Genomic DNA, 55,604 nt, shown 5'->3' with positions numbered 1-55,604 from the left:
AAACTCACCCACTTCACACACCGCTTCGCCCAGGATGGAAAAAAGACGGCGCCTCCGGGCGCCGTCCTTCTTCAATTCAATCAGTGCGATACCATGGGCGCCGCCGGCGCTTTCCCCGATTTCACGCGCGCCTTGCTCCAGTCCAGCTTGACGTACCGCAAGCCGTATGCCAGCGCAGCCAGCACCATGTTGCTGCACAGCGCGATCCAGGCGCCGACCTGTCCGTAATCCAGCACGACCGTCAGCAGCAGCGTGCCCGGGATAAAGATGATCCAGTTGAGTACGAACGCCACGCGGGATAGAAATGTCGTGTCCCCGATGCCGCGCAGCCCGCCGCCGAAAATAATGCCCGACGTATTGAACAATTGGATGAACGCCGCCAGATGAATGAGCGGAATGACGGCCATATACACCGCTCGCTCCGGCGTGTACAGCTTCGCGATCGGAAGGGCGAAGGCGAACATCAGAAGAGAGATCAGCACCATCAGCAGGACGCCCAGCACGACCGTCATCAGCCCGAAGCGCTTCGCCTCCGCATGCCGTCCTTTTCCGATCTCCTGCCCGGTGCCGATGGTCGCCGCCGCCCCGAAGCCGTTCGACGGCATGAAGCCGAAGGACAGGATGTTCAGCGCGATCTCGTTCGCCGCGATGGCGACCGTCCCGAGGCGGGAGATGCACATGGTAAATACGAGCATCCCCAGGCTGTTGGACATTTCCATCATGCTGAGCTTCGCGCTTTCGAAGACCATGAGCTTGACCTGCTTCCGGTCGAACCGCTCGCGAGTGCGCGTCAGCAGCGTGGCGTCCAGATAGCCGTAATACACCCACAGACACATGGCGAGCTGCACGAGCTCTGCGATCAGCACGCTCCACGCGGCGCCCTGCAGCCCCAGGTCCGGGAACCCGTATTTGCCGTAAGCCATCACGTAAGTCAGCACGACCACCAGGCCGCTGTTGATGAGCGCCATCGTCATCGGCGTCTTGGTGTCGCCGATCGCGCGGAGGTAAGCGAAGAACGCGCCGCTGAAGATACCGAATATCAGCGCGATCATCCTGAGCATGACGTAATCGGTGCCGGCCAAGACGATCTCATCGTTCAGCCCCATGGCGCATTTCGCCGGAGCCGTAATTTTGAGCGACCAGGTAGTTGATCGCATTCTGAATACCCGCGCACACCGCCCACATATTGTAGATCAGGATGTTCGTTACTCCGACGACGGCGATGGCGGTAGCGCCCATCTTTCCCACGATCATTAAGACGAGCAGACCCGTGAAGGTCATTGAAGAAAACGTAGCGATAGAAGGTAAAGCCAGTTGTAAAATTCGTTTTGCCAGTTGCACGCTTTGAGGCCTCCTGCTCTTAGTTGTCGCGTTGAGTGCATAACCGGATCAACAGACATAAGCTCTATTATAAACGGGCGTTCACGCTCATTCCTAGCGGGATTTGCAACCTTTTTTTGTACGTTCGCAACTTATTTCAGCTATTGACAAGGCGACTACTACGTGTTACTTTATAGAGGTAGTAAGTAACACTGCATACCAGTCATACAGAATAGAGAAGGGTGATTGCGCTGGATAACCTAACGGAAATGCTCAAAGGCGTGCTTGAAGGCTGTGTCCTTGAAATTATTAGCCGCAATGAAACGTACGGATACGAGATCACCCGGCAGTTGAACGCCCTGGGCTTCACGGATGTCGTCGAGGGAACGGTGTACACCATTCTGATCCGGCTTGAAAAAAACAAGCTGGTGGAGATCGCCAAGAAGCCCTCCGATATCGGACCGCCGCGAAAGTTCTTCTCGATCAACGACGCGGGGCGCGAGGAGCTGCGGAGGTTCTGGGAAAAGTACGAGTTCGTGTCGTCAAAAATTAACGAGTTAAAGGAGAAATTGCAATGAACTTTTGGGAGAAGATCACCGGCAGCGACATGACGAAAGAAATGAGAGCATTCGAATCGCGCGCCAAAAAGCTGCCGGCCGATTATCAGGCGGCATGGGAAAAAATCAATGCCAATCTCTGGTCGCACTCCGATTTTACCGGGCGCAACCTCATGCCCATTCTGGACGGCGTACTTGGCCTGCTCGAAGAAACGGCGGCGGACGGTCAGCGTATCCAGGAGGTTCTGGGCGACGATATCAAAGGCTTCTGCGCGGCGCTTGCCGGAGAAGAAGGGGCAAAGTCCTATCGCGACAAGTGGCGCGAGCAGCTCAACCAAAATATCGCTAAAAAATTAGGCAAATAGGAGGAAAATAAAAATGAATATTCGAGATATGATCGAGGGCAAAAAAGAGTGGCGAGCGCACGTGGCACGCGTCAAAGCGCTCCCGCAGGATTATCAGATCGTTTATAAAGAGATTCAAAAATACCTCTTTAAGGTCGGTCCTGTCGAACTGGCCGAAGGGACGGGGCTGCTCTCGGGGATCGTCGATCTGTTTGAAGAAGGCGCGGCCTCCGGGAAGGGCGTGCTGGAAGTGACGGGCAGCGACGTAGCGGCTTTCTGCGATGAGCTGATCAAGGACTCCAAAACTTACGCCGACTTGTATCAGGAATCCGTCAACAAATCAGTCAACAAGGCCATGAAAAAGATAACGGATAAAAAAGGATAAGGGGGACATGGGGATGAAAAAAGCAATCGATGTGAGAGGCCTGCGAAAGTCATTTAAGAACACGGAAGTCCTCAAGGGCGTCGATCTTGAGGTGAAGCAAGGCGAGATCTTCGCCCTGCTGGGCTCGAATGGCGCCGGCAAGACGACGATGGTCAGAATTCTCACTACGCTGCTCAAGCAGGACGGAGGCACCGCCACCGTAGACGGTCATGACATCGCGTCGCAGCCCGAGAAAGTGCGGAATTCGATCAGTCTGACCGGGCAATTCGCTGCCGTCGACGAGATATTGACCGGACGGGAGAATCTGATCATGATCGCCAAGCTGCGGCATCTCGCACATCCGCGCCAAGTCGCGGACGATTTGCTGACGCGCTTCGGCTTAACCGAGGCGGCCGACCGTAAGCCATCGACGTATTCGGGCGGGATGCGCCGCCGGCTCGACATCGCCTTGAGCCTTGTAGGAAAACCGCGGATCATATTCCTCGATGAGCCCACCACCGGGCTCGACCCCGAGGCGCGCATCGAGGTTTGGAAAATTGTAAAGGAGCTCGCCAAGAGCGGTACGACGGTATTCCTGACCACGCAGTATTTAGAAGAAGCCGAGCAGCTTGCGGACCGAATCGCCATTTTGCACGAGGGCAGGATTATCGCCAGCGGCACGCTTGCGGAGCTGAAAAAGCTCTTCCCGTCCGTAAAGGTGGAGTATGTTGAAAAGCAGCCGACATTGGAGGAAATATTCCTCGCCATCATCGGTAAAAAGGAGGCCATATAAATGGAAACCGCAAAAAACCACTTTTTCAGCGATACCGGCGTTATGCTCGGACGCTCCATGCGCCACATTTTCCGCAGCATGGACACCATCTTCACGGTCTGCATCACGCCGATCGCCATGATGCTGCTGTTCGTCTATGTATTTGGCGGAGCCATTCAAACCGATACGGATAACTATGTAAACTACCTGTTGCCCGGCATTCTGCTTATGGCTATTGCCAGCGGGGTCGCCTACGTCGCTTACCGCCTGTTTTTGGATAAGCAAAGGGGTCTCATGGAACGGTTTCACACGATGCCGATCGCGCGTTCCGCCGTCCTGTGGGGGCATGTGCTGACCTCGGTGGTATCCAACGTCATTTCTGTTGTCGTCATCATTCTCGTAGCGCTCATCATGGGCTTTCGCTCCTCTTCAGGGATACTATCTTGGCTTGCCGTCGCCGGTATACTCGTGCTGTTTACGCTGGCGCTCACTTGGATCGCGGCCATTGCCGGCCTGACCGCCAAGACGGTGGAAGGCGCAAGCGCCTTTTCCTACCCGCTTATCTTCCTGCCGTTTATCAGCTCGGCATTCGTGCCGACCGAGTCGATGCCGACTGTCGTCCGCGCCTTCGCCGAGAATCAGCCGGTGACCTCTATCGTAGAGTCCATCCGCGCGCTATTGTCGAGTCAACCGGTAGGGAACGATATTTGGGTCGCGCTTGCGTGGTGCTTGGCGATATTGATCGTCGCCTATCTGTTCGCGGTGCGTGCCTACAAACGAAATACAGCTTAATATTTGTACGCTTGAAGGATGAGGGGCATTACGGATAGAATAAAGTATCAAGGAAATGGAAGGAGTGGGGGTATGATGGGGAGAAGATTGGGCTGCTGCCAGCCGTTTATGAACTTCATATTCCCATTTATCAAACACTAGAGCTTATTGCTTTAGTGTTTTTTTATGATCCGGAGGTGTGATATGGCACAATACAAACGGGTTCTTATTAAATTAAGCGGTGGAGCGGTAGCCGGGAAATCCGAGTTTGGTTTTGAGCCGGATAGGTTGGAATACATTGCAAATGAAATATTATCGGTTGTAAGCATGGGGATCGAGGTTTCATTAGTCATCGGAGGCGGGAACATCTTCAGGGGTAATATGGCTGAAGGCTGGGGGATTGAACGTGCCGAAGCCGACAATATCGGGACATTGGCAACCGTTATTAACAGCTTGATGCTGCGCGGCGTTCTCAAATCAAAAACCGAAAAAGAAGTCAGGGTCATGACGGCTTTACCGGTTACATCCGTAGCCGAGCCCTATATACGACTGAGAGCGATCCATCATCTCGAAAAAGGCTATATCGTTATTTTCGCCGGAGGAAATGGCCAGCCCTATGTGACCACGGACTATCCCTCCGTTCAAAGAGCGATTGAAGTAAACTGCGATGCCCTTCTCGTAGCTAAGCAAGGCGTCGATGGCGTGTTGAATGCGGATCCGAAGACGGTTTCTAACACCAAGCTTTATCGGTCGCTTCACTATAACGATGTATTGAATCTAAATTTAAAGGTGATGGATCAGTCGGCATTCATTTTAGCGCGTGACTACCATATGCCGATGCATGTGTTCAATTTCGATAAGCCTGGCTCTATGCTCGAGATCTGTGAGGGTAAGAACAACGGAACCCTCATCAGTCGTGACTCTACGCTTGAATTAGAATAACGGACATGAAGCTTGTAAGGGGGTAGATGGGCATGTTTATGCGGATGGAACTATTTGTTGAAAATTTAGCGGAGACGGCAAAGTTTTATATGGAAGGATTGGGTTTTATAAAGGAAAAGGAGTCCGATCATTACATATCGGTACGTAATGGCAATGCTGTTATCGGTCTTGGCGCGATGGCTCAGCTCGGGGACGATCATTACTTAAAACCAAAGACTGAGATGGAACGGAAGGGCGTTTGTGTGGAGATCGTGTTAGAAGTGGATGATATCGCTGAATACTATAAAAAGATTGAAGATAGTCAGTATCCGATTCATTCCACACTAACGAAGAGGCCTTGGGGCACAACGGATTTCAGAATCGTTGACCCCGAGGGTTATTACATAAGGATTACTTCAAAATAAATAGAACAAACTTGATAGGCGCCGGCAAGCTTGGCGTCGCTTCAGAAACAGAGTAATTCACCATCAAATGACAACGCAAAGTAAGGGGGAAGAACGATGCTATTCATGCTGATTGTCAAAGCCTCGCAGAATTCGGAGTCCGGAAACCTCCCGAGCGATGAGCTCATTGAAGCCATGACCAAGTACAATGAGGAATTAGTAAACGCGGGCGTGCGGATTGCGGCTAAAGGACTTCATCCGAGCTCCAATGGAATTCGCCTTTCCTTTCTGAAGCCCGGAGAAAAGCCGATGGTCACGGAAGGACCTTTTACAGAAACGAAGGAATTGATTGCCGGATTCATCCTGATTGATGTGGAATCGAGAGAAGAGGCCATCGAGTGGGCGATGAGGATGCCCGACCCGCAAGGGTATGGGGAAGGTCAGATTGAATTGCGTCAAGTATTCGAGATGCAGGAGTAGATCGGGAAAGTATATAGAAGGTTTATAGTGTGATAATATGAACCGCCCTAGAACAGGCTTGCGAATAACGCCATCCTTAGCAATTCATGAGAAACCTGGCCAGCTGCTAGAGGATAAAATATAGACAAAGAGGAGGTTGATTATGGGTCGTATAATTATGATGATGAATGTGACACTCGACGGTTGTTGCGACCACACGCAGGTGATTGCGGATGAGGAGCTCCACCAGTATTCGGCGGACCTGATGGACCAGGTTGATGGGGGGCTGTTTGGACGCGAGATCTATCAGCTGATGGAGCGTAGCTGGCCACCCATAGCGAGCAGCGGCGTCGGACCTCAATACCTGGTAGACTTCGCACGCAAGCTCGATCGGCAACCCAAGTACGTCTTCTCGCGTACGCTGGATCACGTGTCGTGGCAGAATTCTTTCTTGTTGAAGGGGCCTGTCGCCGAGGAGGTGACACGGCTTACGTCGGAAGGGAAGGAACTGCTCGTTAACGGCGGTCCCGGTCTCGGGTCCACCTTGGCACAATTAGGTTTGGTGGATGAGTACCACTTCCTGGTACAACCGATCGTTGCCGGACGTGGTCCCCAATTATTGGGGGGCGTTCGCGATCGGCTGAATCTGAAGCGGGCCGAGACCAAGCTTTTCAGCTCCGGCGTCGTGGCGCACCGTTACACACCCGTGCGTTAACTGCTAGGATGAACAAGTAGTCGATGAAGACGAAGAGGGGCACAACCGGCATGAAGACGATCAAGCGCATGATGGACCACATGTACTGGGCGGACGGACGTATCTTGGACGCGCTCGAGGCGAGCAAGACGAAGGACAAGGACCTGCTGAAGCTGGTACGGCACGTCGCGGTCGCGGAACGGGTCTGGCTGTCCCGATTGCAGGGAAAAGGCAGCGCGCAATTTTCGTTGTGGGAGGAAACGGATGATCTGACGGCGCTCCGGACGATGTTCGAAGATAACGCCGATCAGTATCGCGTCTATATCGAAGGACTCGAGGAATCCGAGTTGGACGAGATGGTCGACTATGCGAACCAGAGCGGAGTGCCGTTCCGGACGTCCGCCCGGGACATCCTGTCGCAGGTTCTCTTGCATGGGCAATATCACCGGGGACAGATCAACCGGGCACTTCGGAGCGGATCGGCAGAGCCCGTCCAAGTCGATTACATCACGTTCGCGAGGATGTAACGGTCGCGGAATGACGAAGAAAGAACCCGCAAGAGGCGAGCAGCGCGCCTCTTGCGGGTTCTTTTTGCAATGGTTCGGTTTATTTGTCGTCGCCTCTGAGAACGACCGGCGCTGAGCGGTTGCCTGCGTAATCCTCGAGAACGACATACACGTTCTTCGCGGTCGAGGAGAAGGCAAGGCTTGCCTTCGTGCTCCGTCCGCGGATGATCCGGTCCTTGTCCCCGACGCCATAGGTGGTCGGGAAGGATCGGAGTACCCCGTCCTCATACACGTACAAGTATCGCCAATCTCGCGTTCCCGGCATCGGCAGGTGGAGCGTGTCGCCCTCCCAGTACCAGTTCTCCGCATAGGGCTCCGCGACCGTATCGATAAACGTGCCGCTTACCGCCACCGCATCCGCGCGCTTGGGAGAGATCGTCACCACGTACTCGTCCCCGTTGACAGGCATCTTGTCGAAGGTGACGGAGGCGGTGCTTTCAGACACGACCTTATTGATCTTGACCGGTTTCTTGGACGTCGCCGCGTTGACCGAGTCGACGTTGATCTTCAGATTGCCCGCGGGCTTGGACGGGTTGGTCCAGCGGACGATCATCTTGCCGTCTGCCGTGGACTCGACCCGCACGTCCGACACCGTATTCGCCAGGTCGAACGGAAGAACGGCGGCATCTCCCTCCAGCCCGTCGGCTCCGACCGGGACCACTCTAATCGTGCCGGATCGTGCCGGGAGATGCTTGATGTAGAAGACCTCATCGTACTTGCCGCCGACGAACGTGTCGTTGACGTAGACGTTGTACTGCTTGACCGCATCATAGTCGGCGTTCATTTTCCATCGGATGTTCATCTCTCCGGTATCGGCGAACGCCTCCTCGACAGCGAGGCCGGCAGGTGCCGCAGGGCGGACGGCGGAGCCGTCATGAATCCGGATTTCTCCTACGTTCATCTGATACGATCCGATCTCACCCTCTCCCGGCGCGAAGACCAGGCCGAAGGCCGCGATCGAACTGCCCGCATAAGCGCCAAGGTCCAACTCGGCCGTGCGCCAGCCCTTCGTCGCTTCGCCGCTATCCGGCACGGGAACCTTCACGACTTCTTCCGTGCGATCCTCGAAGATAAGCCCGACCTGCATCGAGGAAGAATCCGTCGCTTGTTTGTTGTATGCGATCGACAGCTTCGAGTTCTTGTTGACGCTCAGGTCGGTCTTATAGAGACGCAAGAACGTCTCCGCATCCAGCTTGCCGCTGACGACCAGGGAGCTGCCTCCGTCGTACCCGCCGATCTGCTTGTACGTCTGGCGTCCCGAATCGCCCAAGTCGTACGCCGGACCGTAGTCGAAGTCGACGGCCAGACGGCTGCCGGACGTATCCTGCCACCACTGCCAGGTGACCGGCACGTCCTGCAGGCTCATGTTGGACCATTCGTCCTCGTTCGATACCGCGCCGTCGCGATAGTAGGAGAGGCCGTGACCCGTGTTGAAGTCGGTGTAGAAGTTCGTGCCCCCGGCGACCGAGCGCTCCGCGATGACCGAGGAGATGCCCGGCCAGTACCGGTTGTCGGCGTACGCGTCGGCGACCGTATTCGTCGCGGAGGTTGCCGTATTCGACGGATCGACGTTCGGGCCGGACCACCAGAGCTGCTCGCGCAGACCGGTCATCCACTGGTAGTCGTTCTCCGAGCGGTGCTGGACCGGCCAGCTTAGGTTCATATCCTCATCCAGTCCCGCATGCACGAAGTCAGCGCCTAGCGTCGCCAAGCTCAGACGAGGCAGGCCGCTCGCGTCCAGCTTGTTTCTCAGCGCGGTGCCGTTGACGCTCTTGAACCGGTCGCGCCCGGCTTCAAGGCCCGCGAAGCCGACCTTGTTCAGGTCGAAGTTCGTTCCGTATTGGGCGTTCAGGCCGCTCAGGTAGGAGGCCGCCGCATTGATCTGGTTGTTCCCCATTCCATAGTCGAAGAAGAAGGACTGCGACACTTGTTTGCCCGTCGCCTTGTCGAATAAGAACGAGACGTTGTTGTCGCTGAACGTCCGGGCGAACGTATTGGCGCCGGTCGCGGTATTGAGCGAGTCGTACCATTGAACGTACAGCCCTGCGTTTTGCAGCGCCTTCATAAACCCGACGTAATCGGGAATGTCCGCCACGGCCACGTTGGGATTCTGCTCCTCCTGGTTAATGAAGTAACCGTCATAACCGAAGTACTCTGCCATCTCGATCAGTTTCTCGGCGACGGGGTAGCGGCCTTTCTTATCCTTTACGATCATCTGCTTATACGTCTGCTGGCCGCGGTCGTTGTTGGAGGAGAAGATGCCGGCCAGCGCCATGACTCCGTTCTTGTGCGCCGCGTCCGTGTAGGTCGGGTTCGGGATGTTCAGCATGCCGAACTCGAACCACTTCTGCTGCCAGTCCTTCTGGGCCAGCTCGTCGTAATATTCGGTCGGGGTATAGGCCGTGGCCGTTCCGTGCCAGGGAGACCAGTAATCGACGTACTGCCAAAAGTTAAAGTGATACTGGGCGAACTTGTTAGTGTAAGGGGCGTTCTCGATAAACGCGTTCCCGTAGTCGCCGCTGACGTTCGTCATTTGGACGTTCGGGTTCAGCTTCGGGTTGGCTTGCGTAGAGGCGAGAGGGGCGATCCGCCGTTGCAGCGGAACGCGGGAACGGAGCATGTCCGCATAAGGGTCGCGCTCGGGGCTCCAGTCGGCAATATGGCCGCTCGTGTAGCCGTGCACGCTCGGTTGATTGGCGCCGTGCGCCTGCTCCCCTGCGAAGGGCCACGTGTCCCCGGCCGCCGCCGTATATGGGAAGCTTGCCGCGAATAAGGCTGTCGAAACGCTAAGTACGGTGAACTTGGACCAGGATTTCTTCTTTTTCAGAATCTTCAATAGATCCATCTCCTTCTCCGCAATTTACCTCATGAGAGCGTTATTCCGTCGTAACCCTAGCCTCCTATTCTAAGATGGTATAAAAATGAATCCCTACTACTCTATTATATGAAACCCCTTACAAATAGGGTTCGAACTAAAGATTTGAGGGAGAAATTAAAGATTCGTTGGGTTCGAAGGGGCCGAAGCCGGTCTCTTTATTTGCGAGGAAAATACCGTTAGCTAACGCAGAGAAGCTCTCTAATCGGAATTATATATTACATGCAGAGTTAACTATGGGGCGGTTTTTGGGAAAATAACAAGAGCTATAGCTAGATAATTGGAATAATCACAAAACATATTCAAAATTCCTGTGATATAATGTGACATATTCCAAAGAGAATCGTGTTTTGATAGGAGGACCTGACATGACGGTAGAAGCGACGCCATACGCTTGGCCCTACGACGGAAGGATTCAGCCGAACAAGACGGCGCTGTTGATTATCGATATGCAAACCGACTTCTGCGGGCAAGGCGGCTACGTCGAGCGGATGGGCTACGATCTGTCGTTAACCGCGCGGGCGATCGGGCCGATCTCGCGGCTGCTTCAGAGAATACGGGAGATACCGGGATTTACGGTGATCCACACGAGAGAGGGACACCGGCCGGATCTGTCCGACCTGCCGGAGAACAAGCGTTGGAGAAGCCTCCGGGCGGGAGCGGAGATCGGCTCTACCGGACCCAAGGGACGTATTCTGGTACGGGGGGAGCCCGGCTGGGAGATCATCCCCGAGCTCGCGCCGCTGCCGGGGGAACCGATTATCGACAAGCCGGGCAAAGGCAGCTTTTATGCCACGGACCTGGATCTGATCCTGAAGACCCGCGGCATCACGCACCTCGTCCTGACGGGCATAACCACCGATGTCTGCGTCCATACGACGATGCGGGAAGCGAACGACCGCGGCTATGAGTGCCTGATTCTCGAGGATTGCACGGGGGCGACCGATCCTTCCAACCATGAAGCGGCGCTCCGCATGGTGCAGATGCAAGGCGGCGTATTCGGCAGCGTATCCGATTCGGGCAAGCTGTTGACGGCTTTGAGCTCTTTATAAAAAGGAAAATTGGGGGAATCAAGCATGCGTAAAGTGAGTAAAGTGAACGGGAAATGGATGTCGGTACTTCTGCTGTCTGGTGTGGTCGCGATTGCCGGCTGCGGCAGCAATAACGGCAGCAATAGCAGCAGCAATAGCAATCAGGCGCCGGCGAGCGAATCGGCATCGTCCACGACGTCCGCGGCGGCTCCGTCCGCAAGCGCGGACTCGGGCACTCAAAAACTGAAGAAGGTCGTCGTTCGGCTGAAGTGGATCAATCAAGCGCAGTTCGCCGGCTTCTACATCGCCAAGGAGAAAGGCTATTACAAAGACGCCGGTCTAGACGTAGAGATTCGCGCGGGCGGCGCGGACTTCCCTTCGGTGCAAATGGTGTCCTCGGGCAGCGAGGACTTCGGGGTCACGGGAGCCGATCAAATCCTGATGTCCCGCGAAAAAGGGGCGCCGGTCGTGGCGTTGTCCGTCATCTACCGCTCGACGCCGTTCGTGCTCTTCACGCTTAAAAGCTCCGGCATAACGTCAGTAAAGGATCTGGAAGGCCAAAAAGTCGGCGTCAAGCTGGGCGGCAACGAGGAGCTCACTTACCGGGCCATGGTCAAAAAAGCAGGCATTAAGGCCAAGTCGATCAGCGAGATGCCGGTCAAGTACGATCTCAGCCCGCTGCTGACGGGACAAGTCAAAGCTTGGCCCGGCTACGTGATCAACGAAGTGATCGCCGCCCAGGAGCAAGGACAAGAAGTGAACGTCATCTATCCGAGCGACTACGGCATTAATTTCTACGCGGATACGCTGTTCACGACCGAGAAAATGATCCAGAAGGATCCCGAGACGGTCAAGGGCTTCACCCAAGCCACCATGAAGGGCTGGGATTATGCGATCCAACATCCGGACGAAGCGGCGCAAGTGACGGTCCAGTACGGCGACCAGCTCAATCTCGAGCATGAGACGAAAATGATGAACGCCAGCATCCCGCTCCTCGAGGCGGACAAAAGCCCGCTGGGCTCCATGGAAGATTCGGAATGGAACACGCTGCAGGACAGCCTGATCGACGTCGGGTTCCTGAGGAAGAAGCAGGACCTGTCCACGGCCTTTACGAACGAATTCATCCAACCTTAAAGGAGAGATTGCCGATGGCGGCCATCCGTAGCATAGCCGAGTCTGCCAGAGAACGCGCCGCTGGCTCTAACTCCAACCTCAATGCCAACGCCAGTGCCAGCGCCAACGCCAACGCCAACGCCAACGCCATCTCGATCCGGGACTGCTCCCTGACATTCGGCAGCGTGCGCGTATTGAATCAGGTATCGATTGATATCCGCGACGGGGAGTTCCTGTCTATACTCGGTCCGAGCGGATGCGGCAAGTCGACGCTGCTCCGGCTCATCCTCGGTCTGCTCTCGCCGGATCAGGGCGGAGGGATCGTGCACCACGTGCCGCGGGAGGAGATCGGCATCGTCTTCCAGAAGCCGGTGTTAATGCCCTGGCACACCGCGATCCAGAACATCGAGCTGCCGCTCAGCATCGGTCCCCAACGAGCCAAGCAATCGAAGGCCGAACGCCGGGAGAAGGCGGAGTGGTCGCTCGAGCTCGTCGGACTGACGGATTTCCGCCACCACTTCCCGCAGCAGCTGAGCGGCGGGATGCAGCAGCGGATCGCGATCGCCCGAGCGCTCGCGGCCAATCCTTCCGTACTGCTGATGGACGAGCCCTTCGGCGCGCTGGACGAATTCACGAGGGAGAAGCTCAACATCGAGCTTCTACGTTTATGGGACAATCCCGGCACGGGCTTGAATACGGTCGTCATGGTCACCCACTCGATCCAGGAATCCGTGCTGATGTCGGACCGGATCGTGATGATGTCGCCGCGTCCGGCCGGCGTCAACGATATCGTGAACGTGCCGCTGTCTCACCCGCGCGAGGCGGAGATGCAAGAATCTCCGGAATTTCTGGGCACGGTCAGAGAGATTCGAAAGTCGGTGAAGGCGCTATGAACACCAAATACAAGGATGTGCTCTACCCCGTCTCTTTCGCCGTCGGCCTGATTCTGATCTGGGAGGCCGTCGTCCGGATTTTCAGCATACCGCTCTATCTGCTGCCGGCTCCCTCGGACATTGCCCGAGTCGTCGACGGCGAGCTGCTGCGCAACATGGGCGTCACCTTGTACGAAGCGGTGCTCGGCTTCCTGCTCGCGAACGTACTGGGTTTCCTGACGGCCATTCTGTTCGTTCATTCCCGGCCGGCGGAGAAGGGGCTGTTTCCGCTGGCCATCGCCCTCAAGACGACGCCGGTCGTGGCGCTTGCCCCGCTGCTCGTCATCTGGCTGGGAACCGGCTATTGGTCCAAAGTGGCCGCGTCCATGATCATTTGTTTTTTTCCCATACTCGTGAACAGCGTCAAAGGGTTAAAGGCCGTCGAGCACGAGGCGTGGGAGCTGTTCTCGGCTTATAAAGGCACGAAGGCGGAGATCTTCTGGAAGCTGCGGCTGCCGACGAGCCTTCCCTATGTCCTGTCCGCGCTGAAAATCTCCAGCTCGCTCGCGATCGTAGGCGCCATCGTCGGAGAATTCGTCGGTTCGAACAAAGGTCTCGGATATTTGGTGCTCTTGTCTTCCTATCATTTAGACACGCCGGTCATGTTCTCGGCGATCATCGCGGCGGCGGTCGCGGGGCTTATCTTGTTCGGTATTATCGCATCGGTCGAGCGGAAGATCATTTTCTGGCAAAAGGTGGATGAAGCATGAGGATCTCGGTCGTACGCGTACCGGCGGCTTCGCCGAGCGATACGTTATCGCTGCGGGAGCGCATCGAAGAAGGAACGATCGATCCGTCGCGGGTGATCGCCGTCCTGGGAAAAACCGAAGGGAACGGCTGCGTCAACGATTTCACGAGAGGCTATGCGGTCCAGGCGCTTCGCGGATTTTTCGCCGGGCTAATCGGGGAGGAAGCGGCGGACCGCATTTCCTTCATCATGTCTGGCGGCACGGAGGGCGTCCTCTCCCCTCACTTCACGGTCATCAGCCGTTCCGAAGCGGAGGGTGGGCCGGCTGCCGACGGGTCGATGTCGCTCGCGGTGGGCGTCGCGCATACGAGGCGCTTCCTCCCGGAAGAGCTCGGGCGTACGGCCCAGATCGCGGAAGTGTCGGCGGCCGTGGCGCGGGCCATGGCGGAAGCGCGCATCGAAGCGGCTGCCGACGTGCACTTCGTGCAGATCAAGTGCCCGCTGCTGACGGACGCGGATATGGCGGATGCCCGGGCGCGAGGCGTCGACGTCGCAGTCGACGATACATACAAGTCGATGGGGTATTCCCGCGGGGCGTCCGCGCTCGGCGCGGCGATCGCGCTCGGCGAGCTAAGACCCGAGGAGGTCGGCGACGACGACGTCTGCCGGTCGTGGGACAAGTTCAGCGACGTCGCATCCACGTCGGCGGGAAGCGAGCTCGCTTACTGCGAGGTGATCGTATTCGGCAACTCGGCGCAGGCGAGCGGCGATCTGTACATGAGCCACGGCGTCATGGCCGACGCGATCGACGCGAAGCCGCTGCTCGCGATGTTGGCGGACCATCCGGGCGCGGAGGTCGTGCAGGTACTCGCAAAGGCAGAGGCCGACCCGGCGGGACGGGTCCGCGGCCGGAGGCATACCATGCTGAACGATTCGGACATTAACCATACGCGCCATGCGCGGGCTGCGGTCGGCGCCGTGCTGGCATCGATCGTCGGCGACCCGATGATCTACGTCTCCGGCGGGGCCGAGCACCAAGGCCCGGCCGGCGGCGGACCGGTAGCCGTCATTTTCCGGCGCGCCGAATCCAGCAAGTGACAAGGAGGAGAAGCCGACGATGACTGCTGCAGCGTTTCCCCTTCGGATGACCGCAGCCTGGCTGCGGGAACAATACGCGGCGATGAAGCTGACGCCGCGCGACGTCGTGGAAGAGATCTATCGGCGGGCTCTCGCCGACCGGGACATGAACGTATGGATCGCACCGCCAGAGCCGGAAGCGCTCGAGCCTTATCTCCAGCGGCTGGATGCGATGGACAGATCGGCACCCCTGTGGGGAATTCCGTTTGCCATCAAGGATAATATCGACCTGGCCGACGTCCCCACGACGGCGGGGTGTCCGGCATATGCCTATACGCCGGGCGCCCATGCCTCGGTCGTCTGCCGGCTGATCGAAGCGGGAGCGATCCCGCTTGGCAAGACCAACCTGGATCAATTCGCGACCGGGCTCGTAGGGACGAGAAGCCCTTACGGCGAGACGCACAACGCGCTGAAGCCCGAGCTGATCAGCGGCGGATCCAGCTCCGGATCGGCCGTCGCGGTGGCGCGCGGGCATGCGGCGTTCGCGCTCGGCACCGACACCGCCGGATCGGGGCGCGTGCCCGCCGCGTTGAACGGCCTCGTAGGCTTGAAACCGAGCCTCGGGTCTTGGCCGACGCGAGGCGTCGTGCCGGCATGCCGGAGCCTGGACTGCGTGACGGTGTTCGCGCACGAGCTCGAGGACGCGATGCTCGTGGATCGGATCGTACGCGGACCGGACGCGTCGGATCCGTGGTCCCGAACGGTCGACCGGCTGCCGTTGGCGCTGCCGAAGCGCCTTTTGCTTCCCGCCGGAGACTGGCCGTTTTTCGGTCCCTACGCATCAGAGTACGAGGAGGCTTGGCGGCAAGCGGTGAAGAAGGCGGCACAGCTCGGGATCGAGGTGGAGACGATCGATTACGCGTTGTTCGCGGAAGCCGCCGCCGTGCTGTACGACGGGCCGTGGGTCGCCGAACGATGGGCGGCATTGGGCGAGTTCGTGGAGGCCCATCCCGGCGTCGCGTTCCCCGTGACGGAGCAAGTGCTGCGTTCCGGTTCGGGAGCCCGGCACGACGCGGCTTCGGCTTTTGCGGCCATGCACCGGATTCAAGCCTTGAAGCATGAGGCGGCCAAGCTGCTCGAGGGTGCGGCGCTCCTGCTGCCGACCGCCGGCGGAACGTGGAGCCGCGACGAAGTCAGGCGCGACCCGATCCGGACGAACGGCGACATGGGCCGGTGGACGAATCACTGCAATCTGCTCGACCTGTGCGCCCTTGCGATTCCTGCGGGCGAAGCCGCGCCGGACGTGCCGTTCGGCGTTACGCTGTTCGCCCTGCCGGGAGGCGAAGCGACGCTGGCGATGCTCGCCGCGCGTTGGGCCGACCCTTCGGAAGCGCCGCAGCTCTCGTCCGTAATGCCCGCCGGACCCGGTACCACGACGCCGGTGGCCGTATGCGGGCTTCATATGAGAGGCTTGCCGCTGGAGCGGCAAATGATAGAGCACGGAGCCGTCTTCGTCCGTGAAGACAAGACGGCATCCCAATACAAGCTGTACAAGCTGCCGACGTCTCCTGCCAAGCCGGGGCTCATCAAGCAGGCGCAGGGCGGCGCCTCGGTCGAGCTGGAGATCTGGGAGATGCCGCTCGATACGTTCGGCCGGTTCGCCGCTCTCATACCCGCGCCGCTCGGTATCGGCAAGATCGAGCTGGCCGACGGCACCGAGGTGCCGGGGTTCGTGTGCGAAGGATACGCATCCGCAAGCGCGGAGGACGTGACGATCGCCGGGAGCTGGCGGCGGGCGTGACCGAGGAATAACAAGAAACCATAAGAGGAGCGCGACAACATGATCAAAGCGGAGGCAACCAAAGTCGTCGTAGGAGACGAAATGGAATGGGGATTGATGCCCAACCACTGGCACCTGTACCACCGGGAGATCGTGAATGCGTCGCAAGCGGACGAGCTCGGCGTACGGGTAAGTTCGGTATTGTGGGAGAAAATTGGGGTTGGCGGCGCCGTTCTGCCCCATTACCACGACGTCGCCGAGATCATCCACATCACGGCGGGCCGGGTCAAGCTGCTGCGCGACGGAACTTGGACGCAGTACAAAGCCGGGGATACGTTCCACGTGCCGGCCGGCGTCGTGCATTCCGTGGCCTGCGTCGGAGATACGCCGAGCGAGCAGATCAGCATCTTCCTCCCGGTGGAATCGGATGCGCCGGCAAATGCCTACTTTAATACGCACCTTGTCGAAGACGTCTATACCGAATCGCTCGGATCATGATTAACGACACGTTGGCCTTCACCTGCCGCGATCTGCTGCTGATACCGAATCTGCAAGGGGCCGTCGTGCTCGCGGGTCACAAGGGAATGGATCGGGCAGTCAATCGGGTCAACGTCATGGAAGTGCCGGACGTGATCGATTGGGTGCGGCCCGGGGAGTTTCTCGTGACCAGCGGCTTTCCTTTTCGCGACGATCCCGACCGCATCGCGGAGATGATCCCGCAGCTCGCGGAGCGGGGCGTGGCGGCGCTCGGGATCAAGACGAGAAGGTACATCGAGGAGATTCCCCCGTCCGTGCTGGAGATGGCGGCGCAGTACGACATGCCGATCATCGAGCTGCCGCTCCCGACTTCCTTCTCCGACGTCGTTCGCGAGGTGATGGAGCGGGTGCTGGTGCAGGAGGCGAGGCAGCTGTCGCTGCTTCAATTCAGATACCAAAAGCTGTCCAAGAAGCTGCTGCATGGCGGGGGGATCGAGGAATTTCTCGGCGAGCTGGACGAGACGCTGCTCAACCCCGTCGTCCTGATGGACGGATCCAACCAGCTTTATTTCTCGCCGATGGCCAAGGCGCTGTTCCCCGGGTCCGAGGATTCCCAGGAGTGGGCGCGTCTCTGCCACGACATCGAGCTCGGCGTCAGCTTCATGACCGTCCGCGATCGCCGGATACGGGTGTATATCTCCAACGAGGACGGCAAGGACAACGAATGCAGCATGCTGCTGCTCGAATGGAACCGCGAGCTGGATGACGCGGACAAGCTGACGCTGGATCGGATCGGGGTGCTGGTCAGCCTGGAGATGGCCAATCTTCACGCGAGGCGCGAGGTCGAATCCAAGTACGTCGACCAGTTTTTGCAGGACTGGCTGACCGGACGCATCGTCGTGCGGCAGGACATTCAAGCGAGGGCGGACGCTTGCGGATGCCATATCGCCCGCGATGGCGCGTACAGCGCGATCTATGTCAGACTGCCCGACAAACACGCGAACCCGAAGCTGCTGTCCAAGGCGATCAAGCAATTCCGGCGGTTCAGCACGGAGCGGGACGGCATCTGGGGGACGCAGCTCGACGGACATATGGTGCTGCTGGTCTCCCATGAGACGGCGGATCAACTCAACCAGCAGCTGGAGAAGTGTCTATATCGACTGACGCACTTATTGGGACTCGAGTCCAAAGCGGACGTCTCGTTCTGCATCGGCGATCCCGTCGACGCGGCCGACGAGGTGAGACGCAGCTGCGAGCAGGCGCGCAAAATTCATTTTATCAGCTCCATATGCGGCATACGCGACGCCCACATCCGATACAACCAGCTCGGGGTCTACCAGCTGCTTTATTTGCTGCCCGAGTCCGAGCAGGTACTCGAATTTCTCGACCGCATCGTCAAGCCGATCGTGGAATACGACGGCAAGCACAATACGCTGCTGCTCAAAACGCTGCAATGCTACCTGCAGCACAACGAGAACGGCAAGCTGACGGCAGAGGCACTTTTCTCGCACTACAACACGGTTGCGTACCGCATCGAGCGCGTATACGAGCTGCTCCGGCTCGACCCGGCCAACGTGAACGATCGTCTGCAGCTTCATCTAGCCATCAAGCTGTACGAGATGAGGCAAGGGCGCTAGCAGGTCAACGACATTCGGAGCATTCAACGAAGAAGAGCGGCGGTTTTATCCGTCACTCTTCTTTTTGGTGCAGCTAGGAATGAATCATAGGCGGTGATCTTGCGTAAATAAGCAAAGGCGTGGATCATGAACCATGCAGTGGAAGGAGCGGACCAGATGGGCTATGAGGAAAAAGTCCGGCAGGAGCTGGAAATATGGGAGAACGGTCTCTACAAGACACCCGGCCTGCTAGAGAAAGCCTCGAAGAGGGTCGGAGACAAAATAAATGCCATCATTCCAGCGAAAGTGCAGAACACGATAACAGGCACCGTTAAAGTGATTGTCCGCACGACGCTGTTCGGAGCGGAATATACGCCAAAGAGAAACGTTGAGAGATCGCTTGCGTTGGAGCAGGCCGACGAGCAGGCCAGACAGGTCATCTCTCTTTATCAAAAGATCGCCGCCGCCGAAGGCGCCGGTACGGGCGCAGGCGGAATTCTGTTCAACGCGGTTGATTTTCCGGCGCTTATCGCGATCAAGATGAAGCTGCTTTTCGAGCTTGCGCACGTGTACGGCTATTCGACCGCAGCTTTCTCCGAGCGCATCTTTATCCTGTCGCTATTCCAGCTGACCTACGCGGAGAATCAAAGGCGCAAAATAATACTGAACCGGTTCCGGGACTGGAACAACGAGAAGCTTCAATGGTCGTCGGATTCCGAATACTACAAAGAGCTCAATTGGGAAACCTTCCAGAAGGAATACAGGGATGCGATCGACTTCCGCAAGATGCTGCAGCTGGTGCCCGGTATCGGCGCCGTCGCTGGCGCTTGGGCGAACTACAGCATCGTCGAGGAACTTGGCCAATTCGCCATGAACGGCTTCCGGATACGGAGATTGGCGGACGCTATGCCAGATCCTTTAGCCAGGCAGCAAGCGCCTCGCCAATCTCATGAGGCGAATCTTCCTGGGGATAATGAAGTCCGCGGACAGTGATCTCCGTTTGCATCGGCCAGGTACGGCAGAATTCTACGTGAGATGCCGGCATCGTGCCGGGATCGCAGTTGACGAATAGCTTGGGGATCGGGCTCCGTGCCAACCACGCGCCGTACGCGTTAACAATGGCCGTCACATCAGCCGGATCTCCATCAAACGGAAGTTGTCGCGGCCAGGTTAACGTCGGGCGGCGTCCTTCGCCAGGCAGCGAGAATGGCCGACGATATTCCGTCATCTCTTCCTCCGTCAACGTGCGCAAAATGCCGATGGGGAGGTTAGTCTCGATGAACGAGTTGTGCTTCAACACCATCTTCTCGCCTTCCTCTGAGCGTAATGCCTGGAAAATTGTCCGTCCCCGTTCCGGGAGCTCGCTCCAACTGCGCGGTTTAATGATTCCCTCCATGTAGACGATTCCTTTAACGGCGTCCGGATGGCGATGCGCCCAATCAAATCCTAGAGCCGACCCCCAGTCGTGCACCACAAAGGTAACCCGTTCACCGACGCCAAGTTGATCCAGCAGGGCATCGAGATAGCGGCGATTTTCCGCAAAGGTGTAAGAATCGGGACCGCTGTGGGGAATTTTCTCGGAATCGCCCATACCGATGAGGTCAGGAGCGATGCAGCGACCATACGCTTGCGCATAAGGAAGAATCTGACGCCACAGATAAGAGGAAGTAGGATTGCCGTGCAGGAAGACAATCGGATCGCCGCTTCCTCCGTCTACGTAGGCCATCTCTAGACCAAGCACCCGTTGACGCTTTTTTGCGTAGGGCATGGACGGTTGAACCATTCAGAATCTCACCTTTCCTTTGTTGGATTGTATAGGTAAATGCTCGCAATTTGAATGCAAGCACATACTTTCATTCGGGTGATAAGAAAAGCCCCCCGTCGGAGCTGTTCTTAGAGAAACCAATGCTTAAGGGCTTAAGGGATTGCGGGATCACGGGCCTAAGGGCGAAGTGCCTTCGCAAATATACTCACGCTTTCTTCGATAAATTCGTTCAGCGTATCCCCCGAGGTTGCTTCTTTGGCATTCAGTCCGCTGATAAACGCCCCGTAATTCATCCACATAAACGACATGGCTTGGATATCCGGATTCGAGGCGTTCGCTTTGCCTTCGGATGACATTTTGGTTAGATAGTCGGCAAGCAAGCTTTTCAGGTGCTTCGGGTTGCGCGAAGCCTCCTGCAGGACCGAATCAGGCAGCGTGCTGCTTCCTTTAAGCGCGATAGAGATGAGTTTCCTGTTCTGGTTCATGATGCTATGATACGTTCGACTCACCGTTAGCAGATCCTCACGCAGATTTCCTCTAAGACCCTCGTTGAATAGCTTAGTCATCTCATTGCCATAATGGAAGCGGCTGAAGGCGGCCTCAAGCAGCTTTTCCTTCGTTCCGAAATGGCGAAATAAAGTGACTTCGTTCACTCCGGCAGCAAGCGCGATTTCCTTGGTCGTCGTGCCGTCATATCCTTTTTCCGCCATGAGATCGATCGTTGCCAGCAGTATTTTTTCGCTTGTCTTTGGATGAGCGCTCACGTTTCCACCGCCTAATGCAAGTACTTGCTTACATTTATTGTAGAAGGTGTGTAATTAATTGTCAATACACACGGTCCAAAGGCGGGATCGGGCCTTCCAATTTGTGTTAAAATAGGCGTGCTTGGATCGAACGCCGTTACTTGTGATGCTTTTCTATGCCACAGGGTGGACCCGCTCTGCCTGAAGCATGACTACCCAAGGCTGCCGCCAATGACTGCGGCCTTTTTCGAAGTCAATCGCAGGAGGTGAACCCATGAACGCGTATAAAGTGAGGCGAATACTAAACATCTCCGCGCTGGCGCTCTTGATTGCGTATTTTACCGGAATCATCGTCATGCTTGCGACATTTAAACTGAATCGGTTCGATGATGATTTCGTGTTCGCTTTTTCATTTAACTATTTATTATGGGGTGGCGTTTCCTTGCTGATCGGTGTCTTCGTCATCATGATGGTGAAGTTAATGATCGCAAGAGAGTGAGACAGAAATCGTCCTAACTGAAAGGATTAGAAGGGTCGAAGTACGAGGCTCGCGTCGAAAAGGAACTTAAACCATAAATCACGAATAACTAGGAAAATGGATGTCTAATACGGGATGAGAGACGGGAGCGGATGAGGATGATCAAAGGTTTCGGCGGCGTGTTCTGGAGGACGAACAGTCTTGAGGCTGTGAAAAAGTGGTACAGCGAGGTGTTGAAGCTCGATATCGCGGAGTGGAATGGGACCGTGATCAAGCCGCAATCGGACAACGAGACGATCTTTTCCTTCTTTCCCGAGAAGGATAGCTACTTCCCCATTGAACAGCAAGTGATGTTAAATTTCCAAGTCGAAAACATGGACGAGATGATCAAGCATCTTGAACAAGTCGGCGTACCGCTCGCCAAGCAACAAGAGGCCAGCGAATATGGAAAGTTTGTCTGGATCGAGGATCCCGAGGGCCGGCTGGTCGAGCTCTGGGAGAAATAACGGGATGAATCAAGCCCGTCATGAAGCTGCTATGGCGTATTTGAGGAGTGCTTCGCTTTCGGAGAAGGATTCACGGTTTAGACAAGCCATTGAGGAATTGCAGTATCCCTTCATAACGGCAAGCGACGCCGAGGTTCTGACGGCCATGTATTTTAAACTCAAGGACATGGCTTTGCGGAACCAAATCCTCGGCCGTTTAATGCATCGCGGTGAGCTTGGACTCCAGTCGTTTTTTACGGAAGCCTACAAGAAAGAACGATACTTGGACATGAAGTTGAAGGCCATCCGCGGGTTAGCCTATGATGCAACGGAAGCCGAGATGGAGCCGGTCGTGGAACACTTCCTGAAGCTGTTGGAGAAGAGACCGGAGAAGACGCCGTACAACTATCAAGAGTATGAATTCATACGCTCAGCCTGCGGACTCCCGTATCTGATCAAGACTTACGGATATGCTTGCTTTGAAAAGGCGCTCAGGCAAGAAGAGAAGCAGTATAACGATATGCCGGACGCCTTTAAGGGGCACCATACTTATGATGAGGAAGGCAACTTCATCGCGCTCAGAGATCCGGATGAAGTCGCGGAGATGTTGAATCGCTTCTTTGCTTCGCAGGGTGCGCGGTGAGTATAGGACGCGAGGCCGGCTGGAAGAGCGGCGGCCTCGATGTTCTAGTGCACCAAGCTCTCCAGGTCCGGCTGCAATCGGTTCCGCAGTGCGTACAGCATGACGGCTCCGACTAGGAACGCGACGGCATCCGTAACGACAAGCGACCAGACCACGCCGTGGAAGCCGTTCATTCGGTTGGCGATGTAGAGCACGGGAACGAGCGTAATCCCCTGAATGACGGACATAATAAACGCGGCAGTGCCTTGCGCCGTAGCTTGGAAGATGCCCGTAAATAACGCGGTCATGCCCGTGATGAATAGGGATAGGAACGTCACATGCAAAATGTAGCTGCCCATCTCGATTAACTGCGGGTCGTTCGTAAATAAGCCGATTAAGTGGTCGGAGATCAGGTAGACGATGATGCCGAATGCGACGGCTAACGCCACGATCGTTTTTATCGTGAAGGCAATGGTATGCTTCATGCGTAATTTATTCGCGGTAAAAGAGAAGGCGATCAGCGGCACGACCCCCTCGCACAACCCCATAAGGATAAACTCCGGGAATTGCAGCAAGCGCGAAGAGATGCCGTATCCCGCGACGGCCTGCTCCCCATACTCGACGAGAAAATGGTTGAAAATGAGCGACATGGCGCCTAGAAACACGCTCATCACGAAGACGGGAACGCCGATCTTGAATACGTTGCTCAGAATCTCCTTGGTCACCCGGAACCATCTGAATGAGACGGTTAAGAATCGGCTCTTGAATCCCAGATGGTAGGCGTAGAATGAACTCGCGACCAACATGGAGACGACCGTAGCGGACGCGACGCCGATCACGCCCCAACGGAACACGAGTATGGCGAGCGCATCCAGCGTGACGTTTACGACGACGCTGATCATCATGCCGATCATCGACGTCATGGCCGAGCCTTCCGAGCGCACGATATTTTCCAATGTAAAGAACAAAACGACGAATGGCGAACCTATCAGCATCATCGTGACATAGTCTTTGGTGAATCCGAACGCGTCAGGCGTCGCTCCCAGCCCATGAACGATCGGATCGATGAACGGGAGGCCGGCGGCGATTACGATCAGACCAAGTACTAGACTGCTGTAAAAGGCGAATGATGACACATGCTTAACCGCGTCGTAGTTTTTCTCGCCGAGCAGACGGGAGATCAAGGTACCGCTGCCGATGCCGATCAAGTTGCCTAGCGCCATGATGGCCGCGAACAGCGGCAAGGTTAGCGCGAGCGCGGTTAACATGGCCGTATTGTGAAGCGTGCCGAGGAAATAGGCATTCAGAATGGAATAGATGACGCTCATTGACGTGCCCAGCATCATCGGTACGGCGAAGTGAGCGACGGCTTTGGCGATCGGCGCTTTCTCAAAGTAATGGAGGTTTTCTGCATCCATGCGGGTCACCGCTTTCTGTATAAGATTTGGGTCCGTCTAACAGTGTTAGATTGAACCTTACAGTGTTAGATGATATCATGGCCTTATAGACCTGTAAAGCATAAACTTACACTGTTAGATAAAAGGGCGGATAACGATGAAAAAGCAGCAGCCTCAGATCTCGGAGGACAAGATTCTGGAGGCTTCGTGGGAGCTTCTGGGGGAGGAGGGCATCGAGAAATTCAGCATGCGACGCTTGGCCGACCGGCTTGGGATCCAGGCGCCCTCTTTGTACTGGTATTTCAAAAGCAAGCAGATCCTCTACCAGCGCCTGGCCAGCCAGGTATCGAAGATCATCCTGGAGGAGTTCCATTCCGAGGGTGACTGGAAGGCCCAGCTGGCGGGGATGGCGGTCACGATGCGGCGCGTGCTCGGCCGGTATCCCTGCTCCACGCAGCTCATGATGCTGACGCTTCCCCATGAGCCGGACATCATCCGGTTGACCAACCGCATGCTGCTCTGCCTGGAATCGACGCCGCTGGAGCAAGAGCAGAAAATACAAACGGTCCTAACGCTTGTAAACTATGTTCACAACTTCGTGCTTGACGATTATCATCATCAGCGCAATGTCTCCGCGATGATGAACAACCCGGGGGAGAATCCGGATGGAGAGATGATGCACCTGCTGGAAGCCATGAGCGAGGCGGATGCGGGCGTGTTCCGGCGGATGTTCAAGAGCGGCTTGTTCGAGCTGATGGGCACCGACGCGTCGTTTGAGTTCGGCCTGAAGCTGATCCTGTCGGGCATCGGGCAAGTGATCGAGGAGCAGGAGGGGAAAGGATGAGCGCTGGGATGCAGATCGACCTTGCCAGGATGGCAATCGCAGTCCCTCCGGCGCATCGTTCTTACCGGTCGCGGTGAATCATATAGCCGAGCATATGCTTCAGAAAAACGGGCAGGCGCGGCAGCTCCCGCAGCGTCTCCGCCGCCAGGCAGTAGTGCTCCCACATCGCCTTTCTGGCCGCCTCCGTCCCGAGGACGGTGACGAACGTCGACGTGCGGTTCCGCGCGTCCTGGCCGACCGGCTTGCCGATCAGCGCCGCATCGCCTTCCTCGTCCAGCAGATCGTCCTTGATCTGGAAGGCGATACCCGCATGGTAGGCGAACTTCTTGAGCGCCGCGATCTCCCGTTCGGACGCCTGCGCGAGGATGGCAGGCATCACGAGCGCCGCCTCGAACGCCAACCCGGTCTTGTAGTAGCAGATCGCCTGCAGCTGCTCGAGCGTCAGCGCCCGGTCCTTGGCATCCAGGTCCATCGCCTGCCCCGCGCATAGGTCCTCCGCCGTCGCGGCGAAGAACCGCATCATCGCCAGCACCGTTCCGGGGGCGAACCGCTCGTCGAGCCGAGCCTGATCGTGGATCGCCTTCTGGATGAGCAGCAATCCGGTCAGCTCCGCGGTAGCGCTGCCGTGTACGAGATGCAGCGTGGCGCGTCCCCTGCGCAGCGCCGCATCGTCCTGCGAGGGCAGGTCGTCGAAGATCAGCGAGGCGGTATGCATATACTCGAGAGAGCGAAGCAGGGGCACGATCGCCTCCGGCTGCAGGCCGTAGCCCTGTACGCCCATGACCCATGTCATGATGGGCCGCAGCCGCTTGCCGTCGCCCGCGAGGCTGTAGTTCGCCGCATCGATAAGCGCCTCCTTCTGCCGCGGAATACCGCTCGGCTTGGCGATCTGCAGCGCGTCGTTGATCTGCTCGCGCGCCTGCCGGACGGTCTCGCGGAACTCGGCCTTCGTGCGCCTGTCGCTACGCAGCTTGTCGACCATCCGATCCCGCAGCAGCTTGTCGAAGAACTCCACGTCCTTCGCCTGGCGCACCATCCGCTGGACGCGCTTGTTGAATGCCGGGTGGCCGGCAGCGAAGAGGTCCATCATGCCTTTGTACTTGTCCGCGCCGACTCGCGCCCGGAAGCGCCTGAGCCCGTTGATCGCGCGCTTCAGGATGACCTCGCGGGCTGCCGCATCGCCGTCGTACACATGATGGATCAGATGATAGATGACCGCCCAGTACAGCTCGAACGGATTGATCAGATCCGGCCGCCGCTCATGATGCGTCATATAGTAGGTGTACGGCGTCACGGCGCCGTCCGCCATATCGTCGGACAGATCGGCAAAGTCGTCGGCGAGCTGGTTGTAGATGCCGTAGTAGAACGTGCGCGCCTCGAAGCCCTCGTCGGCCGGCGCGTGGAGGACGGAGCGCGCGATCAGGCGGGAGGAGGCGGATTTCAGGATGATCGGGACGTACAACGCTTCGTTCGTGATGGACGCGTCCGATATCGATCTGGCCCGGTCCGTTTCCTGCGCGTGGAAGAAGACGTAGGCCTGCTCGAAGAACAGACGCTGCGTCTCCGGACGCTGATGCTCCTTGATATAGGCAAAGGCGTCGCGCAGCTCCTGATGGACAAAATGAATGAACGCAGCGTTGGCGCCGTTCCACTCGACCTTCTCCGGTACCTCGCCCGTGACGAGCGCGCTTCGGATCAGGCTGGAATATTCTTCTTTCTCCCGGTCGTCCAGCACCTGCGCATCGAGCAGATCGTCGATGAACGGATAGGTCAGTCCGTACGCATAACCGAGGCGGATCGCCGCGTCCAGCCTGCGGGCGCGCTCCTCGGGGCCGACTGCCGGCGTCAGCTCATCGAGCGCATGCATGACGACGCCGACGATAATCTTGATGAGCTTGCGCTGCGCGTGCTCGGCGTTCATTCCCGCCGGGATCCGGTCCGCTACCAGTCTCAGCTTGCCGACCACCCAGATCACTGCGCACTCAACGCCTTCCTTCTGCGCCCAGCGATACAGCTCGGCCATGCCGAGCAGGCCAGGCTGCGCATCGCGGTCGGACGAAGTCGATTGAACCAGCCGCCGTTCGACCTCGGCTACCGATCGCTGGATAGCGGCCTTGGTCTCCGGCGCCTGCAGATCCTTGCCCAGATCGCGCATGTAGATGTAGGACACGCTGCGGTTCAGATAATCGGCCAGCTTGCCGGTGCGCCGCAGCCACCGGATCTCGTAGCGGTACCGGTCGGCGGCGGACGCGTCCTTACCGCCGGAGCGGGAGGCCGGCCAAGAGAAGCGGCCCGTTAGGCTTCGCTTGAGGTGCTTCATGTCCTCCGTCAGGGCGGGTATGTATGCCCGGCTGCGGACATGCGCCTCCAGCAGCGCGTAGTAGCGGGCAGCCTCTCGCTCGGCCTCGCCGTAGCAGGCGTCGGTATCTATCATGAATGGTTTTTCTATAAGCAGCATGTTCGGATTATGACCTCTATCTCTATTGTAGTAGTTATCATACAAAGTGGGGGCTACTACTATTCGACATTGTTGGTATGGATTCCTGCACGAATAAGGCACGGCTATCCCATAGAGGGAGGTATCATCGGAGCCATGTTTCGTTTTTTTAAGCGCAAAAAGTCGCCGCAAGTCCGAGTCCGTATATCGATTGAAGAGCAGCTCATGAATTTGAGCAGAGTCGGCATTACGCTAAAAAAGGATATTCAGATGAAGGACTTATTAGATCGCGACATCCGTGCTTATGAGGAAAATCCGTATATTCATCTCCTGATAAGTATGGGAAGGGAAAGAGACAGCGTAGAAAATGGAAACGATGCGTACCCGACTAACGACGTCTGGTGCTTCGACCGCGAGTGCATCGAGGATCACGGGGACTATGTTGAAAAATTAAAACGAATGGCGGATATGGTTGAATCGGCAATAAGCGTCACCGAGATTCAGGATTACGTGGATATCGAAGCAGGTGAAGCGTGGATCGCTTTTAACGCGAACGGTACCAACTATCGCCATTCACTGCCTGTACGGGACGATTGGATGAGTCTTGAGGTGTTAACGATCTTTTCCGAATTACTAGCTGCGAGCGGGAGCGATAAACGGTTCTTTTTCTCGGATATCGGTAATGAATTATTAGTCGTCCTGATTGAAAAGGACCAGTTTTATCCATTAAATCATTTATTGAATGTATTTATCCCTTCTAGCCCAGCTTAGGAGTGCCCGCAGAGGTGCCTCACAGGCAACATAGCGGAAAAAAGTTCCGTTATTTCCCGGAGAGGCGCCTCACAGGCGGCCATAGCGGAAAAAAGATCCGTTATTTCCCGCAGAAGTGGCCCACAGACAGCGATAGCGGCAAAAAGATCCGCTATTGCCCGCAGAGGCGCGTCACAGGCAGCCATAGCGGAAAAAAGATCCGCTATTGCCCGCAGAGGCGCCTCACACCATTGCGATCTCCCTCCTCTGCAAGCTATAATACTGAATAATCATTCAGTATCCTGGCATCCATCCCCAATATCCGCCTATCCTCCGCCAATCGAGGTGATCCCCATCAATAAGAAACAGCAGCAGACCGAGCAGACCAAGAAGAAGATCGCCGAGGCGTCCAAGGCGCTTTTTATCAAGAAGGGCTACAAGGCGACCGCGATCGAGGAGATCGTGAAGGCGACCGGGTGCAGCGCGGGCAACATCTATTACCACTTCAAGAGCAAGGAAGGGCTATTCCTGTATCTGATCGAGGAGTGGGACCGGGAGTGGGAGGAGACTTGGCTCGCCAAGGAGGCGCTCTATGCGACGACGGCGGACAAGCTGTACGGCGTGGCCGAGCATCTGGCGCTGGAGCAGATCAACCATCCGCTGACCAAGGCGATCGACGAGTTCTTCAACAACGCCGAGAAGGGCTCGGAGGTGGAGGAGCGGATCGAGCAGATGGTGAAAGGGTACGTTAACTTCAACAAGCAGCTGCTGCAGCGGGGCATCGAGGCCGGGGAATTCAAGACGGAGGACGCGACCGGGCTGGCCGTCATCCTCGACAGCCTGCTGTTCGGCCTCAGTCAGCATACTCGGCGCATGGACCGGGACGCGGCGCTCACCGCCTACCGGCTGGCGGTAGACGTATTTCTGCATGGAATCGTCTGAGCGTCGACTTGCCTTTTTTTGCCCACATCTAGAATGAATGTTCAGTATTCGCAAGCGAACTTGGAGGACTTAAGCAAATGGCTATCTTAGTTAAACAACGGGGCGCGCTCCTGATCTTGATGCTGAACCTGTTCTTGGTATTCACCGGCATCGGCCTGATTATACCGATCATGCCGAGCTTCATGAACGAGCTGGGCGTGAGCGGGAGCCTGATGGGGCTCATGATCGCCGTCTTCTCGCTCTCGCAGTTCCTCTTCTCGCCGCTGGCCGGCCGCTGGGCCGACTCGGTCGGGCGCAAACGCATGATCGTCATCGGCATGTTCGTATTCGCCGTATCCGAAGGGCTGTTCGGCATCGCGCACTCGCCGGTGCTGATGTTCGTATCGCGCGCGCTCGGCGGCTTCAGCGCGGCTATGATCATGCCGGCCGTCATGGCGTATGCGGCGGACATCACGACGAGCGAGGAGCGCGCAGCCGGGATGGGCTACGTGAACGCATCCATCACGACCGGCTTCATCATCGGACCGGGCATCGGGGGCTATGTCGCGGAGTACGGCATCCGCGCCCCGTTCTTTGCCGCAGGCGTCGGGGGCGTCGTCGCGGCCTTCTTGACGCTACTTTTCCTGAGGGAATCTCTCCCGGCAAAAGGAACCGAAGCGGCGCAGGCCGAGGCCGCCAAGCCGCGAAGCAGCCTGCTCACCCAGCTGAAGCATTCATATCGCGCGCCTTATTTTCTCAGCCTCATCATCGTGTTCGTCATGTCGTTCGGCCTGGCCAACTTCGAGACGATCTACTCGCTCTTCGTCGATCACAAGTTCGGATTCGATCCCAAGGACATCGCCTTCGTCATCACGTTCGGCTCGATTGCCGGCGCCGTCGTGCAGCTCACAGTCTTCAGCTGGCTGCTGAACCGGTACGGGGAGAAACGGATCATCTCGGCCTGCCTGCTCGTCGCCGGGATCTTCGTCCTGCTGATGCTGTTCGTGCACCAGTTCTGGCTGATCTTCGCCGTCACCTTCGTCGTCTTCCTGGCCATCGACATCCTGCGCCCCACGATCGGCACCCAGATGTCCAAGCTGGCCAAGGACCAGCAGGGCTATGTGGCGGGGCTTAACTCGGCGTTCATGAGCCTCGGCAACATCCTTGGACCGATCATCGCCGGCTTCTTGTTCGACATTGAGATCAATGCGCCGTATACGCTCGCGGCCTTGGTACTGTTGGTTTGCTTCGGGGTGTCGCTGAGGGGAATGAAGCGCAGAGACATGGCGACGGATTGATCCTGCGCCTGCCGCAGGACAACCGCACATTTCCCGATCCATCCAATCCCGACAGGGGCATCTCTCATACGCTGGTATTAGCCTTGCCAGCATGCTATTGAGAGGATGGGTATCGAATGGGCATGTACGAGTTCTGCGTCAAGCATCAGAATCGCAGGGTGCGCGTGACCACGCATAGCGGATCCTATGAGGGGATCATCATGGGCGTTGACTGGGATAACCTGTACCTGAAGCCCGCCAAGGGCGAATTAACGTTGTCGGCATGGGGGCTCGGCTACGGCGGCTACGGCGGCTGGGGATCCGGCATCCTCGCGCTGTCGCTGTTTACGCTGCTGGCCATCGCGCTGATCTGAGCTTGCTAGCGTGAGGGAGAGTGGTGCCTAGGTACATCCTTAGCAGTCCTGTTGGTCAAACATTAAGCAATAGGAAGCCTGCGGCGCGAATTTCGCCTCAGGCTTCTTCTTTTTTGGCTGTTCCCGCTTCCTTTCGATGATACTTATCGACCGTTGCGCTATTTTAGTTTGCTTATTACGATTAGGATCCGGTCCTGCTTAGGATCAAAGATTATTACGTGCTCTATACGGCGTCGTCATAGAAGGTAAGCCGCCGGTGAAGTTGACGCCTGCCCGCGGCTTTTCGTTGCTTTCATTTTTTTACGGAGAAGCGGGGGATCTGCTTGAGCAGAGCTGTTGAGATTCAAGGGATATTGAGAACCATACATAATGACTTGCGCCTATACCGGCTGGCTCTCTCTGAAATAAACGAGAATCTAGGCGCCGAGCATCCTTCCGTGAGAGAATTCCGGGAGCATGTGCGGGAGATCATCGCAAGATCGAGTCAAGAGTTGATCGTTGTTTTAACTAAAACTGAAAACGAATTCACGAAGAGTTCCATGACGGCGGGCGAGCGCGGCCAAGAAAATTCGGATTCTCGCACCGTTGATACTCATAGTCCGTCGACTTTACCGCGCTATTTCCACTAACATAGGGATGTGACATTATTCGACATGACCGGGGCCGGTACCGAGAACGGAGATGAGCCCTGGCCGGCATTATTTTGCGCGATGCCTCGATAGATGGCGGTTTTATTCATCATGAGGAGGATTATAAATGTCAGTAGAAGTTCATGGATCGGCCGTTAAAAGTGTCATTGAGGGATGCGGCGTTTTTCAGAAGAGAGTAAAGGCCCTTCTAGCCGAAAAAGGAATCATGGAACTTGATCCGGAAGCCTGGTACTCGTTGGACGATGTGATTGCGGTTATTACAGGTCTCGCTGCTTCAGTGGGGAACAATCTGTTGCTTGAGATTGGAAAGTATATTCCGAAAAACTCGGTTTTCCCGCCCGAGGTCGATAGCTTCGAAAAAGCGGTCGTTCTACTGGATGTAGCCTATAAAATGAATCATCGTAACGGAAATTACGGAGAATACAAATGCCTGCAAGAAGATTCTAAAACCATCCGCATGATTTGCAACGTTCCTTATCCCGCCATGGTTAATCTAGGAATATTGCGCGGCTTTGCACGCCGGTTCCAATCCTTCGTTGTCATAGAGGAAGTACATATGAACGGCGGCGGGGAGTTTGTGATTAGACTGTAGTCTAATATGAGGACAAGGGACGGATTCGGTATGATCCAAAAAATAAGATCTTCAAAGATGCTAAAGGGACTTAAGAAAGGTTACCTGGCGTTGGCAGGGAAAGGTCATATCGCCGAGTCCTCTCCTAACGATGCGGTTCGCTCCGTACATGCGGGAACAGCAGCCGACGCCACCGCAAACTTAAGCCGCGCACGAAAAATAGCGATGCTGGAACTCGTCGATTCCACCGAACAGATCGCTTCTTACTCCGACGAACTCTCAGCCACGACTGCCGAGAGCACACGAGGGATGACGGCGATCAAAAGGAGCACGGAGCAAATTGCGCAAGGCAGTCTGCAGATTGCTACGTTTAGCGACGAAAGCACGCGGTCGATGGAAGAAATGGCGGAAGGCATCACGAGAATCGCCGAGGCGTCCGCCATCGTTCATGAAGCATCCATGCAATCTGCCGCGGAGGCGGAAAATGGCGATGTTTCTCTCCATAGCGTGATGAATCAAATGAACGCCATTACGGAATCCATAAACGAATCCGATCAACTCATCCGATCGTTAGGCGAGAGCTCCGGAAACATACGTAATATCATTGGATTCATCTCTGATATTGCAGCGCAAACGAACCTGCTCTCATTAAATGCTTCCATTGAGGCCGCGCGTGCGGGCGAACATGGCAGAGGGTTTGCCGTTGTTGCCGCAGAGGTCAAGAAGCTTGCCGAAGCGTCCTCGAAGGCCGCCATTCAAATCACTCGAATTCTTGAAGACATCCGACTGAAGAGCGAGCAGTCCATAAATGCGATGTCCGCCGTTCGTACGGAAGTAAGATCAGGCGTGCAAAAGGTAGTGGAAACAAGCGACGCCTTCAAAAAGATCGTGTCAGGAGCCAGACACGTCGCCGAACAAATCCATGACGTATCCGCTGTCGCCGAGCAGCTGTCCGCCAGTTCAGAAGAGATCGCCGCGTCTGCGGCAGAAATGAACCATATTTCTCAAACGACTGCCTTTAATGTAAAAGCAGTATTAATCTCAACGGAGGAGCAGCTTGGCTCTATAGAAGAGATCGCTGCGCTAGGCGAGCAATTGAATTTACTCAATCAGGATTTGCAAGATAAGATGTCAAAAATAATAGAATAGCTCAATCGGCCATCCGCCGGTACCGGCCAATTCCAATGAGAAATAACAAAATTCCGTGTGCAGCGGCGCTTCTATCTAGGAGCGCTTTTTTATATGCCTGAAGGTTAGAAAGAAAATTTGTCTAAAATTGTCCTCCCCTGTTACGAAACAGGCAAGTGATGGTTATATATTCTATGATCATCAACGAGGGAGGAAGGGGTATTTTGAAAAAAGCAGGATTCCGCGCACTGATGCTGGTTACGCTACTCGCACTCGTATTCCAGTCGACGCCGACCAACGCCAACGCCGCCACAGCCACGTATGCAGAACGCTTGTACTCGCCGATGTTCATCACCAAGCTCTCGGGACTCTACTTCATCGCGGATTCCTGGAACCACAGATTGATCTACAGCAGCGATGTCAATACGCCGATCAAGAACTGGAAGGTGCTGGACGACGATATCGCCGCGCCCCACTCCATCGCGAGCAACGGAACCATCTTCATCTCCGAAGATACCGGCCGCGACCGCCTGTTCGTCTACACCCTGACGACCAAGGGGTTCGCCAAGACGCAGGTCATCGATAATATCAAGGGAAGACCGCATAGAACCGTCTACGACCAGGCGACCCGCAAGTTCTACGTCCTCACCTCGGACACGCAGAACATGTACACGCTGTCGGTGAAGAACGGCCGCGTCGTGATCGACAGCAAGAAGCATCTCCCTTATATGGAGGCATCCTATGTCCGATCCTTCTCCATCATCGACGGCCTGATGTACTTCGTCAGCGGACCGAACCAGATCCTGGCGGTCAACTACAAGGACGGCACCTTCTCGCTGCGGGAGAAGTACGACGTGCCGGCAGGCTACCGCTCGATGAACGATCTGAAGAAGATCGGCAACTACTATTACATCACGGTGTATTACAACAAGTTTATCCGCCTGAAGGACTTGTCCGACTTTAGCACGGCCGAGGATCTGTACACCAAGCTGGGCTTCAAGGGCGTACCGTACTACATGTCGTATATCGACGGCAAGGTGTACGTCACCGAGATCGATACGTACTCGGCGATCCGCTCGTTCAAGGTGCTGGACGACCAGATCTCGATGGTTCAGGTCAAGCACGACTACGGCGCGCCGAATGCGGCCGTGCTGAACCGCAAGAGAATCCTCGGGACGTAATAAGGCAAGCGTGCGAAAATAAAATGATAACGAAAACGAAAATCCCCTCTAACGGAAACTCCGTAAGAGGGGATCTTTGCGTTGGCGGCGGCGCGGCGAGCGTGGCAGTGGCGTCCTCCCGTCTCCCTAACGGACGCCCTGCATGGACCGCAGGATGCGCGGCGCCAGCGCGTACAGGACGAGGCCGAGCGCGATGGCGACGCCCCCGATGACGCCGAAGTAAGCCATCTCGCGCTCCGCGGCGTAGAACCGGACGATCTGCGCGTTGACCGCCTGCGCGGCGGCATTGGACAGGAACCACAGGCTCATCATCTGCGCCGAGAAGGCGAGGGGCGCGAGCTTGGTCGTGGCGGAGAGACCGACCGGCGACAGGCACAGCTCCCCGAGCACGACGATCAGGTAGCTCAGGACGAGCCACAGCGGATTCACCGGCGTGTCCGGTCCGACGAAGTAAGCGGGCAGCAGGATGACCAGGAAGGACAATCCGGCGAGCAGCAGTCCAAGCGAGAACTTCCGCGGGATGGAGGGCTGCCTGTCGCCGAGCCGGATCCACAGCCAGGCGAACAGGGGCGAGAGCGAGATGATGAACAGCGGGTTCAGCGACTGGAACCACGCCGGATTCAGGCGAAGCCCCGCGAAGTCGAGCTGCGTCCGCTTGTCCGCATAATTGGCGAGGATCGTCGCGCCCTGCTCTTCGATCGCCCAGAAGAGGATGGAGGCGACGAACAGCGGGATGTAGGCGAGCAGACGGGAGCGCTCGACCGGCGTCGTCCGCGGGCTGCGGTACATGACAAGGAAGTAGGCCGCCGGGATGAGGATGCCGAGGACGCCGACCAAGTTGATGAAGCTGTCCAGGGTCAGCATGCCGAAGGATCCGGCGACGATCAGGATGACGGCGATCACCGCCGCGCCGAATCCGATCCGCGTCAGCACGCGGCGGCGCTCCCGCGCGTCCATCGGATTGTGGACGATCGTGCCGGCCAGGCCGAGATAGCGCTTGCGGGTCGCGACGTACACGATCAGTCCCGCGAGCATGCCGACCGCGGCGAGCGCGAAGCCGACATGGAAGCTGCGCATCCCCACGCTGCCGACGACCAGCGGAGAGAGGAAGCCGCCCAGGTTGATGCCCATGTAGAAGATGCTGAAGCCCGCGTCGCGGCGCACGTCCCGCTCGCTATAGATCTCGCCGACGACGCTCGACACGTTGGGCTTAAGCAGCCCGGTGCCCAGCACGATGAGGACCATGGAGAGGAAGAAGAGACCGGCATTGCCGGGGATGGCGAGCACGATATGGCCGGCCATGATCAAGACGCCGCCGTAGAAGATCGCGCGCGAGGCGCCGAAGACCCGGTCCGCCAGCCAGCCGCCGATCACGCCCGACATATAGACGAGCGAGCCGTAGATCGACACGATGGCGAGCGCCGTATTCTCCGCGAACCCGAGTCCTCCGCGGCTCGCTTCGTAGTACATGTAATAAACCAGGATGGCCCGCATGCCATAATACGAAAAGCGTTCCCAGAACTCCGTAAAAAATAACGTCAATAACCCTTTCGGATGACCGAAAAACCCCCGCTGTGGCACGCTTTCCGCGATCTTTTGCCGATTCGCCGTCGTCATGAGAGATCTCCTCTGGTTGTCTGTGTCATGGCTGCGAAGCCCGCTCTCTGACCGCATGCACCTGTACCGTATGCTTGCTGTCCACCGTCGCCAGGATCACGCTGCTAATCTCCAATGGCCGGATCGCCGACGCCAGCCAAGCGCGGTCCTTGCCAAGCTCGCGCAGCAGCGCATGGATCGTGTGGCCGTCCGTGATGATCGGCCGGGTCAGATTGAAGGGCTGCCCGGGCAAGCTCAAGTCAGCCGGCGTCGCCGGCTGGTAGGGGGTATCGAGGAAGACGGATAGATTGCCGCCCGGCTCCCAGGCTGCGAACGCGACCTTCGAGATGTCCTCCACGCTCGCGATCCGCAGCTCGGCGTACAGGAAATCGATCGTGAGCTTCGCCTTCGCCAGGTTCCGATAGTTCAGCTTCCCGTTCTCGATCAGCGGGATGGCCGCCGGGTCGAAGAAGTGTTTGAACAGCGGGATCTTGAGACTAAGCCAGATGGCGGCTATGTACAAGAGCACGACCGAGAAGGTCGTCGTGACGGAGCCTGCCAGTCCGAGCTGCTCGTCCGACAGGGGATGCGCCACGATATTGCCGAGCGTCAGCGCGATGATGAAGTCGAGAAGCCTCAGCTGCGAGATCGAGCGCTGGCCCATCATCTTGGCCGCGAGGATCAGGCACACGAAGGCTACGCTGCTTCGCAGGATCCATTCGAGGATCGTCAATGACTCCTGGCTTTTATAGAAATCCACGGACCCTACCCTCCGGCACTTTATTTTCCAGGGATAGGGTGTCCGATCTCGGTGCGCGCCATGCGGAGGGTTGAACTAGGAGAGGTTCTGCAGGATGCCGGCGATGCGGGTCTCGAACTCGGAGGAGGCCTCTTGATTCGAGGACTCGGCCTGCAGATAGTCGGGCGTGAGGAGCTGGTACTGCTTCATCCGATAAAAATCGAGGATCGCCTGCTTCAAGGTAATATCGTACTGGATCGAAAAAGAAGGTTCCAAAAAGCGCCGCAGCACGGCGTCGTCCTGCATCATGAACAGCGCCGCGTTCAACCGGTTGAATACCTGCTGCTCCATCCCGGCTTCGAAGAACGACTGCAGATGCCGATTGCGGCGCTGCTGCGCCGCGGCCATGCGCTCGTAGTGGTGCGGGTAGAAGGCCCTGAGATCCTCCAGGAACAGATCGGTTATATAGGTGACGGAGATCAAGGAATGCAGAAAGGTGAGACGGAACCGCTCGACGAAAGAGCGCGAGTCATCGTGGACCACGGTGTCGGACTCCTGCACGTATTCGACGTAGTAATCGACGACCTGCTCGATAATCTCGTCTTTGGAGGAGAAATGCTTGTACAGCGTCACCTTGCTGATATCCATCGCCTTGGCGATATCGTCTATTTTCAGTTGGCTAAAAGGCGTTTTTCGGATAGCAGGCTTTATCTTGGCAATATATTGATCGGCGCCTACTGGTTTTCTCATGTCGGGAGGCCTCCTTACGGCTCATGCTTAACAGTATAACAAAATCGTCGACGCCAAAAACAGAATTTATTTATATTACTAAATTAACTAATTTATTAAAAATGGTTTACTTATTTAATTTGCGGCGCTATAATCGACCTGTACTTAAGCGTTCGATCATGAGGAGGAATTCGCTATGCGTGTATTTGTAACTGGCGCTTCAGGCTTCATCGGCACCGCCGTCGTCCGCGAGCTGCTCGATGCCGGCCATCAAGTCGTAGGACTGGCCCGCTCGGATCAGTCAGCAGCCACATTAACGGCCGTCGGGGCCGAGGCTCATCGCGGAGACCTCGCCGATCCCGAGAGCCTGCGCAGCGGCGCCGCCGCGGCGGACGGCGTCATTCACCTGGCCTTCATTCATGACTTCGCGAACTACGGCAGCGCGATCGAGACCGACCGGCGCGCCGTCGAGGCGATCGGCGCGGCGCTCGAGGGCACGGGCAAGCCGTTCGTCGGCACGTCGGGCACCTTGATGCTCTCGCACGGTCTCCCGCCGGGACGCATCGGCACCGAAGATGACGCGGTCGATAGCGGCGTGCCCCGGGGCGGGGCGGAGAACGCGGCGCTCGCGATGGCCGAGCGCGGCGTGCGATCGTCGGTCATCCGCCTCGCGCCGACCGTACATGGGCCGGGCGATCATGGCTTCGTCCATGCCTTGATCGGCATCGCCCGCGCCAAGGGCGTCTCCGCCTATGTCGAGGACGGCGCCAACCGCTGGCCGGCCGTGCATCGCCTCGATGCGGCGCGCCTGTTCAGACTGGCGCTCGAGTCCGCCCCGGCGGGCTCGCGCCTGCACGGCGTCGGCGAGGAGGGCGTGCCCTTCCGCGAGATCGCGGGCGTCATCGGCCGCCACCTGAATGTGCCGGTGGTCAGCATCCCCCGCGAAGAGGCAGCCGAGCACTTCAGCTGGCTCGGCAGCTTCGCCTCGACGGACGGTCCGACATCCAGCGCGCTGACCCGGGCCCGCCTGGGCTGGCAGCCGGAGCATCCGGCGCTTCTCCCGGATCTGGAGGAAGGGCATTACTTCAAGGGATGAGGCAGGATTGACCCGGAAGAGCATACGTCAAAAAATAGCCCCCAACGCGTCTAGCTAAACTAGATGCGCCGGGGCGATTTTTTTTGAAGAGAACGTCTATTATGACAGAGGTTGTCATGATTATGCCGGTATACTGCGAAGAAAACCAGAATCCGAGGTGGCGTGTATGGACGTCGAATCGATCATTATCAAAGGCGCGCGAGAGAATAACCTGAAGAACGTGAATGTCCGCATCCCGAAGCGGAAAATCACCGTTTTCACCGGCGTCTCGGGCTCGGGAAAATCTTCCTTGGTATTCGACACGATCAGCGCAGAAGCGCAGAGGCAGCTGAATGAGACGTTTACCGCATTCATCCGCAATCGGCTGCCCCGGTTCAGCCAGCCGGATACCGATCTCATCGAGAACTTGTCGACGGCGGTCGTGATCGACCAGCGACGGCTCGGCGGCAGCTCCCGCTCGACGGTCGGCACGATCACCGATATTTATGCGATGCTCCGGCTGCTGTTCTCCAGAATCGGCCAACCGTTTGCCGGCCAATCGCATGTCTTCTCGTTCAACGACCCGGCCGGCATGTGCCCTGCATGCTCGGGCGTCGGACAGGTGGTGCAGTTCGATGTGGACAAGCTGTTCGACAGGTCCAAGTCGCTGAATGAAGGGGCCATCCTGTTCCCCGTATTTAAAACGGGAAGCTGGTACTTGAACACGTACACCTACTCCGGCTTGTTCGAAAACGACAAGCGGCTTGCCGACTATACGCCCGCTGAGTGGGAGACTCTCCTCCACGGCAAAGAGAGCAAGATCGTCTACCGCACCAAAGGCGGCGACATCGAATCGGATTACGAGGGTCTGCTGCCCAAGCTCACCCGTCTGTACTTAAAGCGGGACAGCAGCGAGATGTCGGATGCCAAACGCGAGACCTTGGACCGCTTCCTCTCCTATAACGAGTGCAGCCTTTGCGGGGGAAGCAGGTTGAATCAAGCGGCCCTGGGCTGCCGGATTAACGGATACAACATCGCGGAGTGCGCGGCGATGGAGATCGGCGAGCTCATACGCATGATCGACGCCATCCGGGACCCCGTCGCCGGTCCGATGATCGACGGGATATGTATCCGGTTGAACCATCTGATCTCTATCGGGCTGGCGTATCTGAGTCTGGACCGTCCAACCGCGACCTTGTCGGGCGGGGAGTCGCAGCGCATCAAGATGGTCCGGCATCTGAGCAGCAGTCTCACCGACATGATCTACATTTTCGATGAACCGAGCGTCGGACTGCATCCGCGGGACGTCCATCGTCTGAACGGCATGCTGCGCCGGCTCCGGGACAAAGGGAATACCGTCCTGGTCGTCGAGCACGACCGCGAAGTCATGAAGATCGCCGATCATATCATCGATGTCGGACCTCATGCGGGCACCCGCGGCGGAGAGATCGTCTACGAGGGCGACTATGCGGGCTTGCTCCGCGCGGATACGTTGACAGGACGGTACTTGAAGCAAAGTCTGCCCTTGAAAACGTCGACCAGGTCGCCCAAGGGCCGGATGACCGTAGCCGGCGCCAGCCTGCACAATCTGAAGAACGTGACCGTCGATATCCCCGTCGGCGTGCTGACCGTGGTCACGGGAGTCGCCGGCTCGGGCAAAAGCACGCTGATTAACGGCGCATTCCTGCCGTCGCATCCGGAAGCGATCGTCATCGATCAGTCGCCCGTGGGCGCGTCCATCCGCTCCAATCCGGCGACCTACACGGGCGTGATGGACGAGATCCGCCGGCTGTTCGCGGCAGCCAACCGGGTGAGCGCGTCCCTGTTCAGCTTCAACGCCAAGGGCGCCTGCGCCAACTGTCAGGGTCTTGGGATGATCTACATGGATTTGGCGTTTCTCGAGCCGATAAGGACGACCTGCGAGGTATGCGGGGGCAAGCGGTTCAGCGAGGAGGTGCTGCAGTACCGATTGAACGGGAAATCCATCAGCGACGTCCTCGCGATGACGGTACGGGAAGCCGCGGCGTTCTTCAGCGGGAAGGCGCTGCTCCGTCAGATGCGGACGCTGGAGGAGGTAGGACTCGGATACGTGACGCTGGGCCAGCCGCTGAGCACCCTGTCGGGCGGAGAATGCCAACGCATCAAGCTGGCGGGAGAGCTTCACAAGGAAGGCAGCCTCTACGTCATGGACGAGCCGACGACCGGACTGCATATGTCCGATATCTCCCGTCTGATGGACATCATGGACCGCCTGGTCGACGGGGGCAACACGGTGGTGGTCATCGAACACAACCTGGACGTGATCAAGCGCGCGGACTGGATCATCGACATCGGACCCGAAGGCGGCCACCGGGGCGGCCGAGTTGTATTCGAAGGCACGCCGGCTCAGCTGGCTGCGGCCGAGCATTCGATTACGGGGGCGTATTTGCGCAAGAGCGAGGGACTTAACTAACGTTGTTGAATGACAACAGCGGCGGACTAAGGTTCTTGCGCTAGGCGCATTGCATCCTCCCCACGATGGTCAGTAGCCATCCTGAGGACGAAGTTAATCTGCCTTTTCTAGCTCATCAAGCTGCCGACATTGTCGGCAGCTTGTTGTCGATGGGCTATCGTTTTCCGTTACCTTGCTTTTATGCCAATAACACGATGACAAGCAATTCGAAGAGTACTAAAGTAAGAATCGCCGCCTCGCTTGGACCAAAGAAGGCTCGTTGTCCTGAGGGAGGCGATACCTTCAAATAAACGTGTCCGCGATCGACATGTACGATCGTGCCTTCGTAGATATTGCCGTCTAAGGTTTGGACACGAACTCGCCGATCGACATGCGTGCTGGACACGTGATAGATCCGATCCCGAATAGACCTTAAAGTCGTGACTGCATTAGGGTCTGCTTGAAATAGAACATGTTCGTGCGTTGCCGGATATTGATAACTCATCCCATGACCTCCGCAAATCCGAATATCGCCGCCATCCATACTATGCATATGCCCAGCGCTAAGTTCTCAATCGAAGAGGGGGGCTGGCGTTTAATCGTCACTTCAAGCTCATCGAGAGGGCCAAGGATTACTTAGAGGAAAGCGGTAATAACGATAGGCTTAACCATGCCTCTGGGGCGTTCAAGGTACGTTTGCCCATGCCGGGCATAGGATGAACGATCTAAGCATGGAGGGATGAACACAATGCAAGCTCCGCAAGCTCTGCCTCAAGCCTATCCGAACCCGGCGTATGCCCAATATGTATGGCAGCTGTACCAGCAGCCGTATCGCAGCAACTGCAACTCCCCCTATTACCAGCCGGTGTATCCCTACCAACCGGCGTATCCCTTTCCTTTCAGCTACGAGCGGTTCAGCTCGCAGCCCGAAGCCGGGATGGCCATCAAGGATTATGGCAAACAACCGCTGGTCATCAACATTGAAAAGGCGACGGAGCAGAACGATACGTTCCGTACGGCCCTATGGACGGGCGAGCACTTCCAGGTGACCGTGATGAGCATCCCCGCCGGCAGCGACATCGGTCTGGAGGTGCACCCGCACACGGATCAATTCATCCGGATCGAAGCGGGACAGGGGCTCGTACAGATGGGGAAGACCAAGGATCGGCTGGATTACGAGGTCGCGGCCGCCGAAGGCGATGCGGTAATGGTCCCCGCCGGCACCTGGCACAATGTGAACAATACGGGCAGCGCGCCGCTGAAGGTATACGTCATCTATGCTCCGCCGCAGCATCCTTTCGGTACCGTTCATCCCACGAAGGCGGCTGCGACGGCGGCCGAGGGCATGCGCTAGGCGTATCAACCTTACGATGCGGTACGTGATCTTTGCCCATAGCTCAACAAGCTGCCGAACTTCTCGGCAGCTTGTTGTCGTTTGCGCGGATTGACAGATCACTGACGTCCTTTGGTCAGGATCCGGAACGTGATACCGAACCTATCCGTTACATTACCGTAAGCGGGGCTGAAGAAGCTTGCTTGCAGCGGGTCGTTCACGCGACCGCCTTGCTTCAATGCATCGAAGTACCGGGTAGCTTTTTCTTTGTCGTCGGTTTGAACGACGATGGTGATCTGCGTTCCCTTCTCGTAGGTGCTTCCGGTCACCTGATCGGTCATCTGCAGTTCGGAGTCGCCGATCTTCAAGACGGCGTAATTCACCCAGTCCTTCTTTTCCGGCGGCAGCGGCGCTTCCGGATTTTCCGGCGTGTCTCCATATCGAAGCATATAGGCGACCTCGGCATCCAGCGCCTTTACATATAATTCGATGGCTTCATTCGCGCTTCCGTTCATCTCAAGAAAAGGGATCAAATTCGTACTCACAACAATCATCTCCTGGATTCAAAGTGTCCAACGGACAACCGAATGACGCTTCTCTCCCATCGTCCGGTTTCCCTTGTCACTGACTATGTCGTAAGCCACGAGAGGAATGTGACAGCAAGGGACGAAAAGGATTTTATTAAGAAAGAGAAATGTCCGTCACAAATCCATCATCTCTTACGACAAATAAGTAAATAGAGAAGAAGCAAAGGGAGGGAAGGCGGCGCATGAACGATCGCAACTGGCTTGCTGAACAATTCGAGACACAACGGCATCATTTGCAGGCTGTAGCTTACAGGATGCTCGGATCGCGGAGCGAAGCGGATGACGCCGTGCAGGAGTCTTGGATCCGTCTTACCCGTACGAATACGGGAGAAGTCGAGAATATGGGGGGATGGCTGACGACCATTGTCTCGCGGGTATGTCTGGATATGCTGCGAACGCGCAGATCGAGGCGCGAGGAGCTTGTTATGTCCAGCGCGCCTGAACCGGTTGCCGGTCTTCATGATGGGAGCGATCCCGAGCATGAAGCGCTGACGGCCGATTCCGTGGGATTCGCGATGCTCGTTGTCCTCGAGAAATTAACCCCCGCCGAACGCGTCGCTTTCGTGCTTCACGATATATTCGCCTTGTCGTTCTCAGAGATCGCGCTCATTATGGGACGCAACGAAGCCGCAGCGACACAGCTGGCGAGCCGCGCCCGTCGCCGAGTTCAGGGTAACGCGTTGCCTTCGGAAACGGGGAGGGCTCAGCTGAAAGGGGAGCTTGTCGATGCCTTCCTCGCCGCAGCACGAAATGGAGACTTCGAGAGACTGCTCTCGGTATTGGACCCGAATGTGGTACTTCATAACGATCCTGCATTCCCGCCAGTCGCCAACGTGCCGGTGGTCCGCGGTTCGGAGGGCGTGGCCGAGCAGATCGGGCAATTCGCGCGCCGTGCCCGGAGTATGCAGACGGTGCTCGTGAACGGATCGGCGGGCGTCATCGCGGGTAATTTGGATCAACCGATATTCATTCTCGAATTCACGGTTGCGGATGATGGCAGAATCACCGAGATCGGCATGATTGCCGACCAGGCGCGTCTTCGCGAACTCGACATGGCCGCTATGGACGATTGATGGGCTGAAGTCTGCTTCATGATCGCGATTTACAAGCCTTCACGATAAGAAAATGCGGATTCGTCTCAAGACGATCGAACCACTTCGCATACCAATCCTTCGCCTCGGGCCTATCCTTGAATGCCAAGCTTGGTCTGGGTTCGATGATTTGGTTCAGGATGAACTGTGCCGAAGTTACGTTAATAATTTCTTGAAAGGGTCTCCTGAAGAAAGTGACTTCCACGGGACCGGATTCTTTTTTGTTCCATATCTCCGTCAATAACTCATGAGCGAAGTAGTCCGGGCGATCGAAATGTCTAAAGTCCATGAAGGGATGATGCACGGAGAAAACGAAGCTTCCCCCGGGTCGCAGCACACGATGAAATTCACGAAAGGTGGGAACCCAATCGTCGATGTAGTGAAGGGTTAAAGAACTGACGATAAGGTCAAAGGCTTCATCCTGGAACGGTAGACGATCCGTTAAGTCGCAGGTGAGCACGGTTGCGTTATCGCCGACTCGCCGTTTGCAGGCTTCGACCATTTCAGGGCTAATATCAATCGCCGTCACATGCGCCCCTTTTTTTAGAAACTGCTCCGTATACCATCCCGCGGCGCAGCCGGCATCCAGGACGGACAGTTGATTCATTTCCGTCGGCAAGAGCGCCATCATGGCTGGCCGTTCGTAATAGGCGTTATGTCCGCTCTCTGTATCGACATGCTTTTCATAGTCTTTAGCCAGTCTGTCGTACGCCTGAATAACCTTTTCTTTCATTTATCCAATCTCCTTAACGTCGCGTTCAAGTGAGTACCTTTATTTATTCTCTCTGTGCCTCCCAAGTCCCTCCAGTCATATTGTCATGGGCCATAGGCATCTGCACAATCCGCTAGGTACCGACCTACATATCTGTAGGCATAGGGATATGACTGCGGATAGGGGATGTTGGGATTGTACCACGCTCATTCACGAAGCATTGTCTTGCTCGATGCGAAGCAAGGTGACGTCAGCGGGGACGGCATCCTGGATAACGTATATCTATACGGCAATCGATCCGATGGACCCTTCGCCGATCGCATCACGCTCATCATCCAAGACGGACATTCGAATCGCAGCACGGCGGTCAATCTTCCGAACAATGCGGGATACAACGCCAGACTTTTCCTTGGGGACTTCTCCAAGGATCGCGTACAGGACATCTTAGTGAGCATCGATACCGGAGGGAGCGGGGGATACGGGAGCTTCTATCTGTATTCCTTCAAGAACCATATTCTCTACGAAATGTTCGACGTTGAGAAGTATAACGAGGCGTATAAGTTCAACGTGAATTACGAGGACTTCTACAAAGTGAGCGTCAGTAATCCTCAGCTCGACGTGTTATTCACCATAGACATTAGCCATAAGGGCTATGACTATTTGTCGCAATATTACGATGATGACGGCAAGCTGAAGCAGCCGGTCCAGGGCGAGGTTCTGGCGCTAGGCGGACTCTATCCGATCGTGACGAACGAGAGAAACATGGGCTACGATTTACTTGCTCTACAACGTATTATTGGTACGACGAACGCCGATACGTTAGGGTATGTCGAGAACCTTTTGACATGGAACGGCGATCGATTCGTTTCCTCCAGATTGACGGTAGCCATACTGGGTTCGAAGTTGATCAGTCTTTTTTAAGACATTCCTTACACGATATGCTCACAGCTCAACAAGCTGCCGATCTTCTCGGCAGCTTGTTTGTCGCTGAGCTAGCGTTTCCAGTCTAGCGTCGCGATCAGATCACGCGGTAGTGGAGATGAACAACGCCGCTTCGGAAGCGGCGCTCATCGAGCAGCTCGAGCCGCGTGCGGAGGTTGTCGGGCAATGCTCGCTTGCCTCTACCCAAGACGACCGGATTAAGCAGCAGATGACACTCGTCGATGAGTCCCGCGCTCATCGCCAGCCCAGCTAACTCGGGACCGCTAATCGTCATGTCGGCTCCTGAAGACGACTTCAGCCTCCGAATCGCATCAGGATCGAATTCGCGCTCGATCCGAGTCTTGGCGCTTGACGCCGCTTGAAGCGTCCGGGAATAAACGATCTTATCGGCCGCTCGCCAGATCTGCGCGAATTCCCGCACTTCCTCCGGTTGTTGGGGGCTGGCGTCCGCCGTCTCCCAGTACACCATCGACTCGTACATGCGACGCCCGTATAGGTAGGTGCCGATCGTCCGTTGGAAGTCCGTCCAGAACGCATAAGTCTCGTCATCGGAGACCCCCCAATCGTTGTTGCCGCGCTCGTCCTCCATGTAGCCATCCAACGATACGTTAATGGGGTAGATCAGTTTAGCCATTTCAATAACCCCTCCCATTCTTCAGTGTCCAATGAACATATACAACTTCCTTTCTATCTACATTTTATCATCCAACAACGTCCTGATTTCTCATGGATTGCTGATTATGGCAGCTTGTTGTCGCGGAGCTAGCGTTCCGTGGACGCCATGATTCGTCGTATCCCTTGCGCGATGGGTTCCCGCTCCCACGCTTCAAGCGAATAGAGCACAGGCGGCGCAGGAATATCGAACTTCAGATGAGAATGGGGGATTTCCGTCAATAAGGTGCCTATGGGCTGCTGATTATTCTTGTGACGTATCACATTCCAGAAAATTCTGGACCTCTTGTCCTCGGTTCCCCACTTTTCAAGCGAGTTGCGGAATAGCAGGCGTTTCCCGATGACAAAGTCATCCTCTCGGAGGGGCTCCGTCGCTTCGAATCCAGCCTCCTCAAGGCCATCGAATAGCGCAGGCATCAACCGGTCCAGATACAGCCCATAGGCAGCATCCTCTATTTCAAGAAAAGCGATCGTTAATTGCTCATGCATCGAATCGTATAAAGGCTTCCATGCTGATTCCAAATACTGATTGCCGGCCTTGCCCATCTCCTCAATCGACATGTCGTTACGGAATTCAGGTCTTGCTGTCATACGTGCGCCTCCTTGTACGTGGATTAACTCCATCATAAAACATGCAAGCCAATTGGAAGCTTTCGGGGAAGTGCTTAAAGGGAATTCATGAATGGTCCCGAATAAGCTTACAATGGTTTTAATGTTTGCACGTCTCATTCACGAAGGCGGGACCGCATGGACTATCGACCGAAAAAACTGGCAAGTAAATATAATTTGAGCGCCAACACTTTAAGGAACTACGAAGCAAAAGGGTTGATTCCTCCTGCGGTTCGCTCTGCGAATGGATACCGCATATATACGCAGCGGCACGAAGCTTATCTGGCATGTATTCAAGCCATGGCCCCGGCATTCGGAATGGAAGTGACGAGCGAGGTCCTGCATCGTATGGGGCGAAATGAGGTGGATGACGCCTTGTGGATCGTTCGAGACCGAGAGGTCATGCTGCATAGGGAAAAGGCGAATTTAGATCAATTGGTAGAGGCGTTGAAATCCTACGCGGAAGGCAGTCAAGCTTATGATCTTAACCAACGCTTCAACACTCACGAGGTCTCCAGACGGACCGGAGCTCCTAAATCGGCCATTCGTTATTGGGAGAAGAGCGGCCTGTTCACGACTGAGCGAGATCCTGACAACGAGTACAGACTTTTCAATGAAGCGCATCTCTTTAAAATAAGGATGATCCAGGTGCTGCAAAGCGCCGTTTATTCCGAGGAGACCGTGAGTTTAAAGCAGGCGATTGCCTGTTTAGAACTACAGAATATCGAGGACACGAAGGAGCTAGTTGAAAGTATTAAAGCTTACCTAGACAAGATGATCAGGCTTCAGATGGAAGGAATCTATTTTTTATATTGCTTGATTCAAGGCTTAGGTCTTTCGGATACAACGGAGGAACATTGATCACTCTTCGAGTGCTGCCGGTTTAATGGAACAAAGAAAGTCTGCTCAATCAAACTTTAAATGAAACCTTCTGTCCAATGATCTGAATCTATTTCATACGCATCAATGAAAAAAAGATCAGCATGATCCTTGAAGCCCGGTAGTCGCTGATATCTGCTCACTACCGTTTTCGCTTTTTCTAAGGAGGAATATATACCTATAATCTTGGTCTCGTCGTTTCATTGACATAAAAAAATCCCGCCGTTTAAGCGGGATCCAACATTCTATTAGCTTCCATATCCATTCACTTTTTCTGGAATATAAGTACCGTCTGCGGTTTGGTCATGTATTCCACGGAGGAATCCAGCTGCTCGGACACGAAGCGTACCGGGACAAACGCGCTGTTGTTCTTCAACAGCATCGGCACGTCATAGGGCACGGTTTGTCCGTTCACGTCTGCTTCCTTCTCGTTCACAACCCAACGAATCGTTTTACCGCCTTTGCGAATTGTCACTTCTTTCTTGGTCTGGTCCCAGCCGACTTCGGCACCCAACCACTTCGACACGAACCGGATGGGGACATACGTGCGGTCCGATACGATAAACGGGGCATGGGTAAGCTGCAAAGGACTTTCCCAGACGTAGGCGGTCGTGCTGCCGATGACCAATCGTTCGACTTTATTGATTGGGGTAGTGCTTGCCGGACTGTCCATCTGGTCAAGCGCATGAAGAATCTTGTACGACTGGGATGTGCGCCTCAGATCCAAATAATTGCCTGCGTAATTCAGCCCATAGATAAGCGCGCCCGTGTCGTAATAATGAGCAAACGCATGGTTGCGAATCGGCTCCAGATTCCATATGCGATTGTAAGATAAGTCCAAGTAAGAGAGGTTCTTCAGCGATGCCAAGGGCCCAAGATCGTAAACCAAATTGCTCGCGAGATCGAGGATGACCAGCTTCGTCATCTTCTTCAGAGGAGCAAGATCCTTGATCTGATTTTGCCCCGCATCGAGCGAACGCATTTGGGTTAACCCGGCTAGCGCGCGGAGATCCGCGATCCGATTATTTGTAAGGCTAAGAGACTGCAGGTTGGTCAGCGGCTTCAGCGGACTCAGATCCGCGATCTGATTGCTCGCGAGATTCAAATGCGTGAGCTTGGTCAAGGCGCTGAGCGGTCCAATATCCGCGATGCCATTGTTGTTCAGGTCAAGCTTCTCCAGGCTGGCGAGCGGCCTTAACTGACTCAGATCCATGAACTGGGTGGATTGGAGATTCAGCTCCTTGAGCTTGCTCATGGAGGCGAGTGGGCCGATATCCTTGATCGTACCGGACAAAGAGAGCTTCTCCAGGTTGATCAACGGCTTAAGTGGGCTTAGATCCGCGATCGGATTGACAAAGAGGTTCAGCTCTTTGAGCTTCGTCAAGGCGCCCAGCGGCCCGAGATCCGCGATCTGATTGCTGTTCAAATCAAGCGTTTCCAGGTTGGTCAGCGACCTCAGCGGACTCAGATCCGCGATCTGGTTGCCCCCGAGGTCCAGCTTCGTCAGCTTGGTTAACGAGCGGAGCACGCCAATATCCTGAAGCTCGCTCCTGGATACATTAAGCTGCGTCAGATTCGTCGCATATTGCAAGCCCTCTACATGATTTACGCCGATAAGACTGAGTTCGGTGAAGGACGCCATGTCTTCCTTCGTGACGGCTTCATCGTCTTTCTTATGTAACTGCCATCTGACCGTAGACGCGAACTTCTCATCCTGAAAGCGAACTTCCGAGGATTGCTGCAGCTGTTCGACTTGGGGCGGGACTGCTTCCATCCATGCCTGTCCGGGCAAGCTAAGGAACATGGCGGAGGCAAGCAGCATCCCCGATAAAACCTTACTCAAAGCGTCTCAAATCCCTTCTTCTTGGTGTCTCATTAAGTATATCAATGTTACCTGATAGAAGGGATGGCCACTTTTCTCCAAGAATTAGGAAATGCTAGTTGGTTACTTCATCTGCCCTTTGATGATGTCGACCATACTCCTCCCGGTTGCCGCAATGGCTTCTTCTGCCGAACGGGGCGTCCATCCCAGCAGCCGCTTGGCTTTCTGATTGCTCGTCGACATATCTTGTCCCAGGAGAGAGGCAATCATTTTTAGCTTCGGATTAAAAATCGCCAACGTACGCACGACGATATTCGGATGCTCCCTGCGCGGCGCAAGTTTAGCGTCTTCGCCTAAGTGTTTCCGCAGGATACGGGCAATCTCTAACATCGATAGATTTTCTGCGCTGGAAGCGATGAATCGCTGCCCGTTTGCTTCGGGACGCAGCATGGCCAATAGGTGCAAATCGGCAACGTCTCGGACATCGACATAATCGGAGTAAATTTTAGGGACGGCCTTCATCTTGCCTTCGATCATCTGGCGAACGGATTCGTTCGAATGTGAGTAATCATGGCCTAGGATCGGCCCCATCACCCCGACGGGATTGACCGTCGCAAGCTCTAATCCATGGCCTTCTTGGCGAATAAAATCCCAAGCCGCTATTTCCGCGATGGTTTTCGACTTTTGATAGGGATGAATGTTGGCGTCCGTGTTGGACCAATCCTCTTCGGTATAGGGCCCCTTATGATTGATGTGTCCCACGCCAATCGCGCCGAAGGCCGAGGTGAGAACCACGCGTTTGACACCTGCATCCCGCGCTGCCCTCAACACGCGTAACACGCCTTCCCGCGCCGGTTGAATCATTTCATTTTCATCCTTATAGACCTTATTGGGCGTTGGAGAAGCGACTTGGATGACATAATCAGTCCCTTGAACAGCCGCGTCCCAGTTCTGATCAGAAGATAGATCCGCTTGAATAAAGGACAAGGCTTCAAGATTCGTTAATCCGCCCGACATTAACATAGCTCTCACTTCATCTTGTCTGCTCATGGTACGCAGCGTTGCTCGCACGCGATACCCTTGCTCCAGTAGCTTTAAAATGACATGAACGGCGATAAATCCGGAGCCTCCGGTCACAAGCACCAAGGGATGGTTAGGTTGCGACATCGTCAACCTTCCTTTCTATTGACGTTACAGGTGTAACGTGTTTTGATTAGTTTAAGTCCGAACCTGAGCGAAAACAAGCGGTTAACAGGCATCTGTGACAGAACGGAGGAAGTGTAATGGCAGCTACGGATCACGCCCAAAGCATCAAAAAAGACACCAAGGAATGGATCGCCCTTGCGCTGCTGGAGCTCTTGCAGACCAAACGCCTACCGAAATTAACCGTATCGGAAGTCGTCAAAAAAGCCGGCGTCAGCCGAATGGCCTTCTATCGAAATTACGATAGTCTCGAACAAGTATTGAAGGCGTACTACGAACCTAAATTCGCGGAGATATTTGATAGAACTTACTTTCAAAGCAGCCACGAACAGAAAATAACGGATTTAACGAACTTCTTTAACGCGCTGTCCAAGGATTTTCTTATGGCCATTGAAGGGAATTACACCGAGCTGCTCTATCAGATATTCAAATCCCATATTACGCAGTTGTACGACGAGATCATTCCCTTCCCGGACTGGACGGGCGCGAAGCGAACGTACTGGATCGACTTCATGAGCGCCGGCGTATTCGAAGTTTGGGTGATGTGGATCAAGAACGGTCAAAAAGAAACCGTAGAGGAAATTAAAGCGCTCATTCGGCTTTTCCATAAATAAAAGAGGCTCACCGTATCAATCGGGATGCTGAAGATGATCAGCAATGCCGCAAGATATTCCGTAACCGTCAGTCTCTCGCCCAGCAAGATGACGATAAAGACCAGCGTGACAAACGGGGTGAACAAGGTAAAGCTTGCGATCAACGAGGCCGGAGAGTACTTCAGCGCCCGGAAATACAAGAAAAATCCGAGCGCGATATTGCTCATGCGTAGCCATAACACGCCGTAAAAGTCCGTTCGCTCTGGAACGATGAAGCGGGAGGACAGCAGCGTAGCGCCAATTGATAGAAGAAAGGCAACGCTCGTGATCACAAAAGTGCTGACGATCGTATCCTTCTGGTTCTTCTTAATGAAGTTCGTAAACAACCCCCAACTCACCGCAGCCAAAACCGCGTAAAGGTCCCCTCTGAAGTTCATGAAATTTAATATTGGCGATATCCCCTTTGGTCAGAAGCAGAAGCGATCCCAGGAAACCCATCGCGACCGAGAACATCTTATACCGGTTCAACTTCTCTTTATGAATGGGGATCGCGAGCAGCACGATAAAGATAGGAAACAAATAATTCAACATGGACGCTTCGACCGCCGAGATGCGTTCCAGGGATTTTAAATAAAAGAAATCATATAAAAAAGCAAACGTGCCGCACAAGAGTAGCAATAGGAAGTTCGGAAAGCTTCCATGAGAACAGGGCGCTTAATTTGCCTTTGACCAGAAAGATCGCTAAAAAGGAAATCACGCCGATCCCGTACATATAGAACATGACTTGATAGCTGTCCAGATGATTCAAGAGCAGCTTGCTAACGGCCGCCAACGACCCCCACATCAACAGCAAGATCGGCATTAATAGAAAGGGACTCTTTGACGCTTCGCGCTTCTCGCTTTGCTTACGCATGGGGACGTTGCTGCTCCTTCGCAATAAACTTCGCTGTTCAGTTTAACGTAAACTCGGCCTTATCGGCTACTTGGAAATATCAAATGCCGCCCCCACAGTTCACCCCAACTAGTTTCGTTATTTGTTGTAAATCCAAAAAGAGTTGTATATTATTTTCCTTCCCCGGCCGCCTTAAAATAAACACAGAAAGCCAAACCGCAGACAAGTCGAGGGGGAATGGAAGTGCAATTAAAGAAGAGACGCTTGATCGGAACGATGGGATGCATCCTGCTTAGCTTCGCATGGTGAGCGCGTATTCTTCTGATACGCCGAAGGAGAGCGCCAGCGCGTAAGCGACGCAGACGGTGTCGACGCATCCGATCGACCACGCGCAGCAGGCAAAGAAAAAGATCAGACCGCGATCATTCAAGATCAGCTGGACAATGCGTTTATGCTCGGCGAGACGATCGAGAACAACGTCTTACGAAGTGGTTGAAGGACGTATGGGGGTTCCATCGCTATTGACCACAAATGATTCAGGACATGTCAGGTCAAAAATCTACAGTTTGTTACGTTGGATTATGATTGAACGGAAGTCCACATTTTATGATAACGAGTAGGAGTATTCAGAATATTTCTCGACAAGTATAGTTATTGGCGAGTTTTTGTTAGAATGGGACTAGAGGGCCATTTATTAAAGAAGTTTGAAGAGAATTGTCGGTTAATCTTCATTTTTCTGCGTTAAACATTTAATGGTTATCAATGGGAGCTAGTGTTTGGTATAATTTAAAGAAAAGACATTTAAGGAGATAACATGACTTCAGTAGCAGCAATTAGCTTGTTTTCAGGTGCTGGTGGTTTAGATGTTGGTGCATTTTTGTCAAATGTAAATGTAATTGTAAGCACAGATATCGCTTCTGATGCTATTGAAACCCTAAGACAAAATTCCCACTTCAATAAAACAGAATTGATCCTTGATGATTTACATGAAATCAGGAGTGAAAGGTTTAACTTTATTGCTCAAAACTCAAAGGCTGATAAAGTTATTGTAATTGGAGGTGCTCCATGCCAGCCTTTTTCCAAAGCTGGTTATTGGGTTGGAAATAATGCTCGAAAGGGCATTAATGATCCGCGGGCATTACTAGTAAATGAATATTTAAGAGTTGTACAAGATTTAAATCCAGATGGTTTTGTGTTTGAAAACGTTGAAAGTCTTGGCCATCCAACGAATCGGTCGCTCCTCGAAGGATTTATCGAAATTGCTGAAATTGCAGGCTTTAAAACTAAAATAATTAAAGGTAACGCACTTGATTATGGCGTTCCTCAAAAGAGAAAGAGACTATTTATTATTGGCACCAAAGGTGCCTATAAAACAGATGTACCAACTATTACTCATGCCGAAAGTTCAAAAGCCGATTTGATTGGTCTTTTGCCTTATGTAACAGCAGGTGAGGCCATCCGTGAGTTTGATACTGATGAATTTTTTGAACCGCAAGAGTTGGCTGAATATGGAACATACGGAAAAGATTTGTTAGAAATCCCCCCCGGGAGTAACTACAAAGCACTAACTTCATGGGCGGGTTATGAGAATCCTAAGTTTGTTGCAGATAAAAGATTTTGGAGTTTCTTATTAAAGTTATCACCCGATCAACCTTCATGGACTATTACCGCACAACCAGGTCCGTGGGTGGGTCCTTTCCATTGGAATTCAAGGCGACTTAGAGTTCCAGAAATAGCAGCAATACAATCATTCCCAAAACATTATAAATTCTATGGTAATCGCCGATCGATTCAAAGACAAATTGGTAATGCTGTGCCGCCTTTAATGGCAAGAGCTATGATTAATCATTTGAAGGAGAGTTTGGTGTAATGATTAATGTAATAAGCCTCTTTTCTGGTGGAGGAGGAATAGATGCTGGATTTCATAATGCTGGCTTCAATATTGTATATTCTACCGATTTAGTTCAAGATGCTTGCAATACTATTCTTATGAATAATCCCAATCAGGTTGTAGACTGTGTAGACATTAGGCAAATTAATTTTAAGGAACTAAAAGATAGACTAAATATTCAGAGTGTAGATTGTTTAGTAGGGGGGCCGCCATGTCCGGCATATTCCAAATCACGGTTTTATCGCACTGAAAAGAAGAGAGCTTTAGAGGACGAAAATTCATTTACTCTTAAAGAGTACTTTCGTGCAATCGAGCAGGTAAAACCTAGAGTATTCTTTTTCGAAAATGTACACGGCTTTATTTATAAACCCCATCAAGATGCTTTTTTATTTTTAAAAGAAATGTCCGAAAAGTTAAATTATGAAATTTCTTGGAAGGTTGTTAACGCTGCCAATTACGGGGTACCCCAAACCAGAGAGCGGTTTATTTGTGTTGGCGTAAGTAAGGAATTAGGGAAGAAGTTTATATTCCCCGAGGAAACCCACCGAAACCCAGAATTATTCGATCTTTTTAATACAACTGAAAGATTACCCTGGGTCACGTGTGGTGATGTGTTAAATGATATTGATTATGAATTACCTGAAGATGAGAAACTCAGAGCAGGATCTAAACATAAAGATTTACTTGAACTGATTCCCCCTGGAGACAATTATTTATTTTTCACCGCTGAACGAGGATATCCTAGTCCTATTTTTAAGTGGAGATCCAGATACTGGTCCTTTCTTTTAAAACTATCACCAGATAGACCATCATGGACAATTCAAGCGAGTTTTTCAAACAATATGGGGCCCTTTCATTGGAAAAATCGTTTTTTACGTATACAAGAAATTAAACGTATTCAAACCTTTAGAGACGACTATGTCCTGGATGGAGACTTTAGATCTCAGTGGAGGCAAATTGGTAATGCTGTCCCACCTCTTTTAGTAGAAAAGTTTGCTGCGAGTATAAAAGAACAACTTTTTACCAATACAAACTAGTCCTTTTATGGTATTATGTAGGTAAAAATGACTACCGAGGTGCTAGCGTTGGTTACCCATAGTTATCAAGCAATTAATGACGGATCTATTGAATTGGGTATACCATCTACCAAATTCTCGGATACTGAATTACTTGACCTATTCGAAGTCTCCTTTCGTAAAGGGAGTTGGCAATTAAGCCAGGTAGGTAAAGACACTGGTTTAACCATTTATCAAGTTGTATGTGGTAATGTATTGTTCGAGTTGTATTTATATATGTTTAATGTAACCTCCAGTTCCCGAGAAAGACCTAGGGAACATCGAATTCAATTAAATCGTACTATCTCAAATAAAGGGTTTCTTATCGGGGACGACCCAATAAAAAAGTGCGCAATTATAGGATTATAT

The 55,604-nt window shown here is 54.9% G+C and carries 60 protein-coding genes; 39 read left to right on the top strand and 21 right to left on the bottom strand.

What is annotated here, in order from left to right; genetic code table 11:
- Positions 1 to 80: 80 nt before the first annotated feature.
- Positions 81 to 1,106, bottom strand: a complete 1,026-nt coding sequence (locus PQG80_RS24850; protein ID WP_271754367.1) for an MATE family efflux transporter — start codon at positions 1,104 to 1,106, stop codon at positions 81 to 83.
- Positions 1,090 to 1,341 carry an MATE family efflux transporter gene (locus PQG80_RS24845; RefSeq protein ID WP_271754366.1) on the bottom strand — a complete coding sequence of 84 codons (252 nt, stop codon included), beginning with the start codon at positions 1,339 to 1,341 and terminating at the stop codon, positions 1,090 to 1,092. Before PQG80_RS24845 ends, PQG80_RS24850 begins: the two co-directional genes overlap by 17 nt.
- 248 nt (positions 1,342 to 1,589) lie before the next feature.
- Between PQG80_RS24845 and PQG80_RS24840 the strand changes: the two genes are divergently transcribed.
- The 10 genes from PQG80_RS24840 to PQG80_RS24795 all read left to right on the top strand — a co-directional run bounded on the left by PQG80_RS24840 (position 1,590) and on the right by PQG80_RS24795 (position 7,133).
- A complete protein-coding gene (locus PQG80_RS24840; protein ID WP_271754391.1) occupies positions 1,590 to 1,898 on the top strand; it encodes a PadR family transcriptional regulator in 309 nt (102 codons plus the stop codon).
- Positions 1,895 to 2,242 (top strand): DUF1048 domain-containing protein, encoded by a 348-nt coding sequence (locus tag PQG80_RS24835; protein WP_271754365.1) that lies wholly within the window; start codon positions 1,895 to 1,897, stop codon positions 2,240 to 2,242. The genes PQG80_RS24840 and PQG80_RS24835 overlap by 4 nt, the downstream gene beginning before the upstream one ends.
- 13 nt (positions 2,243 to 2,255) lie before the next feature.
- Entirely contained in the window at positions 2,256 to 2,606 is a 351-nt protein-coding gene (locus PQG80_RS24830) for a DUF1048 domain-containing protein (RefSeq protein ID WP_271754364.1), read from the top strand.
- Positions 2,607 to 2,619: 13 nt separating this feature from the next.
- Positions 2,620 to 3,378, top strand: coding sequence for an ABC transporter ATP-binding protein (locus PQG80_RS24825; RefSeq protein ID WP_271754363.1), 759 nt, complete (start codon positions 2,620 to 2,622; stop codon positions 3,376 to 3,378).
- Complete coding sequence (locus PQG80_RS24820; protein ID WP_271754362.1) at positions 3,379 to 4,149, top strand: ABC transporter permease; 771 nt, start codon at positions 3,379 to 3,381, stop codon at positions 4,147 to 4,149.
- A gap of 183 nt (positions 4,150 to 4,332) precedes the next feature.
- Entirely contained in the window at positions 4,333 to 5,070 is a 738-nt protein-coding gene (gene pyrH / locus PQG80_RS24815; protein ID WP_271754361.1) for a UMP kinase, read from the top strand.
- 32 nt (positions 5,071 to 5,102) lie between these two features.
- Positions 5,103 to 5,474: a VOC family protein gene (locus PQG80_RS24810; protein WP_271754359.1), complete on the top strand. Its 372-nt coding sequence runs from the start codon at positions 5,103 to 5,105 to the stop codon at positions 5,472 to 5,474.
- A gap of 96 nt (positions 5,475 to 5,570) precedes the next feature.
- Entirely contained in the window at positions 5,571 to 5,933 is a 363-nt protein-coding gene (locus PQG80_RS24805) for a YciI family protein (protein ID WP_271754358.1), read from the top strand.
- Between the two features lie 142 nt (positions 5,934 to 6,075).
- A complete protein-coding gene (locus PQG80_RS24800) occupies positions 6,076 to 6,627 on the top strand; it encodes a dihydrofolate reductase family protein (RefSeq protein WP_271754357.1) in 552 nt (183 codons plus the stop codon).
- Between the two features lie 23 nt (positions 6,628 to 6,650).
- Entirely contained in the window at positions 6,651 to 7,133 is a 483-nt protein-coding gene (locus PQG80_RS24795; protein ID WP_271754356.1) for a DinB family protein, read from the top strand.
- Between the two features lie 79 nt (positions 7,134 to 7,212).
- On the opposite strand, the gene PQG80_RS24790 is transcribed toward PQG80_RS24795, so the two are convergent.
- The gene (locus tag PQG80_RS24790; protein ID WP_432432804.1) at positions 7,213 to 10,008 is read right to left on the bottom strand and encodes an endo-beta-N-acetylglucosaminidase; all 2,796 of its coding nucleotides are present in this window, start codon (positions 10,006 to 10,008) and stop codon (positions 7,213 to 7,215) included.
- 407 nt (positions 10,009 to 10,415) lie between these two features.
- Between PQG80_RS24790 and biuH the strand changes: the two genes are divergently transcribed.
- From biuH to PQG80_RS24745, 9 genes are all read left to right on the top strand, one after another.
- Complete coding sequence (gene biuH, locus PQG80_RS24785) at positions 10,416 to 11,099, top strand: biuret amidohydrolase (RefSeq protein ID WP_271754353.1); 684 nt, start codon at positions 10,416 to 10,418, stop codon at positions 11,097 to 11,099.
- 24 nt (positions 11,100 to 11,123) lie between these two features.
- Positions 11,124 to 12,212 (top strand): ABC transporter substrate-binding protein, encoded by a 1,089-nt coding sequence (locus tag PQG80_RS24780; RefSeq protein WP_271754352.1) that lies wholly within the window; start codon positions 11,124 to 11,126, stop codon positions 12,210 to 12,212.
- A gap of 14 nt (positions 12,213 to 12,226) precedes the next feature.
- Complete coding sequence (locus PQG80_RS24775) at positions 12,227 to 13,084, top strand: ABC transporter ATP-binding protein (RefSeq protein WP_271754351.1); 858 nt, start codon at positions 12,227 to 12,229, stop codon at positions 13,082 to 13,084.
- Positions 13,081 to 13,833 (top strand): ABC transporter permease, encoded by a 753-nt coding sequence (locus PQG80_RS24770; protein ID WP_271754350.1) that lies wholly within the window; start codon positions 13,081 to 13,083, stop codon positions 13,831 to 13,833. The genes PQG80_RS24775 and PQG80_RS24770 overlap by 4 nt, the downstream gene beginning before the upstream one ends.
- Complete coding sequence (atzD, locus tag PQG80_RS24765) at positions 13,830 to 14,909, top strand: cyanuric acid amidohydrolase (protein WP_271754349.1); 1,080 nt, start codon at positions 13,830 to 13,832, stop codon at positions 14,907 to 14,909. The genes PQG80_RS24770 and atzD overlap by 4 nt, the downstream gene beginning before the upstream one ends.
- Positions 14,910 to 14,928: 19 nt before the next feature.
- A complete protein-coding gene (gene atzF / locus PQG80_RS24760; RefSeq protein ID WP_271754347.1) occupies positions 14,929 to 16,689 on the top strand; it encodes an allophanate hydrolase in 1,761 nt (586 codons plus the stop codon).
- Positions 16,690 to 16,728: 39 nt separating this feature from the next.
- Positions 16,729 to 17,166, top strand: coding sequence for a cupin domain-containing protein (locus PQG80_RS24755; protein WP_271754346.1), 438 nt, complete (start codon positions 16,729 to 16,731; stop codon positions 17,164 to 17,166).
- A complete protein-coding gene (locus PQG80_RS24750) occupies positions 17,163 to 18,782 on the top strand; it encodes a PucR family transcriptional regulator (protein WP_271754345.1) in 1,620 nt (539 codons plus the stop codon). The genes PQG80_RS24755 and PQG80_RS24750 overlap by 4 nt, the downstream gene beginning before the upstream one ends.
- 156 nt (positions 18,783 to 18,938) lie before the next feature.
- Positions 18,939 to 19,754 carry an EcsC family protein gene (locus tag PQG80_RS24745; RefSeq protein WP_271754390.1) on the top strand — a complete coding sequence of 272 codons (816 nt, stop codon included), beginning with the start codon at positions 18,939 to 18,941 and terminating at the stop codon, positions 19,752 to 19,754.
- Here the strand turns inward: PQG80_RS24745 and PQG80_RS24740 are convergent.
- Both PQG80_RS24740 and PQG80_RS24735 read right to left on the bottom strand, forming a co-directional pair.
- Positions 19,666 to 20,544 carry a haloalkane dehalogenase gene (locus PQG80_RS24740; RefSeq protein WP_271754344.1) on the bottom strand — a complete coding sequence of 293 codons (879 nt, stop codon included), beginning with the start codon at positions 20,542 to 20,544 and terminating at the stop codon, positions 19,666 to 19,668. The genes PQG80_RS24745 and PQG80_RS24740 overlap by 89 nt on opposite strands.
- Positions 20,545 to 20,702: 158 nt before the next feature.
- Complete coding sequence (locus PQG80_RS24735; RefSeq protein ID WP_271754343.1) at positions 20,703 to 21,290, bottom strand: TetR/AcrR family transcriptional regulator; 588 nt, start codon at positions 21,288 to 21,290, stop codon at positions 20,703 to 20,705.
- Between the two features lie 253 nt (positions 21,291 to 21,543).
- On the opposite strand from PQG80_RS24735, the gene PQG80_RS24730 reads away from it, so the two are divergent.
- The 3 genes from PQG80_RS24730 to PQG80_RS24720 all read left to right on the top strand — a co-directional run bounded on the left by PQG80_RS24730 (position 21,544) and on the right by PQG80_RS24720 (position 22,875).
- A complete protein-coding gene (locus tag PQG80_RS24730) occupies positions 21,544 to 21,768 on the top strand; it encodes a hypothetical protein (RefSeq protein ID WP_271754342.1) in 225 nt (74 codons plus the stop codon).
- A 137-nt stretch (positions 21,769 to 21,905) separates the two neighbouring features.
- The gene (locus PQG80_RS24725) at positions 21,906 to 22,253 is read left to right on the top strand and encodes a VOC family protein (protein WP_271754341.1); all 348 of its coding nucleotides are present in this window, start codon (positions 21,906 to 21,908) and stop codon (positions 22,251 to 22,253) included.
- Between the two features lie 4 nt (positions 22,254 to 22,257).
- On the top strand, positions 22,258 to 22,875 hold the full coding sequence (locus PQG80_RS24720) for a hypothetical protein (RefSeq protein ID WP_271754340.1): 618 nt from the start codon (positions 22,258 to 22,260) through the stop codon (positions 22,873 to 22,875).
- 44 nt (positions 22,876 to 22,919) lie between these two features.
- Here PQG80_RS24720 and PQG80_RS24715 read toward each other — a convergent pair whose 3' ends face one another.
- Positions 22,920 to 24,272, bottom strand: coding sequence for an MATE family efflux transporter (locus tag PQG80_RS24715; protein WP_271754339.1), 1,353 nt, complete (start codon positions 24,270 to 24,272; stop codon positions 22,920 to 22,922).
- 136 nt (positions 24,273 to 24,408) lie between these two features.
- Here PQG80_RS24715 and PQG80_RS24710 point away from each other — a divergent pair, with 136 nt between their 5' ends.
- A complete protein-coding gene (locus PQG80_RS24710) occupies positions 24,409 to 25,095 on the top strand; it encodes a TetR/AcrR family transcriptional regulator (protein WP_271754338.1) in 687 nt (228 codons plus the stop codon).
- A 61-nt stretch (positions 25,096 to 25,156) separates the two neighbouring features.
- Here PQG80_RS24710 and PQG80_RS24705 read toward each other — a convergent pair whose 3' ends face one another.
- The gene (locus PQG80_RS24705; RefSeq protein WP_271754337.1) at positions 25,157 to 27,529 is read right to left on the bottom strand and encodes a polyprenyl synthetase family protein; all 2,373 of its coding nucleotides are present in this window, start codon (positions 27,527 to 27,529) and stop codon (positions 25,157 to 25,159) included.
- A gap of 228 nt (positions 27,530 to 27,757) precedes the next feature.
- Between PQG80_RS24705 and PQG80_RS24700 the strand changes: the two genes are divergently transcribed.
- The 7 genes from PQG80_RS24700 to PQG80_RS24670 all read left to right on the top strand — a co-directional run bounded on the left by PQG80_RS24700 (position 27,758) and on the right by PQG80_RS24670 (position 34,384).
- Positions 27,758 to 28,303, top strand: coding sequence for a hypothetical protein (locus PQG80_RS24700; protein ID WP_271754336.1), 546 nt, complete (start codon positions 27,758 to 27,760; stop codon positions 28,301 to 28,303).
- A 333-nt stretch (positions 28,304 to 28,636) separates the two neighbouring features.
- Positions 28,637 to 29,224 (top strand): TetR/AcrR family transcriptional regulator, encoded by a 588-nt coding sequence (locus PQG80_RS24695; protein WP_271754389.1) that lies wholly within the window; start codon positions 28,637 to 28,639, stop codon positions 29,222 to 29,224.
- Positions 29,225 to 29,301: 77 nt separating this feature from the next.
- Positions 29,302 to 30,501: an MFS transporter gene (locus tag PQG80_RS24690; RefSeq protein WP_271754335.1), complete on the top strand. Its 1,200-nt coding sequence runs from the start codon at positions 29,302 to 29,304 to the stop codon at positions 30,499 to 30,501.
- 116 nt (positions 30,502 to 30,617) lie between these two features.
- Positions 30,618 to 30,854 (top strand): hypothetical protein, encoded by a 237-nt coding sequence (locus tag PQG80_RS24685; RefSeq protein WP_271754334.1) that lies wholly within the window; start codon positions 30,618 to 30,620, stop codon positions 30,852 to 30,854.
- A 756-nt stretch (positions 30,855 to 31,610) separates the two neighbouring features.
- Positions 31,611 to 32,096 carry a hypothetical protein gene (locus tag PQG80_RS24680; RefSeq protein ID WP_271754333.1) on the top strand — a complete coding sequence of 162 codons (486 nt, stop codon included), beginning with the start codon at positions 31,611 to 31,613 and terminating at the stop codon, positions 32,094 to 32,096.
- 30 nt (positions 32,097 to 32,126) lie between these two features.
- A complete protein-coding gene (locus tag PQG80_RS24675; protein WP_271754332.1) occupies positions 32,127 to 33,224 on the top strand; it encodes a methyl-accepting chemotaxis protein in 1,098 nt (365 codons plus the stop codon).
- A 203-nt stretch (positions 33,225 to 33,427) separates the two neighbouring features.
- Positions 33,428 to 34,384, top strand: a complete 957-nt coding sequence (locus PQG80_RS24670; protein ID WP_271754331.1) for an NHL repeat-containing protein — start codon at positions 33,428 to 33,430, stop codon at positions 34,382 to 34,384.
- A 126-nt stretch (positions 34,385 to 34,510) separates the two neighbouring features.
- On the opposite strand, the gene PQG80_RS24665 is transcribed toward PQG80_RS24670, so the two are convergent.
- From PQG80_RS24665 to PQG80_RS24655, 3 genes are all read right to left on the bottom strand, one after another.
- Positions 34,511 to 36,001: a peptide MFS transporter gene (locus PQG80_RS24665; RefSeq protein WP_271754330.1), complete on the bottom strand. Its 1,491-nt coding sequence runs from the start codon at positions 35,999 to 36,001 to the stop codon at positions 34,511 to 34,513.
- Positions 36,002 to 36,026: 25 nt separating this feature from the next.
- Complete coding sequence (locus tag PQG80_RS24660) at positions 36,027 to 36,740, bottom strand: DUF421 domain-containing protein (RefSeq protein WP_271754329.1); 714 nt, start codon at positions 36,738 to 36,740, stop codon at positions 36,027 to 36,029.
- 75 nt (positions 36,741 to 36,815) lie between these two features.
- Positions 36,816 to 37,469 carry a TetR/AcrR family transcriptional regulator gene (locus PQG80_RS24655; RefSeq protein WP_271754328.1) on the bottom strand — a complete coding sequence of 218 codons (654 nt, stop codon included), beginning with the start codon at positions 37,467 to 37,469 and terminating at the stop codon, positions 36,816 to 36,818.
- 175 nt (positions 37,470 to 37,644) lie between these two features.
- On the opposite strand from PQG80_RS24655, the gene PQG80_RS24650 reads away from it, so the two are divergent.
- On the top strand, positions 37,645 to 38,544 hold the full coding sequence (locus tag PQG80_RS24650) for an SDR family oxidoreductase (RefSeq protein WP_271754327.1): 900 nt from the start codon (positions 37,645 to 37,647) through the stop codon (positions 38,542 to 38,544).
- A gap of 166 nt (positions 38,545 to 38,710) precedes the next feature.
- Positions 38,711 to 40,975 carry an excinuclease ABC subunit UvrA gene (locus PQG80_RS24645; RefSeq protein WP_271754326.1) on the top strand — a complete coding sequence of 755 codons (2,265 nt, stop codon included), beginning with the start codon at positions 38,711 to 38,713 and terminating at the stop codon, positions 40,973 to 40,975.
- A 178-nt stretch (positions 40,976 to 41,153) separates the two neighbouring features.
- On the opposite strand, the gene PQG80_RS24640 is transcribed toward PQG80_RS24645, so the two are convergent.
- Positions 41,154 to 41,459, bottom strand: coding sequence for a hypothetical protein (locus PQG80_RS24640; RefSeq protein WP_271754325.1), 306 nt, complete (start codon positions 41,457 to 41,459; stop codon positions 41,154 to 41,156).
- Between the two features lie 243 nt (positions 41,460 to 41,702).
- Between PQG80_RS24640 and PQG80_RS24635 the strand changes: the two genes are divergently transcribed.
- On the top strand, positions 41,703 to 42,308 hold the full coding sequence (locus PQG80_RS24635; protein WP_271754324.1) for a cupin domain-containing protein: 606 nt from the start codon (positions 41,703 to 41,705) through the stop codon (positions 42,306 to 42,308).
- Positions 42,309 to 42,406: 98 nt separating this feature from the next.
- On the opposite strand, the gene PQG80_RS24630 is transcribed toward PQG80_RS24635, so the two are convergent.
- Positions 42,407 to 42,832, bottom strand: coding sequence for a VOC family protein (locus PQG80_RS24630; RefSeq protein WP_271754323.1), 426 nt, complete (start codon positions 42,830 to 42,832; stop codon positions 42,407 to 42,409).
- A gap of 224 nt (positions 42,833 to 43,056) precedes the next feature.
- Between PQG80_RS24630 and PQG80_RS24625 the strand changes: the two genes are divergently transcribed.
- A complete protein-coding gene (locus PQG80_RS24625; RefSeq protein ID WP_271754322.1) occupies positions 43,057 to 43,947 on the top strand; it encodes a sigma-70 family RNA polymerase sigma factor in 891 nt (296 codons plus the stop codon).
- Between the two features lie 16 nt (positions 43,948 to 43,963).
- On the opposite strand, the gene PQG80_RS24620 is transcribed toward PQG80_RS24625, so the two are convergent.
- Complete coding sequence (locus PQG80_RS24620; protein ID WP_271754321.1) at positions 43,964 to 44,698, bottom strand: class I SAM-dependent methyltransferase; 735 nt, start codon at positions 44,696 to 44,698, stop codon at positions 43,964 to 43,966.
- A gap of 204 nt (positions 44,699 to 44,902) precedes the next feature.
- Here PQG80_RS24620 and PQG80_RS24615 point away from each other — a divergent pair, with 204 nt between their 5' ends.
- A complete protein-coding gene (locus tag PQG80_RS24615; protein ID WP_271754320.1) occupies positions 44,903 to 45,598 on the top strand; it encodes a YybI family spore inner coat protein in 696 nt (231 codons plus the stop codon).
- Positions 45,599 to 45,695: 97 nt separating this feature from the next.
- Here PQG80_RS24615 and PQG80_RS24610 read toward each other — a convergent pair whose 3' ends face one another.
- The gene (locus PQG80_RS24610) at positions 45,696 to 46,253 is read right to left on the bottom strand and encodes a dihydrofolate reductase family protein (protein ID WP_271754319.1); all 558 of its coding nucleotides are present in this window, start codon (positions 46,251 to 46,253) and stop codon (positions 45,696 to 45,698) included.
- Positions 46,254 to 46,381: 128 nt separating this feature from the next.
- A complete protein-coding gene (locus PQG80_RS24605; RefSeq protein WP_271754318.1) occupies positions 46,382 to 46,882 on the bottom strand; it encodes a DUF6022 family protein in 501 nt (166 codons plus the stop codon).
- 156 nt (positions 46,883 to 47,038) lie between these two features.
- Between PQG80_RS24605 and PQG80_RS24600 the strand changes: the two genes are divergently transcribed.
- Entirely contained in the window at positions 47,039 to 47,761 is a 723-nt protein-coding gene (locus PQG80_RS24600; RefSeq protein ID WP_271754317.1) for a MerR family transcriptional regulator, read from the top strand.
- 56 nt (positions 47,762 to 47,817) lie between these two features.
- On the opposite strand, the gene PQG80_RS28915 is transcribed toward PQG80_RS24600, so the two are convergent.
- The 3 genes from PQG80_RS28915 to PQG80_RS24590 form a co-directional block, all read right to left on the bottom strand.
- Complete coding sequence (locus PQG80_RS28915; protein ID WP_432432805.1) at positions 47,818 to 47,964, bottom strand: DUF7336 domain-containing protein; 147 nt, start codon at positions 47,962 to 47,964, stop codon at positions 47,818 to 47,820.
- A gap of 80 nt (positions 47,965 to 48,044) precedes the next feature.
- Positions 48,045 to 49,622, bottom strand: coding sequence for a leucine-rich repeat domain-containing protein (locus PQG80_RS24595; RefSeq protein WP_271754316.1), 1,578 nt, complete (start codon positions 49,620 to 49,622; stop codon positions 48,045 to 48,047).
- Between the two features lie 102 nt (positions 49,623 to 49,724).
- Entirely contained in the window at positions 49,725 to 50,768 is a 1,044-nt protein-coding gene (locus PQG80_RS24590; RefSeq protein ID WP_271754315.1) for an SDR family oxidoreductase, read from the bottom strand.
- A 116-nt stretch (positions 50,769 to 50,884) separates the two neighbouring features.
- Here PQG80_RS24590 and PQG80_RS24585 point away from each other — a divergent pair, with 116 nt between their 5' ends.
- The gene (locus tag PQG80_RS24585; RefSeq protein ID WP_271754314.1) at positions 50,885 to 51,418 is read left to right on the top strand and encodes a TetR/AcrR family transcriptional regulator; all 534 of its coding nucleotides are present in this window, start codon (positions 50,885 to 50,887) and stop codon (positions 51,416 to 51,418) included.
- Here PQG80_RS24585 and PQG80_RS24580 read toward each other — a convergent pair.
- Genes PQG80_RS24580 through PQG80_RS24570 form a run of 3 tightly spaced genes read right to left on the bottom strand, consistent with a single transcriptional unit; the run spans position 51,364 to position 52,310 of the window.
- Positions 51,364 to 51,795: an EamA family transporter gene (locus PQG80_RS24580; RefSeq protein WP_271754388.1), complete on the bottom strand. Its 432-nt coding sequence runs from the start codon at positions 51,793 to 51,795 to the stop codon at positions 51,364 to 51,366. The two genes, PQG80_RS24585 and PQG80_RS24580, sit on opposite strands and share 55 nt — an antisense overlap.
- Entirely contained in the window at positions 51,764 to 52,066 is a 303-nt protein-coding gene (locus PQG80_RS24575) for a DMT family transporter (protein WP_271754387.1), read from the bottom strand. The genes PQG80_RS24580 and PQG80_RS24575 overlap by 32 nt, the downstream gene beginning before the upstream one ends.
- Positions 52,038 to 52,310 carry a hypothetical protein gene (locus tag PQG80_RS24570; protein ID WP_271754313.1) on the bottom strand — a complete coding sequence of 91 codons (273 nt, stop codon included), beginning with the start codon at positions 52,308 to 52,310 and terminating at the stop codon, positions 52,038 to 52,040. Before PQG80_RS24570 ends, PQG80_RS24575 begins: the two co-directional genes overlap by 29 nt.
- 793 nt (positions 52,311 to 53,103) lie before the next feature.
- On the opposite strand from PQG80_RS24570, the gene PQG80_RS24565 reads away from it, so the two are divergent.
- A complete protein-coding gene (locus PQG80_RS24565; RefSeq protein WP_271754312.1) occupies positions 53,104 to 54,159 on the top strand; it encodes a DNA cytosine methyltransferase in 1,056 nt (351 codons plus the stop codon).
- Positions 54,159 to 55,217: a DNA cytosine methyltransferase gene (locus PQG80_RS24560; protein ID WP_271754311.1), complete on the top strand. Its 1,059-nt coding sequence runs from the start codon at positions 54,159 to 54,161 to the stop codon at positions 55,215 to 55,217. Before PQG80_RS24565 ends, PQG80_RS24560 begins: the two co-directional genes overlap by 1 nt.
- Positions 55,218 to 55,604 lie beyond the last annotated feature (387 nt).

Origin of the sequence: Cohnella rhizoplanae, assembly GCF_948329515.1 — a bacterium.
Classification (GTDB): domain Bacteria; phylum Bacillota; class Bacilli; order Paenibacillales; family Paenibacillaceae; genus Cohnella; species Cohnella rhizoplanae.
This window is presented reverse-complemented; position numbering and strand designations above follow the sequence as displayed.

What these genes read in the sequence shown, in the direction of transcription:
- PQG80_RS24720 (WP_271754340.1), top strand. Translation starts at nt 22,258, where the DNA reads ATGAATCAAGCCCGTCATGAAGCTGCTATGGCGTATTTGAGGAGTGCT.
- PQG80_RS24610 (WP_271754319.1), bottom strand. Translation starts at nt 46,253, where the DNA reads ATGGCTAAACTGATCTACCCCATTAACGTATCGTTGGATGGCTACATG.
- PQG80_RS24685 (WP_271754334.1), top strand. Translation starts at nt 30,618, where the DNA reads ATGGGCATGTACGAGTTCTGCGTCAAGCATCAGAATCGCAGGGTGCGC.
- PQG80_RS24780 (WP_271754352.1), top strand. Translation starts at nt 11,124, where the DNA reads ATGCGTAAAGTGAGTAAAGTGAACGGGAAATGGATGTCGGTACTTCTG.
- PQG80_RS24835 (WP_271754365.1), top strand. Translation starts at nt 1,895, where the DNA reads ATGAACTTTTGGGAGAAGATCACCGGCAGCGACATGACGAAAGAAATG.
- PQG80_RS24840 (WP_271754391.1), top strand. Translation starts at nt 1,590, where the DNA reads ATGCTCAAAGGCGTGCTTGAAGGCTGTGTCCTTGAAATTATTAGCCGC.
- PQG80_RS24705 (WP_271754337.1), bottom strand. Translation starts at nt 27,529, where the DNA reads ATGATAGATACCGACGCCTGCTACGGCGAGGCCGAGCGAGAGGCTGCC.
- PQG80_RS24570 (WP_271754313.1), bottom strand. Translation starts at nt 52,310, where the DNA reads ATGCGTAAGCAAAGCGAGAAGCGCGAAGCGTCAAAGAGTCCCTTTCTA.
- PQG80_RS24820 (WP_271754362.1), top strand. Translation starts at nt 3,379, where the DNA reads ATGGAAACCGCAAAAAACCACTTTTTCAGCGATACCGGCGTTATGCTC.
- PQG80_RS24585 (WP_271754314.1), top strand. Translation starts at nt 50,885, where the DNA reads ATGGCAGCTACGGATCACGCCCAAAGCATCAAAAAAGACACCAAGGAA.
- PQG80_RS24850 (WP_271754367.1), bottom strand. Translation starts at nt 1,106, where the DNA reads ATGGGGCTGAACGATGAGATCGTCTTGGCCGGCACCGATTACGTCATG.
- atzD (WP_271754349.1), top strand. Translation starts at nt 13,830, where the DNA reads ATGAGGATCTCGGTCGTACGCGTACCGGCGGCTTCGCCGAGCGATACG.
- PQG80_RS24650 (WP_271754327.1), top strand. Translation starts at nt 37,645, where the DNA reads ATGCGTGTATTTGTAACTGGCGCTTCAGGCTTCATCGGCACCGCCGTC.
- PQG80_RS24645 (WP_271754326.1), top strand. Translation starts at nt 38,711, where the DNA reads ATGGACGTCGAATCGATCATTATCAAAGGCGCGCGAGAGAATAACCTG.
- PQG80_RS24625 (WP_271754322.1), top strand. Translation starts at nt 43,057, where the DNA reads ATGAACGATCGCAACTGGCTTGCTGAACAATTCGAGACACAACGGCAT.
- PQG80_RS24700 (WP_271754336.1), top strand. Translation starts at nt 27,758, where the DNA reads ATGAATTTGAGCAGAGTCGGCATTACGCTAAAAAAGGATATTCAGATG.
- pyrH (WP_271754361.1), top strand. Translation starts at nt 4,333, where the DNA reads ATGGCACAATACAAACGGGTTCTTATTAAATTAAGCGGTGGAGCGGTA.
- PQG80_RS24715 (WP_271754339.1), bottom strand. Translation starts at nt 24,272, where the DNA reads ATGGATGCAGAAAACCTCCATTACTTTGAGAAAGCGCCGATCGCCAAA.
- PQG80_RS24680 (WP_271754333.1), top strand. Translation starts at nt 31,611, where the DNA reads ATGTCAGTAGAAGTTCATGGATCGGCCGTTAAAAGTGTCATTGAGGGA.
- PQG80_RS24800 (WP_271754357.1), top strand. Translation starts at nt 6,076, where the DNA reads ATGGGTCGTATAATTATGATGATGAATGTGACACTCGACGGTTGTTGC.
- PQG80_RS24710 (WP_271754338.1), top strand. Translation starts at nt 24,409, where the DNA reads ATGAAAAAGCAGCAGCCTCAGATCTCGGAGGACAAGATTCTGGAGGCT.
- PQG80_RS24565 (WP_271754312.1), top strand. Translation starts at nt 53,104, where the DNA reads ATGACTTCAGTAGCAGCAATTAGCTTGTTTTCAGGTGCTGGTGGTTTA.
- biuH (WP_271754353.1), top strand. Translation starts at nt 10,416, where the DNA reads ATGACGGTAGAAGCGACGCCATACGCTTGGCCCTACGACGGAAGGATT.
- PQG80_RS24795 (WP_271754356.1), top strand. Translation starts at nt 6,651, where the DNA reads ATGAAGACGAAGAGGGGCACAACCGGCATGAAGACGATCAAGCGCATG.
- PQG80_RS24775 (WP_271754351.1), top strand. Translation starts at nt 12,227, where the DNA reads ATGGCGGCCATCCGTAGCATAGCCGAGTCTGCCAGAGAACGCGCCGCT.
- PQG80_RS24675 (WP_271754332.1), top strand. Translation starts at nt 32,127, where the DNA reads ATGATCCAAAAAATAAGATCTTCAAAGATGCTAAAGGGACTTAAGAAA.
- atzF (WP_271754347.1), top strand. Translation starts at nt 14,929, where the DNA reads ATGACTGCTGCAGCGTTTCCCCTTCGGATGACCGCAGCCTGGCTGCGG.
- PQG80_RS24640 (WP_271754325.1), bottom strand. Translation starts at nt 41,459, where the DNA reads ATGAGTTATCAATATCCGGCAACGCACGAACATGTTCTATTTCAAGCA.
- PQG80_RS24600 (WP_271754317.1), top strand. Translation starts at nt 47,039, where the DNA reads ATGGACTATCGACCGAAAAAACTGGCAAGTAAATATAATTTGAGCGCC.
- PQG80_RS24730 (WP_271754342.1), top strand. Translation starts at nt 21,544, where the DNA reads ATGAACGCGTATAAAGTGAGGCGAATACTAAACATCTCCGCGCTGGCG.
- PQG80_RS24755 (WP_271754346.1), top strand. Translation starts at nt 16,729, where the DNA reads ATGATCAAAGCGGAGGCAACCAAAGTCGTCGTAGGAGACGAAATGGAA.
- PQG80_RS24635 (WP_271754324.1), top strand. Translation starts at nt 41,703, where the DNA reads ATGCAAGCTCCGCAAGCTCTGCCTCAAGCCTATCCGAACCCGGCGTAT.
- PQG80_RS24810 (WP_271754359.1), top strand. Translation starts at nt 5,103, where the DNA reads ATGTTTATGCGGATGGAACTATTTGTTGAAAATTTAGCGGAGACGGCA.
- PQG80_RS24830 (WP_271754364.1), top strand. Translation starts at nt 2,256, where the DNA reads ATGAATATTCGAGATATGATCGAGGGCAAAAAAGAGTGGCGAGCGCAC.
- PQG80_RS24590 (WP_271754315.1), bottom strand. Translation starts at nt 50,768, where the DNA reads ATGTCGCAACCTAACCATCCCTTGGTGCTTGTGACCGGAGGCTCCGGA.
- PQG80_RS24665 (WP_271754330.1), bottom strand. Translation starts at nt 36,001, where the DNA reads ATGACGACGGCGAATCGGCAAAAGATCGCGGAAAGCGTGCCACAGCGG.
- PQG80_RS24805 (WP_271754358.1), top strand. Translation starts at nt 5,571, where the DNA reads ATGCTATTCATGCTGATTGTCAAAGCCTCGCAGAATTCGGAGTCCGGA.
- PQG80_RS24725 (WP_271754341.1), top strand. Translation starts at nt 21,906, where the DNA reads ATGATCAAAGGTTTCGGCGGCGTGTTCTGGAGGACGAACAGTCTTGAG.
- PQG80_RS24560 (WP_271754311.1), top strand. Translation starts at nt 54,159, where the DNA reads ATGATTAATGTAATAAGCCTCTTTTCTGGTGGAGGAGGAATAGATGCT.
- PQG80_RS24690 (WP_271754335.1), top strand. Translation starts at nt 29,302, where the DNA reads ATGGCTATCTTAGTTAAACAACGGGGCGCGCTCCTGATCTTGATGCTG.
- PQG80_RS24655 (WP_271754328.1), bottom strand. Translation starts at nt 37,469, where the DNA reads ATGAGAAAACCAGTAGGCGCCGATCAATATATTGCCAAGATAAAGCCT.
- PQG80_RS24620 (WP_271754321.1), bottom strand. Translation starts at nt 44,698, where the DNA reads ATGAAAGAAAAGGTTATTCAGGCGTACGACAGACTGGCTAAAGACTAT.
- PQG80_RS24745 (WP_271754390.1), top strand. Translation starts at nt 18,939, where the DNA reads ATGGGCTATGAGGAAAAAGTCCGGCAGGAGCTGGAAATATGGGAGAAC.
- PQG80_RS24770 (WP_271754350.1), top strand. Translation starts at nt 13,081, where the DNA reads ATGAACACCAAATACAAGGATGTGCTCTACCCCGTCTCTTTCGCCGTC.
- PQG80_RS24605 (WP_271754318.1), bottom strand. Translation starts at nt 46,882, where the DNA reads ATGACAGCAAGACCTGAATTCCGTAACGACATGTCGATTGAGGAGATG.
- PQG80_RS24750 (WP_271754345.1), top strand. Translation starts at nt 17,163, where the DNA reads ATGATTAACGACACGTTGGCCTTCACCTGCCGCGATCTGCTGCTGATA.
- PQG80_RS24740 (WP_271754344.1), bottom strand. Translation starts at nt 20,544, where the DNA reads ATGGTTCAACCGTCCATGCCCTACGCAAAAAAGCGTCAACGGGTGCTT.
- PQG80_RS24825 (WP_271754363.1), top strand. Translation starts at nt 2,620, where the DNA reads ATGAAAAAAGCAATCGATGTGAGAGGCCTGCGAAAGTCATTTAAGAAC.